Origin of the sequence: Saliphagus sp. GCM10025334 (assembly GCF_042663485.1) — an archaeon.
Classification (GTDB): domain Archaea; phylum Halobacteriota; class Halobacteria; order Halobacteriales; family Natrialbaceae; genus Natronosalvus.
The window spans coordinates 1-56,757 of the sequence record NZ_JBHTAF010000004.1 but is presented as its reverse complement, the minus strand read 5'-3'; the positions used below and the strand labels follow the sequence as shown (position 1 = coordinate 56,757).

53 protein-coding genes and 1 tRNA gene are annotated in these 56,757 nt (G+C 63.2%); 34 read left to right on the top strand and 20 right to left on the bottom strand.

The window, feature by feature from the left end:
- Window positions 1-19 precede the first annotated feature (19 nt).
- Entirely contained in the window at window positions 20-760 is a 741-nt protein-coding gene (locus tag ACFQO4_RS16145) for a hypothetical protein (protein WP_500261901.1), read from the bottom strand.
- Between the two features lie 237 nt (window positions 761-997).
- Here ACFQO4_RS16145 and ACFQO4_RS16140 point away from each other — a divergent pair, with 237 nt between their 5' ends.
- Window positions 998-2,833 (top strand): acetyl-CoA carboxylase biotin carboxylase subunit, encoded by a 1,836-nt coding sequence (locus ACFQO4_RS16140; RefSeq protein ID WP_500261900.1) that lies wholly within the window; start codon window positions 998-1,000, stop codon window positions 2,831-2,833.
- Window positions 2,834-3,050: 217 nt separating this feature from the next.
- On the opposite strand, the gene ACFQO4_RS16135 is transcribed toward ACFQO4_RS16140, so the two are convergent.
- The 7 genes from ACFQO4_RS16135 to ACFQO4_RS16105 form a co-directional block, all read right to left on the bottom strand.
- A complete protein-coding gene (locus tag ACFQO4_RS16135; protein WP_500261899.1) occupies window positions 3,051-3,560 on the bottom strand; it encodes a DUF7529 family protein in 510 nt (169 codons plus the stop codon).
- Window positions 3,561-3,682: 122 nt separating this feature from the next.
- On the bottom strand, window positions 3,683-4,129 hold the full coding sequence (locus tag ACFQO4_RS16130; RefSeq protein WP_500261898.1) for a DUF7555 family protein: 447 nt from the start codon (window positions 4,127-4,129) through the stop codon (window positions 3,683-3,685).
- 5 nt (window positions 4,130-4,134) lie between these two features.
- Complete coding sequence (locus tag ACFQO4_RS16125) at window positions 4,135-5,472, bottom strand: ABC transporter ATP-binding protein (RefSeq protein ID WP_500261897.1); 1,338 nt, start codon at window positions 5,470-5,472, stop codon at window positions 4,135-4,137.
- Window positions 5,469-6,848 (bottom strand): oligopeptide/dipeptide ABC transporter ATP-binding protein, encoded by a 1,380-nt coding sequence (locus tag ACFQO4_RS16120; RefSeq protein WP_500261896.1) that lies wholly within the window; start codon window positions 6,846-6,848, stop codon window positions 5,469-5,471. Before ACFQO4_RS16120 ends, ACFQO4_RS16125 begins: the two co-directional genes overlap by 4 nt.
- Window positions 6,848-8,566 (bottom strand): ABC transporter permease, encoded by a 1,719-nt coding sequence (locus ACFQO4_RS16115; protein ID WP_500261895.1) that lies wholly within the window; start codon window positions 8,564-8,566, stop codon window positions 6,848-6,850. The genes ACFQO4_RS16120 and ACFQO4_RS16115 overlap by 1 nt, the downstream gene beginning before the upstream one ends.
- A complete protein-coding gene (locus ACFQO4_RS16110) occupies window positions 8,563-9,600 on the bottom strand; it encodes an ABC transporter permease (protein ID WP_500261894.1) in 1,038 nt (345 codons plus the stop codon). The genes ACFQO4_RS16115 and ACFQO4_RS16110 overlap by 4 nt, the downstream gene beginning before the upstream one ends.
- A 169-nt stretch (window positions 9,601-9,769) precedes the next feature.
- On the bottom strand, window positions 9,770-11,602 hold the full coding sequence (locus ACFQO4_RS16105) for an ABC transporter substrate-binding protein (RefSeq protein ID WP_500261893.1): 1,833 nt from the start codon (window positions 11,600-11,602) through the stop codon (window positions 9,770-9,772).
- 334 nt (window positions 11,603-11,936) lie between these two features.
- On the opposite strand from ACFQO4_RS16105, the gene hisC reads away from it, so the two are divergent.
- From hisC to ACFQO4_RS16085, 4 genes are all read left to right on the top strand, one after another.
- Window positions 11,937-13,088 carry a histidinol-phosphate transaminase gene (gene hisC, locus ACFQO4_RS16100; RefSeq protein WP_500261892.1) on the top strand — a complete coding sequence of 384 codons (1,152 nt, stop codon included), beginning with the start codon at window positions 11,937-11,939 and terminating at the stop codon, window positions 13,086-13,088.
- Window positions 13,085-13,663 (top strand): adenylate kinase family protein, encoded by a 579-nt coding sequence (locus ACFQO4_RS16095; RefSeq protein WP_500261891.1) that lies wholly within the window; start codon window positions 13,085-13,087, stop codon window positions 13,661-13,663. Before hisC ends, ACFQO4_RS16095 begins: the two co-directional genes overlap by 4 nt.
- Complete coding sequence (locus tag ACFQO4_RS16090) at window positions 13,660-14,274, top strand: CDP-alcohol phosphatidyltransferase family protein (protein WP_500261890.1); 615 nt, start codon at window positions 13,660-13,662, stop codon at window positions 14,272-14,274. The genes ACFQO4_RS16095 and ACFQO4_RS16090 overlap by 4 nt, the downstream gene beginning before the upstream one ends.
- 107 nt (window positions 14,275-14,381) lie before the next feature.
- Window positions 14,382-14,927 carry a multiprotein bridging factor aMBF1 gene (locus tag ACFQO4_RS16085; protein WP_500261889.1) on the top strand — a complete coding sequence of 182 codons (546 nt, stop codon included), beginning with the start codon at window positions 14,382-14,384 and terminating at the stop codon, window positions 14,925-14,927.
- Between the two features lie 39 nt (window positions 14,928-14,966).
- Here ACFQO4_RS16085 and ACFQO4_RS16080 read toward each other — a convergent pair whose 3' ends face one another.
- Window positions 14,967-15,950 (bottom strand): ABC transporter permease, encoded by a 984-nt coding sequence (locus ACFQO4_RS16080; RefSeq protein ID WP_500261888.1) that lies wholly within the window; start codon window positions 15,948-15,950, stop codon window positions 14,967-14,969.
- A 153-nt stretch (window positions 15,951-16,103) separates the two neighbouring features.
- On the opposite strand from ACFQO4_RS16080, the gene ACFQO4_RS16075 reads away from it, so the two are divergent.
- From ACFQO4_RS16075 to ACFQO4_RS16050, 6 genes are all read left to right on the top strand, one after another.
- Window positions 16,104-17,339 (top strand): ABC transporter permease, encoded by a 1,236-nt coding sequence (locus tag ACFQO4_RS16075; protein WP_500261887.1) that lies wholly within the window; start codon window positions 16,104-16,106, stop codon window positions 17,337-17,339.
- Window positions 17,332-18,387 (top strand): ABC transporter ATP-binding protein, encoded by a 1,056-nt coding sequence (locus ACFQO4_RS16070; RefSeq protein WP_500261886.1) that lies wholly within the window; start codon window positions 17,332-17,334, stop codon window positions 18,385-18,387. Before ACFQO4_RS16075 ends, ACFQO4_RS16070 begins: the two co-directional genes overlap by 8 nt.
- Complete coding sequence (locus tag ACFQO4_RS16065; RefSeq protein WP_500261885.1) at window positions 18,380-19,720, top strand: ABC transporter ATP-binding protein; 1,341 nt, start codon at window positions 18,380-18,382, stop codon at window positions 19,718-19,720. The genes ACFQO4_RS16070 and ACFQO4_RS16065 overlap by 8 nt, the downstream gene beginning before the upstream one ends.
- 31 nt (window positions 19,721-19,751) lie before the next feature.
- Complete coding sequence (tpiA, locus tag ACFQO4_RS16060; RefSeq protein WP_500261884.1) at window positions 19,752-20,396, top strand: triose-phosphate isomerase; 645 nt, start codon at window positions 19,752-19,754, stop codon at window positions 20,394-20,396.
- Between the two features lie 108 nt (window positions 20,397-20,504).
- Entirely contained in the window at window positions 20,505-20,903 is a 399-nt protein-coding gene (locus ACFQO4_RS16055; protein ID WP_500261883.1) for a DUF8159 domain-containing protein, read from the top strand.
- A 45-nt stretch (window positions 20,904-20,948) separates the two neighbouring features.
- The gene (locus tag ACFQO4_RS16050; protein WP_500261882.1) at window positions 20,949-21,569 is read left to right on the top strand and encodes a toll/interleukin-1 receptor domain-containing protein; all 621 of its coding nucleotides are present in this window, start codon (window positions 20,949-20,951) and stop codon (window positions 21,567-21,569) included.
- Between the two features lie 2 nt (window positions 21,570-21,571).
- On the opposite strand, the gene ACFQO4_RS16045 is transcribed toward ACFQO4_RS16050, so the two are convergent.
- Window positions 21,572-22,261, bottom strand: coding sequence for a J domain-containing protein (locus ACFQO4_RS16045; protein ID WP_500261881.1), 690 nt, complete (start codon window positions 22,259-22,261; stop codon window positions 21,572-21,574).
- Between the two features lie 160 nt (window positions 22,262-22,421).
- Here ACFQO4_RS16045 and ACFQO4_RS16040 point away from each other — a divergent pair, with 160 nt between their 5' ends.
- The 3 genes from ACFQO4_RS16040 (at window position 22,422) to ACFQO4_RS16030 (ending at window position 24,462) form a co-directional block, all read left to right on the top strand.
- The gene (locus ACFQO4_RS16040) at window positions 22,422-22,859 is read left to right on the top strand and encodes a DUF3054 domain-containing protein (RefSeq protein WP_500261880.1); all 438 of its coding nucleotides are present in this window, start codon (window positions 22,422-22,424) and stop codon (window positions 22,857-22,859) included.
- A gap of 339 nt (window positions 22,860-23,198) precedes the next feature.
- The gene (locus ACFQO4_RS16035) at window positions 23,199-23,414 is read left to right on the top strand and encodes a DUF8015 family protein (protein WP_500261879.1); all 216 of its coding nucleotides are present in this window, start codon (window positions 23,199-23,201) and stop codon (window positions 23,412-23,414) included.
- A gap of 43 nt (window positions 23,415-23,457) precedes the next feature.
- On the top strand, window positions 23,458-24,462 hold the full coding sequence (locus tag ACFQO4_RS16030; RefSeq protein ID WP_500261878.1) for an ornithine cyclodeaminase family protein: 1,005 nt from the start codon (window positions 23,458-23,460) through the stop codon (window positions 24,460-24,462).
- 34 nt (window positions 24,463-24,496) lie between these two features.
- Here the strand turns inward: ACFQO4_RS16030 and ACFQO4_RS16025 are convergent, their stop codons facing one another.
- Window positions 24,497-26,029, bottom strand: coding sequence for a DUF7289 family protein (locus ACFQO4_RS16025; RefSeq protein ID WP_500261877.1), 1,533 nt, complete (start codon window positions 26,027-26,029; stop codon window positions 24,497-24,499).
- 319 nt (window positions 26,030-26,348) lie between these two features.
- On the opposite strand from ACFQO4_RS16025, the gene ACFQO4_RS16020 reads away from it, so the two are divergent.
- Entirely contained in the window at window positions 26,349-26,750 is a 402-nt protein-coding gene (locus ACFQO4_RS16020; RefSeq protein WP_500261876.1) for a hypothetical protein, read from the top strand.
- Window positions 26,751-26,797: 47 nt separating this feature from the next.
- On the opposite strand, the gene ACFQO4_RS16015 is transcribed toward ACFQO4_RS16020, so the two are convergent.
- The 3 genes from ACFQO4_RS16015 to dnaK all read right to left on the bottom strand — a co-directional run bounded on the left by ACFQO4_RS16015 (window position 26,798) and on the right by dnaK (window position 31,094).
- Window positions 26,798-27,565: a hypothetical protein gene (locus ACFQO4_RS16015; protein WP_500261875.1), complete on the bottom strand. Its 768-nt coding sequence runs from the start codon at window positions 27,563-27,565 to the stop codon at window positions 26,798-26,800.
- Between the two features lie 94 nt (window positions 27,566-27,659).
- A complete protein-coding gene (gene dnaJ / locus ACFQO4_RS16010) occupies window positions 27,660-28,823 on the bottom strand; it encodes a molecular chaperone DnaJ (protein WP_500261874.1) in 1,164 nt (387 codons plus the stop codon).
- 351 nt (window positions 28,824-29,174) lie between these two features.
- Window positions 29,175-31,094 (bottom strand): molecular chaperone DnaK, encoded by a 1,920-nt coding sequence (gene dnaK, locus ACFQO4_RS16005; protein ID WP_500261873.1) that lies wholly within the window; start codon window positions 31,092-31,094, stop codon window positions 29,175-29,177.
- 628 nt (window positions 31,095-31,722) lie between these two features.
- On the opposite strand from dnaK, the gene ACFQO4_RS16000 reads away from it, so the two are divergent.
- From ACFQO4_RS16000 to ACFQO4_RS15990, 3 genes are all read left to right on the top strand, one after another.
- Window positions 31,723-33,537 carry a phosphotransferase gene (locus ACFQO4_RS16000; RefSeq protein WP_500261872.1) on the top strand — a complete coding sequence of 605 codons (1,815 nt, stop codon included), beginning with the start codon at window positions 31,723-31,725 and terminating at the stop codon, window positions 33,535-33,537.
- Window positions 33,538-33,853: 316 nt separating this feature from the next.
- Window positions 33,854-35,494 carry a hypothetical protein gene (locus tag ACFQO4_RS15995; RefSeq protein ID WP_500261871.1) on the top strand — a complete coding sequence of 547 codons (1,641 nt, stop codon included), beginning with the start codon at window positions 33,854-33,856 and terminating at the stop codon, window positions 35,492-35,494.
- Between the two features lie 272 nt (window positions 35,495-35,766).
- A complete protein-coding gene (locus tag ACFQO4_RS15990) occupies window positions 35,767-37,239 on the top strand; it encodes a flippase (RefSeq protein ID WP_500261870.1) in 1,473 nt (490 codons plus the stop codon).
- Window positions 37,240-37,519: 280 nt separating this feature from the next.
- On the opposite strand, the gene ACFQO4_RS15985 is transcribed toward ACFQO4_RS15990, so the two are convergent.
- Window positions 37,520-38,239 carry a peptidoglycan DD-metalloendopeptidase family protein gene (locus tag ACFQO4_RS15985; protein WP_500261869.1) on the bottom strand — a complete coding sequence of 240 codons (720 nt, stop codon included), beginning with the start codon at window positions 38,237-38,239 and terminating at the stop codon, window positions 37,520-37,522.
- 505 nt (window positions 38,240-38,744) lie between these two features.
- A tRNA-Lys gene (locus ACFQO4_RS15980) sits at window positions 38,745-38,818 on the bottom strand.
- Window positions 38,819-38,967: 149 nt separating this feature from the next.
- Between ACFQO4_RS15980 and ACFQO4_RS15975 the strand changes: the two genes are divergently transcribed.
- On the top strand, window positions 38,968-40,410 hold the full coding sequence (locus tag ACFQO4_RS15975; protein WP_500261868.1) for a DHH family phosphoesterase: 1,443 nt from the start codon (window positions 38,968-38,970) through the stop codon (window positions 40,408-40,410).
- Between the two features lie 64 nt (window positions 40,411-40,474).
- Here ACFQO4_RS15975 and ACFQO4_RS15970 read toward each other — a convergent pair whose 3' ends face one another.
- The gene (locus tag ACFQO4_RS15970) at window positions 40,475-40,768 is read right to left on the bottom strand and encodes a PRC-barrel domain-containing protein (RefSeq protein ID WP_254157076.1); all 294 of its coding nucleotides are present in this window, start codon (window positions 40,766-40,768) and stop codon (window positions 40,475-40,477) included.
- A gap of 194 nt (window positions 40,769-40,962) precedes the next feature.
- Here ACFQO4_RS15970 and ACFQO4_RS15965 point away from each other — a divergent pair, with 194 nt between their 5' ends.
- The 10 genes from ACFQO4_RS15965 (at window position 40,963) to ACFQO4_RS15920 (ending at window position 49,491) form a co-directional block, all read left to right on the top strand.
- Window positions 40,963-41,682 (top strand): HD domain-containing protein, encoded by a 720-nt coding sequence (locus ACFQO4_RS15965; protein WP_500261867.1) that lies wholly within the window; start codon window positions 40,963-40,965, stop codon window positions 41,680-41,682.
- A 4-nt stretch (window positions 41,683-41,686) separates the two neighbouring features.
- The gene (locus tag ACFQO4_RS15960; protein WP_500261866.1) at window positions 41,687-42,427 is read left to right on the top strand and encodes a cyclase family protein; all 741 of its coding nucleotides are present in this window, start codon (window positions 41,687-41,689) and stop codon (window positions 42,425-42,427) included.
- Between the two features lie 122 nt (window positions 42,428-42,549).
- Window positions 42,550-42,942: a hypothetical protein gene (locus ACFQO4_RS15955; protein WP_500261865.1), complete on the top strand. Its 393-nt coding sequence runs from the start codon at window positions 42,550-42,552 to the stop codon at window positions 42,940-42,942.
- 70 nt (window positions 42,943-43,012) lie between these two features.
- A complete protein-coding gene (gene msrA, locus ACFQO4_RS15950) occupies window positions 43,013-43,552 on the top strand; it encodes a peptide-methionine (S)-S-oxide reductase MsrA (protein WP_500261864.1) in 540 nt (179 codons plus the stop codon).
- Window positions 43,553-43,633: 81 nt separating this feature from the next.
- The gene (locus tag ACFQO4_RS15945; protein WP_500261863.1) at window positions 43,634-44,386 is read left to right on the top strand and encodes a helix-turn-helix transcriptional regulator; all 753 of its coding nucleotides are present in this window, start codon (window positions 43,634-43,636) and stop codon (window positions 44,384-44,386) included.
- A 67-nt stretch (window positions 44,387-44,453) separates the two neighbouring features.
- The gene (locus tag ACFQO4_RS15940; RefSeq protein WP_500261862.1) at window positions 44,454-45,254 is read left to right on the top strand and encodes a cob(I)yrinic acid a,c-diamide adenosyltransferase; all 801 of its coding nucleotides are present in this window, start codon (window positions 44,454-44,456) and stop codon (window positions 45,252-45,254) included.
- A 105-nt stretch (window positions 45,255-45,359) separates the two neighbouring features.
- Window positions 45,360-46,124: an ABC transporter ATP-binding protein gene (locus ACFQO4_RS15935; protein WP_500261861.1), complete on the top strand. Its 765-nt coding sequence runs from the start codon at window positions 45,360-45,362 to the stop codon at window positions 46,122-46,124.
- A 52-nt stretch (window positions 46,125-46,176) separates the two neighbouring features.
- Entirely contained in the window at window positions 46,177-47,607 is a 1,431-nt protein-coding gene (locus ACFQO4_RS15930; protein ID WP_500261860.1) for a hypothetical protein, read from the top strand.
- A 43-nt stretch (window positions 47,608-47,650) separates the two neighbouring features.
- Entirely contained in the window at window positions 47,651-49,045 is a 1,395-nt protein-coding gene (locus tag ACFQO4_RS15925) for a bifunctional metallophosphatase/5'-nucleotidase (RefSeq protein WP_500261859.1), read from the top strand.
- Window positions 49,046-49,080: 35 nt separating this feature from the next.
- Window positions 49,081-49,491, top strand: coding sequence for a universal stress protein (locus ACFQO4_RS15920; RefSeq protein WP_500261858.1), 411 nt, complete (start codon window positions 49,081-49,083; stop codon window positions 49,489-49,491).
- A gap of 140 nt (window positions 49,492-49,631) precedes the next feature.
- Here the strand turns inward: ACFQO4_RS15920 and ACFQO4_RS15915 are convergent, their stop codons facing one another.
- On the bottom strand, window positions 49,632-50,633 hold the full coding sequence (locus ACFQO4_RS15915) for a mechanosensitive ion channel family protein (RefSeq protein WP_500261857.1): 1,002 nt from the start codon (window positions 50,631-50,633) through the stop codon (window positions 49,632-49,634).
- A gap of 125 nt (window positions 50,634-50,758) precedes the next feature.
- Between ACFQO4_RS15915 and trmB the strand changes: the two genes are divergently transcribed.
- Entirely contained in the window at window positions 50,759-51,817 is a 1,059-nt protein-coding gene (gene trmB, locus ACFQO4_RS15910) for an HTH-type sugar sensing transcriptional regulator TrmB (protein ID WP_500261856.1), read from the top strand.
- Between the two features lie 195 nt (window positions 51,818-52,012).
- Entirely contained in the window at window positions 52,013-53,104 is a 1,092-nt protein-coding gene (locus ACFQO4_RS15905) for an aminopeptidase (RefSeq protein ID WP_500261855.1), read from the top strand.
- Window positions 53,105-53,268: 164 nt separating this feature from the next.
- Here the strand turns inward: ACFQO4_RS15905 and ACFQO4_RS15900 are convergent, their stop codons facing one another.
- Complete coding sequence (locus ACFQO4_RS15900) at window positions 53,269-53,895, bottom strand: hypothetical protein (protein WP_500261854.1); 627 nt, start codon at window positions 53,893-53,895, stop codon at window positions 53,269-53,271.
- Between the two features lie 192 nt (window positions 53,896-54,087).
- On the opposite strand from ACFQO4_RS15900, the gene ACFQO4_RS15895 reads away from it, so the two are divergent.
- From ACFQO4_RS15895 to ACFQO4_RS15885, 3 genes are all read left to right on the top strand, one after another.
- The gene (locus tag ACFQO4_RS15895; protein WP_500261853.1) at window positions 54,088-54,477 is read left to right on the top strand and encodes a ribbon-helix-helix domain-containing protein; all 390 of its coding nucleotides are present in this window, start codon (window positions 54,088-54,090) and stop codon (window positions 54,475-54,477) included.
- A 46-nt stretch (window positions 54,478-54,523) separates the two neighbouring features.
- Window positions 54,524-54,763, top strand: a complete 240-nt coding sequence (locus ACFQO4_RS15890; RefSeq protein ID WP_312908784.1) for a DUF5816 domain-containing protein — start codon at window positions 54,524-54,526, stop codon at window positions 54,761-54,763.
- A gap of 111 nt (window positions 54,764-54,874) precedes the next feature.
- Window positions 54,875-55,180 (top strand): DUF7116 family protein, encoded by a 306-nt coding sequence (locus ACFQO4_RS15885; protein ID WP_497903206.1) that lies wholly within the window; start codon window positions 54,875-54,877, stop codon window positions 55,178-55,180.
- Window positions 55,181-55,199: 19 nt separating this feature from the next.
- Here ACFQO4_RS15885 and ACFQO4_RS15880 read toward each other — a convergent pair whose 3' ends face one another.
- Entirely contained in the window at window positions 55,200-56,402 is a 1,203-nt protein-coding gene (locus tag ACFQO4_RS15880) for a pyridoxal-phosphate-dependent aminotransferase family protein (protein ID WP_500261852.1), read from the bottom strand.
- Window positions 56,403-56,757 lie beyond the last annotated feature (355 nt).

The window sequence follows — 56,757 nt, the reverse complement described above, 5'->3', positions numbered from 1 at the left end:
GCGTGCGTTTCGCCTCCTTCTACGCCGCGTAGTCGAGATTGGGTCGAAGCGATTCGATCAACGTCGTCGCGGTCGCCTCGAGTTCGTCGACGCAGGCGTCTTCGTCGCGGTCGTCCTGGAACTGGACGACCACGCCGCGTGCGCCGTCGCCGTCGTGAGCGGGAAGCAGGAAGCGCCAGTGGCGAGTCTCCTCGCTGCTCTGGGTACTCTGGTAGATGTCGATCTGGTCGCCTTCGTAGGTGAACGTCCAGTCGATGAGTTCGTTCGTGTCGAAGCCAGTCACCCAGTTGGTGGTGGCCTCCTCGTCGTCGGTAGGGTGTTTGTGCTGCTGGACGAGCACGTTGACCGGGTACGACGCGCTCCGTTTCGACCCAACGTGACCCAGTTGCGCGCCGATTCCGCTCTCCGACTCGTTGATCCCCTCGTTGTACTGCTCGAACGTGTCGGGGTGGTCGAAGTGAATCGGGAACGATCGATCGCCCTGATCGAAGGGGATCCACGCGCCCTCGAGGCTGGCACAGGAGCCTGTCGCGTTCCCGTCGTCCTGATCGTTCTCGTTGCTCCCGTCGCTCTCGTCCTGACCGTCCGCGTCACTGGAGCCGTCGGTGGGCCCATCGGCGTCGTCGACGAGACCATCGTCGCTCTCGTCTGTGCTTCCCGTACACCCGGCAAGCGCGGTCGTCCCCACGAGTCCCGCCAGGGCGAGGAGTCGTCGTCTACTGTACCGGCCGTCGGACCGTGACCCAGAAGCAGTGTACATGAGTATGAATTCCCTGCCGAACGCGCGAGCCGAACGTGGCCGCCAGCACTCGCGTCGTTCGTTTCGAACGTACAGACGACAACTCGAGCGATATACTCACCCCGTGACGAAAATTCGCACGATGAACACACTGTGCCGACCGCGATGGATCGACGCCGTCGACGCGAACCCGTTTCACCGCTGACTCGTTCCGTTGCGAAAAAGTAAGGTAGGCCCCTTCCGTCGATTCGAACAGGAATGTTCAGGAAGGTTCTGGTCGCGAACCGAGGCGAGATCGCGGTTCGAGTCATGCGGGCCTGTGAGGAATTGAACGTTGGAACCGTCGCCGTCTACTCCGACGCCGACAAACACGGCGGCCACGTCCGCTACGCCGACGAAGCCTACAACGTCGGCCCCGCCCGCGCGGCCGACTCCTACCTCGATCACGAGGCGGTCATCGAGGCCGCACAAAAGGCCGATGCCGACGCTATCCACCCCGGCTACGGCTTCCTCGCCGAGAACGCCGAGTTCGCCGCCAAAGTCGAGGAGACAGAGGGCATCACCTGGATCGGCCCCTCGAGCTCGGCCATGGAGAGCCTCGGCGAGAAGACCAAGGCCCGAACGATTATGCAAGAGGCCGACGTGCCCATCGTACCCGGCACCACCGATCCCGTCACCGATCCCGACGAGGTCCGTGCTTTCGGCGACGAACACGGCTACCCGATCGCGATCAAAGCCGAGGGTGGGGGCGGCGGCCGCGGCATGAAGGTCGTCGAGGACGAGAGCGAGGTCGACGACCAACTTGAGAGCGCCCAGCGCGAGGGCGAAGCCTACTTCGGCAACGACTCGGTCTACCTCGAGCGCTACCTCGAGAAGCCCCGCCACATCGAGGTCCAGATCATCGCCGACGAGCACGGCAACGTGCGCCACCTGGGTGAGCGCGACTGTTCGCTCCAGCGCCGTCACCAGAAGGTCATCGAAGAAGGCCCATCGCCCGCGCTCTCGGACGAACTGCGCGAGCAGATCGGCGAAGCCGCCCGCCGCGGGGTCGCCGCTGCCAACTACACGAACGCCGGCACCGTCGAATTCCTCGTCGAGGAAGAACCCGGGCGCGAGGGCGTCCTCGGCCCCGACGCGAACTTCTACTTCCTCGAGGTCAACACCCGCATCCAGGTCGAACACTGCGTGACCGAGGAGATCACCGGCCTCGACATCGTCAAGCGCCAGATCCGGGTCGCCGCGGACGAGGTACTCGACTTCGAGCAGGACGACGTCGAGATCGACGGCCACGCGATGGAGTTCCGAATCAACGCCGAGAACGCCGCGAAGGACTTCCAGCCGGCTTCCGGGGGGACGTTAACGACGTACAATCCGCCGGGCGGCGTCGGCGTCCGCCTCGACGACGCCCTCCGCCAGGGCGACGAACTCGTCACTGACTACGACTCGATGATCGCCAAGCTCATCGTCTGGGGCGAGGACCGCGAGGAGTGCATCGAACGCTCGCTTCGCGCCCTGCGAGAGTACGAGATTGAGGGCATCACCACCATCGTTCCGTTCCACCGCCTAATGTTGACCGACGAGATGTTCGTCGAGGGTCGACACACCACGAAGTACCTGGACAACGAACTCGAGCAATCCAGAATCGAGCAGGCCCAGGAACAGTGGGGAAGCGAAGAGTCGACCGCGGCCGACGAGGAGATCGTCGAACGCGAGTTCACCGTCGAAGTCAACGGGAAACGCTTCGAGGTCAACCTCGAGGACCGCGGCGGCGCCATCCCGCAGGCGGCCAGCAACGGGGGATCGAGCACTGCCGGCGCCGGCGGACCGCCACAATCTGCCAGCGGCGACGACTCGAGCAGCAACGTCGAGATCCAGGGCGACGGCGAGCGCGTCGACGCCGAGATGCAGGGTACGATCCTCTCCGTCGAGGTCGAAGAAGGCGACGAGGTCGCCGCTGGCGACGTCGTCGTCGTCCTTGAAGCGATGAAGATGGAAAACGACATCGTCGCCTCGACGGGTGGCACCGTCTCACAGGTGGCCGTCGAGGAAGGCCAGAGCGTCGACATGGGCGATACGCTCGTCGTCCTCGAGTAACGGAAACGTCGTCCTCGACATCGCTATCGACATCGACCTACTCGCGCCTCTCGTTCACTCGTAGGACGCGAAATCAGCACATACTGACCGCCGCGTTCTCCGCTCTGGTCGAACCAGTTGGACACCCTCGTACCCTCGTACGCTATCGGAAAACTATCGTGGGATTCCTCGTCGCAGTACCGCTCCCCACCACAGGGTGGTGTGAGAGGTAGAGCTATTACTCGAGGGAGTTCGGGAGCAGCGGTTCGTAGTCGTCGTGACGAATCGTCCCCAGTACTTCGCCGTCAAGCAGTTTGAAATGAGAGTACAGCGCTTGCTCCTCGCGAATCGCGGGCATAACCGGCTGGAAGAAGCGTACTTCGTACGAACCCGCGACGAGGATAGCGATCTTCTCCTCGGGATCGAGAAGTTCCGTCACCAGGAACGTGGCTTCGTTTACTTTGTTCTGGTAGGCCTCGTACGTGGTGAAGGTTCCGCGTTCGAACGCGTCGGTGAACGCGTCGGCGTGATTGTTCGGAACAACGTAGACGAACCCGAACCGATCGTCGTCGCCCGAATCACGCGAAATCACCGAGGTATGCACTGTCGGGATCGCGACGGCGTCCCATCCATCGTCGCGGCGCCCCTCGGCCATCGCTTGCATGTCCTCGTTCGTCTGCTTCCAGGCCTGCTTGGTCGCACTTGACGTCCGACGCATGCCTAAGCTGTCGTCCTCGGCCTTGGTCATAGTCCATTTCAGGGGACGAGCATGTTAATGGTTTCGAGTGGTCGAGTGGGGCTCGGGACCGAACCGAGGACCGTCCACACCTCTGAACGGCCGATCAGCACCGAAGGCGTCTCTCGACGCGCTCAGGCAACGCCAAACCACGTTTCCATCAGGTACGAGACGGCGAGGACACAGAGGCTACTCACGAATAACTTCATTGGTGGAGACAGCCGTACGTCCGGTGGCGGTAGTCGTACCCATCGCAGTGGTGGGACGGCACTGACGAACGTCTGAAACGGCGTCCGATGAGTGCCCTTCTCGATGTCCATCGGAAGGTCCGATTGCTCCGTCGACTCGTCGCCAGCAGCCGCCGGTGACGATGGCCACAATCGAATGGTCGAATAAGCCATGAGGATGAACCCCAGCAAAAACAGGACGAACTTTCCCCGTACGAACCCGCCACCAGTGGCGATACCGACCGTGAGAGCGACGACCGTAGCGACCGTCGCAACTACGAGTGCATACGTGAGCGTATCGACGACCACCAGGCCAGCGAGTCGCACTCGAGTACCGAGAGTCTCGCCAGCCACGTCGGTCACCGGTGACGATGCCGCTCGTCCAGGACCGGACCTGGCTCCTCATATGCGTCGTCGTGACGGTGACAGAAGCTCTTTCGCCCGGACTCGCTGACGGTGTAGAATTCGGGCACGTCCTGGTCACAGACGCTGCCGAACGATTCGTTCATGATCTCGAGTGCGCTTCCCTCGTCGTTGTCGCGGACGTAGTTCGCCACCTCCGACAGGATCCGTTCGACGTCTTCAGGAACCGAAACGTCGCTAAACAATTCGTCGTAGATCTCGTCGACAGTTCCGAGGCGGGGATCCTTGCCGAGCAACTCGCGGACCCGGTCACTCATCTTTCGTTCCGTCCGCTTTCGTTCACGAAGAATTTCTCTAAGCGTACCCAGTTGCGTCCAGAGGTCGTCGTCGAGGTGGTCGAACTCGGGTGGTCGAATTCGTGCTGGACACCGCGTGCTGAACGGACACCCATCCGGCGGATGGCGGGGGTTTGGCGGCGTGCCGTGGAGCGTGATCCGATCTTTCTTCGCGGTTGGATCCGGTTCGGGGATCGCTGACAGGAGCGCGTGCGTATAGGGATTGGACGGATCGGTAAACAGCTCCTCGGTTGGCCCAATCTCCATGATGTTTCCGAGATACATCACCGCAACCCGGTCGCAGATGTGCCTGACGACGGAGAGGTCGTGCGCGATGAACAGGTACGTCAGCCCGAACTCGTCTTGTAAGTCCTCGAGGAGATTGATGACCTCCGCCTGAACCGAGACGTCTAGAGCCGAGACCGGCTCGTCGAGAACGATGAATTCCGGCTCGAGCGTCAGCGTTCGGGCGATCCCGATCCGCTGTCGCTGCCCGCCAGAGAACTGGTGTGGATACCGATAGTAGTGCTCGCGCTGGAGCCCGACCTTCTCGAGGAGTTCACGAACGCGTTGTCGCCGATCTCGCGGGGTCTTCCAGTCGAATACGTCGAGTGGTTCGCGCACGATTTCCCCGACGGTCATTCGATCGTTGAGACTCGAATCCGGATCCTGGAAGACGATCTGTGCGTCTCGACGCCAGGCCTTGAGGTCGGCACCGCTTAGCGTGGTAATGTCGGTCCCCTCGAACCGAATTTCGCCGCCCGTCGCTTTCTCGAGCTGGACGAGCGTTCGTCCGAGCGTCGTCTTCCCACACCCGGATTCGCCGACGAGCCCGAGCGTCTCGCCGCGTTTGATGTCGAACGAGACGCCGTCGACAGCCTTGACCGGGTTGCTGCCGAAGAGACCGCCAGTATCGTAGTACGTTCGGAGGTTGTCGACCTCGACCATTACGTCCTCTTTCTGGTCCGCTCGTTCGGTTTGCATCGCTTTCTGACTCATTGGCTATCACCCGTCCCCGTCTCCGTCACTCTCTCGTCACCCGCAGTATGCCACTCGAGGCGGTGCATCTCGGATTTATCCTCCGGATACAGCAGACACGCGGCAGTGTGATCGTCGGCTCCTTCGTCGACTGGAACCGGGATCGGATGGATCTCATCGCAGGCCTCGAACGCCTCCGGACACCGTGGAGCGAACCGACAGTACGTCGCTGGCTCGTTTGGTGTCGGTACGTTGCCTTCGATCGTTTCGAGCCGCTCACCGGTCTGATTGCCGGGAATCGACCTGAGCAACCCCTGTGTGTAAGGGTGCTTTGGATCGCTAAACAGGGTTTCGACGTCGGCGGTTTCGATGATCTCTCCGGCGTACATCACGTTCACGCGGTCAGTGACGTCTGCAATCACTCCCATGTCGTGGGTAATGAACATGATCGCCAGATCGCGTTCGGCCTGAAGATCCTCGAGCAGTTCGAGGATCTGGGCCTGGATCGTCACGTCGAGTGCGGTCGTCGGTTCGTCACAGATCAACACTTCCGGATCGCACGCCAGAGCCATCGCAATAACTGCTCGCTGTCGCATCCCGCCGGAGAACTGGTGTGGGTACTCCTCGACGCGACGCCGTGCGTCCGGAATACCGACGTCTTCCAGCAGAGAAATTGCCTCCCGGGTGGCCTCGCGCCCGCTCATCCCCTGGTGCAGTTTCAGCGCCTCCTTTATCTGGTTCCCGACGGTGTAAACCGGGTTGAGACTCGTTAGCGGATCCTGGAACACCATGGCGATTTTGCCACCTCGCATGGCACGCTGGGCTTCGTCCTCGAGTCGAGTGATCTCGATGAAGCCGGACGTGATCTGCTCTGGAACGCTCGCGTCCCCCTCAGTGACGAACACAAAGTCGGTTTTCTCGACGGCACCGTCCTCGGCGAGACCGAGTTCTTCACCGTATCCGGCTGCGAGGAAATCAGCGAGAGATGCCTCCGACGCCGACGTGTACCCGAGCGTCTCCGGCGTGACGTCGGGAAGTCGCTCGAACAGCGTCTCCGGGTCGTACTGTGACTCGAGGCTCGCTACGTCGACGGTGTTGTCGTCGAAGCGTTTGGCAAACTCACGGACCGTCTCGAGATGGGTAAAGCGAATGCTGCTGGCCGGATCGATTCGGCCAGGGTTGTCTACCAGACCCATGAGCGAACGGGCGGTGACGCTCTTCCCAGAGCCACTTTCGCCGACGATACCGACCGTTTCGCCGGGAACGATATCGAACGAGACGCCGTCGACGGCTCGAATGACCTCTTTGTCCGTGTGGAACACGGTCCGGAGATTTCGAACCGAGACGATCGGATCTGGACGGGTCGAAACTGGATCAGCTACCGATTGCATGGACATCATCCACCACCTCCAGTGGCGGCCGCACTGGCTTCTCCGCTCTCTACGTCACTCTCCGGGTCCATCGCGTCGCGGATTCCGTCGCCCAGCGCGTTGAAGCCCGTCACGACGAGGACGATCAATAACCCGGGAAGCGTCGAGATGTGCCACGAGGCTGTCGAGACGTACGAACGGCCGTCGTTGACGATGCGGCCCCACTCGGGAGTCGGGGGATTAATTCCTAGCCCGAGGAACGACAGCGCTGCCGTCGCGATGATTGCCGCCCCGAGAAGCAACGACGCGTAAATCATGATGTACGCGGCAACGTACGGGGCCATGTGCTTTCGCATGGTCATCACGGGGCTCTGGCCGTAGCTTTTGGCGGCATCGACCCACTCCTGTTCGGCGACCTGGAGCGAGGGCCCACGTATCGACCGCCACAGACCCGGCCAGTAGACGAGCGCCAGAATCAGCGCGATGAGTAGACCACCGTCATAGATCGTTGCAATCGGGTGATTTGCCTGCTGGAAAATTACTGAAACCAGCAAGAGGAGCAAGAATCCCGGGATCGTCATAATCGTATCACTGGCCAGTACCGTCAACAGATCAGCGATCCCTTTGTAGTAGGCCGTGATGAGCGACAGCGACAGCGCAATCAGCGTGCCGAGACCGATTGCGATGACTCCGATCACTAGCGACGTTCGAGCACCGAAGACGAGGAACGTAAACAGGTCCTTTCCGCTCTGTGTCGTCCCCATCGGGGCGAAGCGATCGTACTCATCGTAGCTCATCGGACCGACGTTCTCTGACCCGCCGGTCGATTTCGTCTGTAAGTTCGCCGTCCCGTGAGTGACTGTCTCGACGCTGTCCCCCTCGAGGTATTCGAACTCGTGATCGTACGGGTTGTAGTGATTGTGGTCGATCGAGACGGGAGCGAGGGCCGGGGCCCAGGCCGCCATGACCACGAAGGCGAAGACGACGGCCAGCCCAAAGATGCCCCAGTAGTGGGTTCGGAATCGATTGATGCTGTCGTCTCGCGGCGTCCAGTTGGCTTCACGATAGTGGGTGCGGAAGGTAGTATACCCCTTCCAGATCCACACGAGAAGGGTGAACGCGTACGCGTAGACGACGAGTACGCGAATCGCCCAGGCCTGTCCGGACGAGAGGCCGAGGAAGGTCCCCTCCCACCCGCCATCGGGAGTTCTGTGCCCGGCGTTCGGAATGGTTTCGGTGCTGGTTATCGAAGGAAGGGTCGAGACCCACTCGGTTACCGCCGTCAACCAGCCGATGAGGACCTCGAGACCGGCTCCGAGAGGCGTAAAGACGACGAGTACGACGCCGATAGCCAGCCCCACGGCGACGAGGCCTCGTTCGATGACGTCGTCGATACCGGTCCCTCGGGAGAGGCCGAATTTGTTCACGAGCGAGACGGGAACGAAGAGCAATTTGACGATGACAGCCGCGACGGCGATCAACAGGAGTGCCATCAAGACAGAACCGACGGTTCCGGCGATCGGCCCGAGCGTCCCTTCGACGTTCCTTCCAACCCAGGCAGGGATCGAGGCGGCACCCCCGAGGCCGAATCGGATTCCGCTACCGGCTTTGAGCAAGCCGCTGGCGATCCGTCCGGTCTCCAGGGCGAGCAACACGAGCAACCCTGCCACCCAGATAATGGCTGGTCGTGGGTTCGTGGCGATGCGTTCGCGGAACGTAGTATCGTCGTATTCGTCGTAACTCATGTTTCATACCCCACACGTGGGTCGAGAACGGTGTACAGCAGGTCCTGTATGATGTTCAGCGAGATGGTAATTAGCGCGAATATAAAGATCAGCGACCCAGCAAGTGGAAGGTCTCCCTGATAGGCAGCCAGGAAGAACAATCGTCCCAGCCCGTTGATACCGAAGATGACTTCGACGATGACCGAGCCACCGATCAGGAGGAGTGCCTCGTTCGTGATCACCGGCAGGAGGGGAATCAACGCGTTTCGGAAGACGTGCTTCCAGATGATGACGCGATTCGAGAGTCCCTTTGCCTTCGCCGTCTCGACGTAATTCGAATTGATCGTCTCGAGCATCGCCGTCCGGCCGATTCGAAGCTCTGTCGCCATCGAGGCGGAGCCGAGGACGACCGCTGGCGGGAGGATTACTTTAATCGCGACCGCGAGCGCCCCTCCATCGAAATAGAATCCGTTTTCGAATCCGATGAAGTCGAGAGGTGGCGTGCCGATGAGACTCCTGACGTCGGGTCCGATGGTGTACCAGTCGAATCCGAGAAAGCCACCGCCCTGGGTACGGCGGAGGATAGCCAGAAACATGATTGAGAGCCAGAAGTTCGGCATCGCCAACCAGACGATACCGGAGAAGGACGCGACGTAGTCGGCCCAGCTATTCTGGTTCAGTCCGGCGTAGAATCCGAGCGGGATACCGACGAATAGCGGGAGCAACACGGCCCAGAATCCCAGCCAGATCGTTCGTGGAGCGTACGTCCCGATGAGGGCGTTCACCGATCGGCCGGGGTGAATGACCCACGATTGACCCAGGTCGAACGTGGCGAGGGACACGATGAAGTCAACGTACTGTTGCCAGAGCGGATCGTTCAAACCGAGCTGCTCTCGAATCCGTTCCGCTTGCGCGCCACTCGCTTCCGGACCGAGCATCGATGCAACCGGGTCGAGCGGTCCCATTCGGATAATGACGAAGATGAGCGTCATTACGAGGAAGAGGACCGGAATCATGAGGACGACCCGCTGGAAGAAATACTTCCATCGGCTCATTGAACCTCACCCGTCGTTTGATTATAGACCATATGTCGAATCTTGGAGTGGATAGGTGGTCTACTGTTATATGTATGCTGATTTCGTCGAGTCATTGGACTGTAGCGTGGTACGTTTGTTGGCACTAGAGAACCCGTGCTTCCAAAAATCGAGTAACCGAGGACAGGGGTTACCTGTCTAGCGTAACGGTGTTGTACTGCTGGCGGTGGCCGCCGAGCGGGCCAGTCTCCGGGATGTCGACGTGATCGTACCAGAACCGCTCGTTGAGGTTGTGGTACAGCGGCAGGAGGATCATGTCGTCGCGAACGGCCTCTTCGATCTCGACGTGCGCTTCGGCACGGACGTCCTCGTCGTCGGGCGACGGGTTGTTCTCGATCGTCTCCCAAGCGTCCGCGGCTTTCTGCATGTCTTCGGAATCCTCTTCCTGCCAGTCGAGGTAGTATCCGTTCGCCTCTCCGGGCATATTATCCGTGTTCGTGTTCTCCGGATTGAACCCGAAGTGACCGTAGGCAGGGTCGACCCAACTCCAGATCCAGCCGAGCGAGTAGAAGCCGAGGTCTCCGTCTTCCCCGCGGCTGATGAGCGTCCCGAACTCCGCCTGCTCAATATCGAGTTCGATACCGAGGCCAGCGACCTTGTCTCGAGTGAGCGTCGCGAACTCCTGGAACGCCTCGCTGTCGTACGTCGTGATCGTCAGCTGGAACGGATCGTCCTCCGTGTAGCCGGCCTCTTCGAGGACCTGTCGGGCCGAATCACGGTCGGTCTCGTTGGCGCTGTAGGGCCACTCGTCGACGTAGCTGTTGTACCCGTCGTTTCCGGTGGGCCACATTCCCGGCGGGGTGAAGCTGTACGCTTCCTCACCGCGCTCTTTGAACACGTTCGAGATCAACTCGGAGTGATCGGTGACGTAGGCGATGGCCTGGCGAACCGGCTTTGGCGTCTGGGCGGCGTTGAACGCCACGTAGAAGGTACTCATCTCGGCGACGCCGAGGTAGTTGACTTCTTCCTCGTTCTCGAGCGGGCCGTAGGTACCGACCTGGCGTCCCTGGTCGTCCTCTTCCGCGTCGATGTTGTCCGGCTCGTAGAACGGCGTCGGGATGCCGAACACGTCCGCGTTCTGCTCGTTGACGTACGTCCAGATGGCGTCGTCGTCCTCGAGAATCTGCCAGTGGACACCGTCGACGGAGGCGGCTTCGCCGTGGTAGTCGTCGAAGGCGGCAACGCGTGCTTCCGTGCCTGGCTCCCACAGGTCGTACTCGAACGGACCGGTTCCCACCATCACGTCGGTGGAAATTTCCTCCTGTGTGTATTCGGCGTCGTCGTAGCCCTCGATGTCGTCGACGAGGCCTTCCGGCATGGCCGCGAAGGAGTCGTACGCGAGGATGTCGAGTGCTGCTGGCTCGGGGTCGACGATGGTCACCTCGAGCGTTCGGTCGTCGACGGCTTCGACGGCGAGGGAGTCAGGGGTGACGACGCCCTCGTCGTCCACTTCGGCCTCGATGCCGAGCATGTCGGTGACGAAGTTCGCGCGCTGGCTCTCCCCTGACTCGGCGAGGCGGCGCCACGCGTATTTGAAGTCGGCAGCCGTGAGTTCGCTTCCGTCGTGGTACTGCGCTTCCTTGATCGTGAAGGTGTACGTGAGGAGGTCGTCGGAAATCTCGACTTCCTCGGCGAGCTGGTTCTCGACTTCGGCCTCACCGTTGGGGTAGTGAGTCAGGTTCTCGTACACCTGACCGATGATGATCCCGGACGCGGTGTCAGTCGACTGGATGGGGTCGAGGGACGACACCGTCGAATTGATCAGCCGAAGATCGTTGTCGGATGCACTGTTGTCCTCGCCGTTTCCGTTTCCGTTTCCGTTTCCGGTCTCGTTGTCAGTATCATTACCATTCCCTTCACCGTTGCCATCTCCGCCGAAGCACCCTGCGACTGCGGCAGTCGCGGCACCTGCACCAGTTGCCTTCAGGAAGGTGCGCCGTGAATAGGCGTTTTCGTTCGACATTTCGGCTGAGAAGAACCCTTCGAACCGTATAAAATTTGCTGTCTCGTCTGAGCCGGTATGTCAAACCAATAGATAGGCATACACACACTCGAAAACCGAATACACACAATAATACGAATATTGAACCGGGGGGTGCTTATCATATACGGAATAGCATACCACGATCTGGCGTCGCGTAGATACCCCACCTCACGATCGAATTTCGAATTCGGTAGCTCGTTCGAACGTGACTGGTGTGGATTCAGATTTTGACAACTATCAGTCACGTTAGCGGGCACCAGGTGTTTCGGCACAGGTAAGCACGCTTAAGCGTCGCGAGGAAAAGGCTTCACGTATGCATCCGCGCGATCTGTCCGACCACGTCGCCTATCAGGCGGGTCGAGGCATCGAGGAGGTCGCCCGCGAACTCGGGCGCGACCCCTCGACGTTCGTCAAACTCGCTTCCAACGAGAACGCACTCGGCCCCTCGCCTGCGGCCGTCGACGCCATCGAGGACGCCGCCGGACGCGTGAGTTCCTATCCGAAGGCTGCTCACGCCGACCTCACCGCCGCCATCGCCGACCGCTGGGCCGTCGCGGACGACCAGATCTGGCTCGCAAACGGCGGCGACGGCGCCATCGACTACCTCTCGAGGACAACCCTCGAACCAGGCAACGACGTGCTCGTTCCCGCGCCGGGGTTCGCCTACTACGGCATGAGCGCCCGATTCCACCACGGCGACGTTACCGAGTACGCGCTCGCGCGCGAAGACGACTTCACTCAGGACGCCGAGACGGTCCTCGAGGCCTACGACGGCGAGCGAATCGTCTACCTCACCAGCCCGCACAACCCCTCGGGATCGACGATCGATCTGGAGGCCGTCGCGGCGATCGCCGACCGAACGAACGAGGAGACGCTCGTTGTCGTGGACGAGGCCTACGGCGAGTTCGCCGACGTCGACAGCGCCGTCGCCCTGATCGCAGGTCGCGACGGGTTCGACGCCCGCGACGACGTCGCCGTCATCCGGACGTTCTCGAAGGCATACGGGCTAGCGGGCCTGCGACTCGGATACGCAGTCGTTCCGCACGCGTGGGCGGACGCCTACGCCCGCGTGAACACGCCGTTCGCCGCGAGCGAACTCGCCTGTCGGGCCGGATTAGCCGCCATCGAAGACGACGAACACGTCGAGCGGACGGTCGAGACCGTTGCCGAGGCTCGAGCGACCATGCGCGAGGAAATCGATGCACACGTCTGGCCGAGCGACGGGAATTTCGTCCTCGTCGACGTCGGGGAGGCGACGCCGGTCGCCGAGGCGATGCAGGAGCGAGGCGTAATCGTCCGCGACTGTACGAGTTTCGGGCTGCCGGGGTGTGTTCGCATCACCTGCGGTACGCCGTCCGAAACCGATCGAGTCGTCGAGACGCTCAACGAGGTGCTCGAGGACCGAGGACACCAACGCGAACTCGGCGCCGACGGCGGAACCCAAACCGAGGTGAACGGCGCGTGAGAGTCGCGATTACCGGCACCCCGGGAACGGGGAAGACGACGGTGACCACGATCCTCGAGGAAAGAATCGGTGATCGCCGCGGAGACCAACTCAGCGACCGCCACGAGGACCAACCCGAGAAACAACTCGAGGACTACGACGTGATCCACCTCAACGACCTGCTCGAACGCGAAGGGCTGTACACGGCCGTCGACGAAGAGCGCGACAGCAAGGTCGCCGACCTCGAGGCCCTCGAGGAACGACTCGCGGAGCGAGACGACGTCCTGATCGAGTCGCACCTCGCCCACCACCTACCGGCCGATCGCGTCGCCGTCTTGCGGTGTGAGCCGACAGTGCTCGAGGACCGGTTGAGAGAACGCGGTGAGAGTGCGGCTAAGGCCCGAGAGAACGCGGAGAGTGAGGCGCTCGACGTCATCCTCTCGGAGGCCGTCGACCGTCGCGGCCTCGAGTCCGTGTACGAAATCGATACTACGGACCGCGAGCCCGACGCGGTAGCCGACGAACTGGAGGCGGTCGTCCGCGGCACGCGAGCGCCGAGTGCCGGCGAGGTCGACTTCGTGGGGTACCTGGCATGACCCTCGATCAGCTTCGTCCGTACGTCTCGAGGTTCCTGGATCCGTTCGTGCGTGGCTTCGATCGGATCGGGATGTCCCCCGACGGCGTGAGCGTGATCGCCGGGTTCGTGGCAATCGCTGCGGGTCTCGCGTTCTACCTCGGCGGGGTCGCTCACCCCGTCTGGTACGCCGTCGGCGCGGCCCTCGTCTTCCTGAACGGCTGGTTCGACATCATCGACGGCGCGCTCGCTCGCGCGCAGGGCGTCTCCTCTCCGGCAGGGGACCTGCTCGATCACGTCCTGGATCGGTACGCCGACATCGTGATCATCGGCGGACTCGCCGCCGGCGTCGGCGACTACTGGTTGGGCTTTCTGGCGGTTACGGGTGTCGTCATGACCTCCTACCTGGGCACTCAGGCCCAGGCGGTGGGTCTCGACCGGGTCTACGGTGGGCTCGTCGGCCGCGCCGACCGACTAGCAATCATCGGAATCGTCGGCTTCCTCGCGTATCCGCTCGAGTCGTTCGACGCCGGCGGCCTCTCGCTGGTCGGCTGGCTTCTCGTGTTCCTCGCCGTCGTCGGCCACGTGACGGCTCTCCAGCGGTTCTTTTACTCCTGGAGCGCGCTCGAGTAGCGTCTGACTCGATCCGGCTCTCGTCCGGGCGGGTATCGAGTTCGATACGACCCGTCCGGATCGCTGGCGCCGTACCCTTTATCACGCGTGGTGCGTTAGACCCGACCATGGTTCAGTGCGAGATGTGTGGCGCCGAGACGTCGTCCCCGAAGACCATCAAAGTCGAAGGCGCGAAGCTGGACGTGTGTTCGAACTGTACCGACTTCGGCACCGAGGTGAAGACCGCCTCTTCGTCGAGCACGTCGACGAAGTACTCGACTGGCTCGGGTTCGGGATCGGGATCCGGGTCAGGATCCAGCAACACGTCCTCGAGCGGCGGTCGTTCCTCGGGGTCCGGTGGCTCGCGTCGCCGAGACATGTTCGACGAGATGGACGAGATCGTCACCGACTACGACGACCGCATCCGGCAGGCGAGAGAGAAGAAGGACCTCAGCCAGTCCGACCTCGCGAACGAACTCAACGAGAAAGCGAGTCTGATCCGCAAACTCGAGCGCGGGGATACCCTGCCAAGCGACCGGGTTCAGAGCAAACTCGAGCGATTCCTCGAGATCAGCCTCACCGGCGGATCCGGGTCGAACGAGGACAGCGACTGGGAGGGTGGTTCCTCGAGCGGGAGTTACACGCTCGGGGACGTCGTCAAGCGAAAGGATTGATCGAGCGGCGACCAGGGTTTTTCCCGATCCAGGTGCTGTTCACCGCGACCCGGTGTCCACTCGAGGATCGAGCAACGAGTACGCCAGATCCTGAACGACGTTGCCGACGACGCCGAAAGCGACGACGACGACCGTCACGCCCATCACGACGGGGAGGTCGCGCGTCCAGACGGCGTTGTAGAAGAGCGAGCCGATTCCGCCGATGCCGAAGACCGCTTCGATGATGATCACCGAAATCGCGAGCAACGCGAGCGTCTCAGCGAACACGAGCGAGAGCAACGGTATCGCCGCGTTTCGCAACACGTGTCTGGCGACGTCGAGCCGTCCACCCCCTTTCGCGCGAACGAGTTTGGTGAGGTCCGCGGTGTAGTACTGGCGAGCGTACGCTCGAGCGTAGCTGACGATGGCAGCGAGCAAGGTCGTCGTAACCAGGACGACCGGAAGCACGCGTCCGTAGAGAAACGGCAACTCGGTCACCGTGATGTAGTTGAACTCGCTCCTCCACCTGAAGGCGGCACTGGCAGTCGCGGATGCGCTCAGGATCAGGAAGCCGGCCCAGAAGTTCGGGATCGCAAACAGCAGGTACACCATCCCCGTGGCTCCGTTGCCGTGAATCGAACGCACGTTCATGGCGGCGTAGGCGCCGACTGCCAGACCGAGGGTCGTCGCCAGCACGATCGCCGGGACGACGTACAGCGCCGTCTCGAGGGTAGCCTCACGGACCAGCGGAAACACGGCCTCTCCGCTCCGGAAGGAGTTTCCCCACTCCAGTGTGATCATGTTTCCCATCCAGTCGACGTACTGCTCGATGAGCGGTCGATCGAGCCCTCGATCGGCGAGGTACGACTGGCGAATAGACTCGAGTTCGTCGGGGTCAGCACCGCCGTAGGCTGCGAGCGCGAGCCGTCTGTCGAGCACCCAGTCTTCGGTCGCGGCGAACAGCGCGAACATCACCGTGAGCACGGCCCAGGCGGCGATCGCCCCCAGTGCGAGACGCTGAGCCAGAATTCGCACCACTCTCACTGGCGGTCACCTGCGAGTGGACCAGACGTGATGATGGAGTCGCGAATCACGAGTACTGCACACGTGCCAGCCAGGGAAATATGAGTGTTGCGGTCGTGACGGAACAGAAACACTTATTCGGAGAGGCAACAGGTTCCCGCACGACTCGCAATGATGGAATCGGGATCGAACGAACCCTCCAGCGACGAGCCACCGGGGCGGGCGGACGTCGCAGCGCTCGAGCAGATCGACTGGGAACGGGTCGACTCCTCGTCGCACCGTCTTTCGCCCGAGCGGATCGCGCTCGTGATCGGCGTGATCGTGATTGGGCTGGTGTACCTCTACTACCGCTGGAAGGGCAGCATCTTTCTTGTCGCTCGATGGCACGTCGGCACCGAGGACTGGTTGCTGTTGCTCGCGCTGGCCGTGATCGTCGCGTACGGCGCCGTTCCGATGGTCCTCGATCCGTCGCGCGGCCGCCGACTCCTCGCTCGGCTTCGGCAACGGTGGGCGACCGTTGCCAGCCTCCTGGTTCTCGGCACCGTCGTCCTCACGGCGTTCTACGCGATGATCACGGGGCTCCAGCCCCGGTTGACGCTCGAGTCGGGGACGCCCGGAACCGACAAACTTCAGCCACCGGTCGGCTTCAGCGGTTCTTACCTGGAAACGGGACAGGACTGCGTAGGCCCGGTTACCGGTGACTCGGTCTACGACCAGCAGTGTCACGGGACCTGGGAGTACGTGCTCGGAACCGACCGCTGGGGGTACGAGATGGTCGACCTCCTCGTGGTCGGCGCTCGACCCGTAGCCTACGCCGTGTTCGTCACGGTCGGCGTCATCGTTCCGCTTGCAACGATCGTCGGTCTCGTCGCGGGGTACTACGGGGGCCGCGTCGACGACCTCCTGATGAGCTACGTCGACGTCCAGCTCAGTATTCCGGCGATCGTCATCTACATGATCGCGTACCTGTTCATCGGGAACTCGTTTTTCGTCCTGCTCGCTGCGTTCGGCCTGCTCTCGTGGGGCGGAATCACTCGAATCGTCCGGAGCGAGACGCTGCAACGACGGGAGGAAGGGTACGTTCTCGCCGCACGGGTGCTCGGCGCCTCGAGGCCGTACGTCCTGCGTCGACACGTCCTGCCGAACGTCACCAACAGCGTGATCCCGGCGGCGTTTCACCTGATGGCCGTGCTCGTCCTGACCGAGGCCGCGCTCGCGTTCCTCGGGTTCCACGCCACGTTCCAATCGTGGGGTATGACGATGGGTGAGGGGCTGTTCAGGGCATCTCCGCTCGACGCGTGGTGGGTCTCGACGCTTCCCGCCATCGCCCTGGGACTGACCGTCGCGTCGTTCAAGGTGGCCGGCGACGGACTGCGAGACGCGCTCGATCCACGGGGGACCCATGACTGACGCGGATCCACTGCTCTCCGTCGACGACCTGCACGCCCACATCGCGACCGCCGATGGCACCGTTCGGGCCGTCGACGGCGTGAGCTTCGACGTCCAGCCCGGCGAAACCGTCTGTCTCGTCGGCGAGAGCGGGAGCGGGAAAACGCTGACCTGCGATTCGATCACCGGCCTGGTCTCGAGTCCGCAGGTCGACGTCTCCGGATCGGTGACGTTCGAGGGCGAGGAGTTGCTCTCGGCCGGTGAGAGACGGCTTCGATCGATTCGCGGCAACCGGATCGCCTACCTCTTTCAGAACGCCCAGAACGCGCTGGATCCAGTGTACACCGTCGGCGATCAGCTCGTCGAGGCGATCACGTTCCACCGGGACGTCGGCGACGAATACGCGCGGGGGCGAGCGATCGACCTCCTACAGACCGTCGGCCTCTCGCGACCGGCGGAGCGACTCGACGCGTATCCCCACGAGTTCTCCGACGGCATGCGCCAGCGCGTCCTGATCGCCATCGCCCTGGCCGCCGAGCCCGACCTGCTCATCGCCGACGAGCCGACGTCCGCACTGGACGTCACGATTCAGTCCCGAATCATCGACCTGATCGACGATCTCCGACGAGAGCGAGACCTGACGCTGTTGCTCGTTACCCACGACCTCAGGGTCGTGGCCTCGCTGGCCGACCGCGTCGTCGTCATGTACGCCGGGACCGCCGTCGAGCGCGGGCCGGTCGAGGCCGTCCTCGAGCGACCGGGACACCCCTACACGCAGTCGTTGTTCCGGAGTTTCGTGGGGCACGGTGGGACGGAGGGGCCGGATGACCATACCACAACCGTCGGGCACAACGAGCCGATCCCGCGGGAGGGGTGTCGCTTCCGTCGAGAGTGCCCACACGCAGTCGAGGCGTGTCGCGCCGACGAACCGCCGTTCGAACCGGTCGCCGGCGTCGAAGACCACCGTGCGGCGTGCATCTACCACGGCAACCGACAAGATGCGAGAACGGTCCTCGACACTGCTCCCGATCTCGGCGCTAGCGGGGAAGGGGTGACCGAGGATGACTGAGGCCGATCCATTGCTTTCGGTCAGGAACCTCGAGAAGCACTATCCGATCACGGAGGGGCTCCTTCGGCGCGAGGTCGGGACCGTTCGAGCCGTCGACGGCGTGAGTTTCGACGTCCAGCCCGGCGAGGCGTTCGGGCTCGTCGGCGAATCCGGCTGCGGGAAATCCACGACCGCGCTGTCGGTACTCCGCCTCGAGGAGCCGACCGGCGGCGAGGTCCGATTCGACGGCGACGACGTTCGCGCGTACGACGACGACGAGCTGCGCCGCTTTCGCCGACGCACACAACTCGTGCTCCAGGATCCGGACTCGGCGCTCAACCCCCGTCGAACGATCGGTGAGTCCGTCGAAGAGCCCCTCCGCATCCACGGCTTGCACGGTTCCCAGCGGCGTCGACACGTCGTCGAGGACACCCTCGAACGCGTCGGACTCTCCGCCGCGTCGGCAGACCAGTACCCACACGAGTTCTCCGGCGGCGAGAAACAGCGCATCGCCATCGCCCGCGCACTGGTGTTGAACCCGGATCTGATCGTCGCCGACGAACCGGTGAGCGCGCTCGACGGCCGAACCAAGGCCGACGTCCTCGAGTTGCTGGGACGTCTACAGCGGGAGTTCGACGTCGCGATCGTCTTCATCAGTCACGACGTCGATCTCGTGCGCCGGTTCTGCGATCGGGCGGCGGTGATGTACCTCGGCGAAATCGTCGAGTCCGGGGCGGTCGACGACGTCTTCGAGACACCTCGCCACCCGTACACGCAACTGCTCATGTCGTCGATTCCCAGCCTCGATCCGAACGCGCGCCACGTCGGCGTCGAACCCCTGACCGACGACCTCCCCGACGCGTCGGACCCGCCATCCGGCTGTCGGTTCCACCCCCGGTGTCCGGCGATCATCCCGCCTGCCGACGCGACCATCCCTCGCGACCAGTGGCGAGGACTCGTGCGGTTTCGCTTTCACCTCGAGAACGAGTGGACGACCGCAGACGACGTGGGTGCCGCCGTCGCCGGTGCCGGACGCGGGCCCGAGGGCGCCGATCACGCGGCTACTGGGTCTATCGCCACCACCGACGGCGCCGTTCGATCCGCGTTCGACCTGCCCACGGAACTCGCGGATCCGGACCTCGAGGCGGCGCTCACGGCGGCCGTCGAATCCATCGACGACGGTGACCTCGAAACGGCTCGAGCCCACCTCGCGGCGCCGACCGAAACCGTCTGTGAGCGCGAGTCGCCGACGCTCGAGATCCGTGCTGACGGGCGACCAGTCGCCTGCCACCGGTACGATCCTTCGGTGCCCGGCGAGCCCGAGACGGACCTCGAGACAGCGAACACTCGGTAACTATTTTGGTCGCGAGGGTCTCCTCTCGAGCATGTTCGTTCTAATCAACCTCAAGACGTATCCGTGTGACCCCGTCGCCGTCGCCGAAGCCGCGCGCGACGTCGACGAGACGACCGACGCTCGCATCGCCGTCGCCCCGCAGGCGACCCATCTCGAGAGAGTCGCCCAGACGGGCGTCGAGACCTGGGCCCAGCACGTTGACCCCATTGACTACGGGAGCAACACTGGGCACACGCTCGCAGAGGCGGTCGCGGACGCTGGCGCGGCGGGCACGTTGATCAATCACTCCGAGCGCCGCCTGAAGCTCGCGGACGTCGACGGTGCGATCCGGGCGGCCGAACGCGCGGGCCTCGAGACGGTCGTCTGTGCGAACAACCCGGCCCAGATCGGGGCGGCCGCGGCGCTCGGCCCCGACGCCGTCGCGGTCGAACCACCGGAACTGATCGGCACCGGGACGCCGGTCAGCCAGGCCGATCCGGACGTCGTGGAGGACGCCGTCGACGCCGCCGCACGAGTCGACGAGGACGTCACCGTGCTCTGTGGCGCGGGGATTAGCACCGGCGACGACGTCGTCGCCGCCAGCGACCTCGGCTCGAGCGGCGTCTTGCTCGCAAGCGGGGTCGCCAAGGCCGACGATCCAGCGGCGGCGCTCGCGGACCTGGTCGAGCCGCTGTGAGTGGGACCGGACCAAAGACGGAACGGGGACGGAGACGAGGATGACGCGAGAGCAGGTCGGTGAGCCGGACGCTTTTTGTCCGTCGCCAGCGAACTCGAATCAGTACCGATGAGCGACGACGAGCCCCGCCCGAGCGCCGATGACACGTCGACCGCACACCTACTTGAGGTCACCCTCGAGAACCGCCTGATGAGCCAGGGCGTCTACGTCACGTCGCTCGAGCGAACCGACGACCGAACGCGACTCGAGTACGAGATGGTGCACGACGTACCGGGCGTGACTTCCCACGAGGTCAGCACTGTCGTGCGAATCGTCTTGTCCGTCGCGGAGGAACGTGAGTGGGAGCCGGGAACGCTCGAGGCAATCTCTCGGTCCACCGACGGGGACCGGCGCGGGACGTGGCGAGTCGAACACGAGTGGTTCGATCAGCTGGGGGACGAACTCTCCGAACTCGAATTTTCGGACCTCGTTCTCGATACTATTACACACGCAGGGGCTAAGAAGTAGTTAGATTCATTACGGATTACTGTCTTCGGGTCCGTAGAGCTACCGATGACCGGAGAGCAGGTATTCGTCTCCCACGCACCCGCCGACCTCGACCTCGTGCAGGAGCTGTTCTCGACGGTCAAGAACTTCCCGTTCGGCGTCCACATCGCCCTCGAGGAGATCGAATCCGGTCGAACGCGCAAGCGACTCGAGGGTCGACTCGCCAACAGCGACGTCGTCGTTGCCGTACTCACCGAGGTCTCGGCAACCAGCCCCTGGGTCAACCAGGAGGTCGGGTACGCGCTCGCGAAGGGCATTCCGGTACTGCCGCTATACGACGACGAGGCGTTCCGCGGCGGGTTCATCGCCGACGTCGAAGGAGTCGCCATCGATCGGGAGAACCTCTCGTTCACGATCTTCAACCTGCTCTGCCGGCTTCGGAGCGAACTCTCCCCGCTCGGAGCACTGTCGGTCCCCAACTGGTACGTCCGGTTCCCGTGTACGGTTCCGGACTGCGGCCACCCGGTCACGCTGGACATCACGCAGGGACAGACGAAACTCTGGAAACTCTCGGAACACGGCCAGTTTCTCGAGGCTGACTGCGAAGTCTGCGACGCGGCCTACACCTTCGATCCGGCGACGATCGGGTTCGTCAGGCGCGTGGACGGGCTCGAACGCACAGTGTGACGTCACTTCAGCCGGTCGTAAGCCTCTTTGACGAGTTTGAACGCCGACTCGCTGCCGCTCTTCTTGTCCGGGTGGGCGTGTTTGATCTGGGTCAGGAATGCCTCGCGAAGCTCCTGGCTCGTCGCGTCGTCGCCGACGCGAAGGATCTCCCGCGCCTCCGACTCGCGCATCTCGACGCTGCTGACGACTCCTTTCTCCTCGGCCAGCGCCTTGCAGTCCGGACACATCTCCTCGGTTCGGCCGTCGATCGTCGTCACGTGATAGAGCTCTTCGTCGACGTACTCGTGACACTGGCTACAGAGCGTTCGACGGGTCGCGAGCTCGGTCGTTTCCGCCGCCTCGTCGACGGACGCTCCGGTACCGTCGTCTAGCCCATCCGATGCCGAGGTTCCCGCATCCCCATGGCCGGGAACCTCCTCGAGGCAGTCGGGACAACACGTTATCACCGCTCCATCGGGCAACACGACGTCCTCGAGGTCGTTTCGCGGAACGCTCGAGTGGCAGCCATCGCACGTCCCGCGCGGTCGGTCGATCGACTCGAGTTTGCAGGCGGCCTCGCGGGCGTGGGGCGCACACGTCGGGCAGCACGCCAGCCGTTCTCCGTCCGGCATCGTCACGGTGGTCAGGTTCTCGAGCGCGACAGCCCGTCCGCACCCGTCACACCGCTCACGGCGTTGGTCGACCACGGCCATCTGTCACATCGTTTGTATTCGAACTATATTATTGTAGTCATCTCCTGAAACGCACGACGGACGGGTCGAGAGCGACGGGCGTTACCGAGCGAACCCAGCGATACCAGTGCTAGAACCAGAAACCGTGACACCAATACGGGTTCCGCCCGGACCGATAAACATGGGTGCGCTACCTACCGTATTCGATACCGATCGCCCTGGACAGCGAGCTATCGCGCTAGTCGGGGCGGTCGACCTCACCCTCATCACGGCGATCATGATGATCGGCCGACGCCAGCACGGTCTGCCGATCGCGAGCGAACCGGGAGCCGCCCTCGAGACCGCCTTGCCGTTTCTCGTCGGCTGGACGGTCGTCGCCCTCCTGGCCGGCGCGTTCGCTCGACGAGCGATCACGTCGATGAAGACCGCCGCCGTCGTCACGACCGTCGCCTGGCTCGGCGCGGCGAACGTCGGCCTCATCCTGCGCTCGTCGCCGCTCTTCGACGGCAATTCGCTGTGGGCGTTCAACGTCGTCATCACCGCCATTGGACTACTCGTACTCGGGACCTGGCGCGTCGGGCTTTCGGTGGGACTCCGCAATGTGGGCAGGCTCGAGTAGTCTCCGGTCCGCTATTCCTCCCTCGAGTAATCTCCGGTCAGAGAGTCACGCCCGTTGGTATCACGTCAATTATCCACGTCTCGAGTGCGGGACGACCCGGCCCGAATCAGTCGTCGAAGCGGCCAACGATTCGATATCCGCCGTTCACGGCCCGAGTGTGCACCGATTTCGATAATATCGATTTTGAGAGGAGGTTTCGAACCCGGCTGTTTTCGCCGATTTGAACCACTCGATAAGTTACGAGGATAATCTCCTCCCTATCCAAATCAGGGACAAATTCAATATCGGCTAATTATGGGAAACGCTTATATGCCTATTCCTCATAGAATGTAATAGATTATGGCTGGCTATTATGACCTTGTTCTCGGACTTATCCCGGTCGCACTGCTCGGCATCACCGCTGCCCTGACCGTCGTCGGCGTCTCGTTGACGGCTGCGGTCCCGATTAGCGCCATCGTCGCAATCGGCGTCATCGGTCACGCGATGTTCGTCAACGGTCCCGTCGATACCGTCGAGGACGCCCCAACCACGCGCCCCAGAGTCAACTCCGAGTAACCCCAGCCACGCGGTTTTTATCTCTCGGTCTCCTCGTGGGAGTATGACCGACGTCCTGTTTCTCACCAGCGAAGAGACGGCAGGCCTCGCTTCGCCTGCCGATTACGTTACTGCCGTTCGCAACGGCTACCGCCAGCGTGGCGCCGGTGCGCCCGCCGAACCCCGAACCAAACTCTTTCGCACCGACCCAGGTGGGCTCCTGACGACCTACTCCGCTGTACTCCCGGAAACCGGTGCGATGGGGGGCTACATGTACAGCGCCGGATTCGGCTCGGGCGACGCCTGGTTCGTCACGCCGCTGTTCGACGCCGACAGCGGCGAACCGATCGCCCTGCTCGACGGCGCCCACATGAACCCCTTCAAGACCGGCGCTGCCGGCGCGGTCGCCGTCGACGAACTCGCTCGCCATGACACCACCACGCTCGCCGTGATCGGCACCGGCCCGCAGGCGCGCGGACAGGTCCACACGACGGCGACCGTTCGCGATTTCGAGACGGTTCGCGTTTTCTCGCCGACCGTATCGAACCGCGAGGCGTTCGCCGCCGAGTTCGACGATTTGCTCGCTGCGAGTGTCACGGCCGTCGACTCGAGCGCCGCCGCCGTCGAGGGGGCCGACGTCGTAATCACCGCGACGACCGCGAGCGACCCCGTCTTCGACGGCTCGCTGCTCGAGCCCGGAACCCACGTCACCGCGATGGGCCAGTACCACCCGAAAAAGCGCGAACTCGACGTGGAGACGATCGAACGGGCCATCTACGTTCCCGACCTTCGCGACCGGGCGACCTACGACGCGGGCTCGTTTCTCGCGGCGCTCGAGGCCGGCGCGGTAGATGAAAATCACGTTCACGCCGAGCTGGGCGAGGTCGTGGCCGGCGAGGCGCCCGGCCGAACGAGCGACGACGAGATCACGGTGTTCGACAGCGGCGGGACCGGAATCGAAACCGTCGCAGCCGCGGCGATGCTGTACGAACGGGCGACTGAGGAGGGACTCGGCTCGACCATTTCGTTCGCACCCGCGAGCGAGGCGTTGACGGGGCGTCGTCCCTGACCGGACGTCGAATAGCGGACCAGCGATCGATCGGTCACTTGCTCTCGACGGCGACCTCGTGGACGACGACCGACAGGTGGTCCAGTTTCGGCGGTAAGTGCTCAGGCAGGATCGCGATCGTCGGTTCGACGCTCGAGAGTGACGGATCGTACGTCAACTTCGCGTTCTGGGCGATCGACATCGGGCCCGAGATGATCGATCCCGTGAAGTCGACGCTCCCCGTGCCGATGCAGACGTCGGCCCAGTCGGCGTCGGGCGAGCAGTCGGCGTTGTTCAGGTACTCGTCGACGAGTTCGTTCGTCCCCTCGGCTGGCTCGTCCCGTGGTGCGTAGATGGTTCCCGTGAACGTCCCCTGGCCGATCGCGAACTTCATCTCCGAGGTTCCGTAGAGTTGGAAACGCCGGGGATCGTCGGATTCGACGGTGACGCCGCCGCTACCGCCCCCAATGGCTACGTCGCCGGTCGTGTAGACCCTCGCGACGTGATCCGTCCCCGCACCGTCGACGACCTCGATCTTCGCGTTGTCCAATCCGATGTTCCCGTCGACGAGGACCGTCACGTCCCCTTCGCTCAGATCGATCTCGAGGCCGTCTTTTTTCTCGAGGAGCAACTCGTCTGCGTAGTAGGTCCCGTTCTCGAGGGTCGTCCCGTCGATCGACTGCGCGTCGCCGGCCGACGTCTCGAACAGGTACGCGATGTCGTCGTCGAGCGGCCGCAGGTCGACTTCTTCGCCGCCCGTACAGTTGGCAGGCGCCTCGCAGGTGATGCTGACGTTTCCGGTCGCCGAGATCGAGCCGTTCACGGAGGGATTCCCGCCGTTATCGAGCACGTCCCCGACGGCGGTGACCGCTCCGTCGTACGATCCATCGGGATTGGGCTGTCCGAGGAGGACGGCGACGGTCTGGTTCGCGTGATCGACCGTCACGTACTGGTCACCGACCTGTCGCTCGTAGTGGGCCGCCCAGCCGGCGTAGTACGGGCTCTCGATCGTGACCGTGACGAACCGACCCGCGACGCTCGGGATATCGCGGGTCGGCCGATCGCTCCGCACTTTCGAGAGGCGAACCCGGTCGTTCGACACCGACTCGACGCCTTCGAGTCGCGTAATCGGGAGCCGGAGCGCATCCTGCCGGTACTCGACCTGCGGTGCGGAGACGACTCTCGCCTCGGGGCCCGTGCCGCGGAAGACGGCACCACCCTCGTAGGCGACGACCGTCTCGCCGTCGCGGTACTCGATCGCTCGCGTCGGTTCGTCGATAATAGGATCCTCGAGTCCAGACGCGGTCACCGTTATGTGGCCCGAATCCACGAGAGAAACCTGGCCGTTGGCGTCTGCCAGGCCGAGCGCGACCGATCGCGTGTCGTCGCTCGAGGCGGCGACCGTGTTCAGTTCCGAGCCGAGGGTGACGAACGACTGTTCGACGCGCTCGTCCTCGAGCTGGTCCGACGACGTCGTGAGGGCACCGGTTCCCACGAGGACGATGCCGATGCTGGCGACGGCGACCATGCCGATGATGATCGTCAACGCGAGCACCGGCGTCAGCCCTCGGTCGGCGCGGTCGATCATCGCGTGCCTCGCGAGAGAACACTACACCGCTCGCGGTTTCGTCGTCCCCACCGACCGCCCGGCGTGCTCCCTCCCTCCCCCCGGAGCTGATGGAGCAATTGCGTCATACACGCATTCATGACCGTCACTGGTAATGACGTTTCCCATACGTTCCAGTTCCTGAACACGAATGTTGTTGCCCCTCTCGAAAATAGTCTATCACTCCACGAAGAGTAATTTTCACCATCGGAACGTCTGGCGTCTCGGTGTCGGTTCCCGACCAGGGTTGGGTGGGTCACGAATCGAAACGATTAGGAACGCATTCGACGACCGACAGGACGTGACTCGAGGTGAGACGGGAAGCGGCGACCGTTCACGTCGACTGGCGGGAGCGATGGTGCTCGTCGTCGCCGGCGGACTCGCCCTGTTCGCCCCGGCCGTCCGCCTCCTGCTGGCCGGTCTCGTCCTGCTGGCCGGACCGGTGTCGATTTACGGCGGCCTCTTCGCGTTCCTCCGGGGGAACCTCGGGATGCGCAGTGCGTCTCGACTCGTTCTGGGGCTGGCCGCCGGGACGCTCGCTCCCACGTTGCTCGTCCTGGCAGTGATAGGGTCGGGGACGGTCGCGTTAGTCGTGGGCGTCCTCGGCGCCTCGTGTAGCGTGCTGGCGCTCGTGTTCGCGGCGACGGCGTTCAGTCGCGAACGAACGCCGGCCGAGCGGTACGTCCCGCCGACCGACGGTTGACGGCTGACGTCGAACAGGGAGGATACGACCGAGAAAACGAACGACATCTACTCGAGTTGGATCGCAGACAGCGGCAGAACGGGAACCGCTGTGTGAGAAGGTTCGCCTTCGGTCGTAACGACGAAGTCGACGTCCGCGTAGACGTCGTCGGTCGGGGGCTTCGAAACCGAATCCGAAACCGAATCGGAGAGCACAGTGACCGCATCCACGAGCAACGGTGCGACAACACCCCCGACGACCGTCCGCGGATCCGAAAGGGGCGCCTGTAGCGCGACGCGGTCGCCCGTCTCCAGCTCCCACTCGTCGATGACGTCGTGGGCCGCCTCGAGTACTGTCCGATGACTATACTCGCGCCGGCCGTCGACGAGCAACGGCGTCTCGGGATCGATCTCGAGCGGTGGAAACGACGGGTTCTCGCTCCAGAGACCACTCTCGAGGTGACGGATCCCTGGATCGTCCGGGGAGGAACCGTAGCCGACACGCTGGGCGCTCTCGGGGAGGTCGTACTCCCCGAGATGGCGAACCGGCGCGACGAGCGTTCGCAGATTCTCGCTCCCTCCCAGGTCGTGTGGGGGATCGAACATAGTCCGGGACTCGAGCAGCGCCGCTCCGAAAAACGAGAGCAGCGCGAGCGGGCCCGATCCGACGACGCCGACGGTGACGCCCCGTCGAACGCCCGTGTGGCGCAGGAAGTTTCCGGCCTTCCAAGACGAGGTGCGAAGCCAGTGGGCGTCGTACGTCCGACCGGTTGCGTCCTCGAGTGCCGGCCGCTCGCTCCGCCGATCGCGTTCGAAACACGCAGCCAGCGTTTCCATACCCGACTTACTCATCGGGATTACAAAAGCGCCGCCACTTTCGAGCCGGCTCGAGGGGTGCAGGAAGTAGAGACTAGAAGTCAGGGATGAGAAACTAGAAACTCCGCTTGATCTTCTCGAAGAACCCCTCGCTGACCTCGATCTCCTCACCACCAGCCTCGGCGAACGCCTCGAGCGCCTCCCGCTGCTCGTCGTTGAGCGACTCCGGCGTGACGACTTGCACGCGCACGTAGAGGTCTCCCTGGCCGTACCGACGTAGACGCGGCATCCCCTTGCCCTCGAGGCGGAACGTCTCCCCGCTCTGGGTTCCCTTCGGTACCTCGAACTCGACGGACCCTTCGAGCGTCGGCACCTGCACGCTGTCGCCGAAGGTGGCCTGCGGGAACGAGATCGGTAGCCGGTAGTGGAGGTCGTCGCCCTCGCGTTCGAACTCGGGGTGGTCGGCGATCGAGATGTCGATCAGCAGGTCGCCGTGTGGCCCACCGTTCGGACTCGGGGCTCCCTCACCCTCCATCCGAAGAGTCTGGCCGTCGTCGATGCCCGCCGGAATCTCGACGGACAGCGAGGCCTCGTTGCGAACGTATCCCTCCCCACGGCAGTCGTCGCAGGTTTCAGAGTACAGCGTCCCCTCGCCCTCACACCGGGGACAGGTCGTCGTCTGCTGGACCCGACCGAGCGGCGTCTGCTGGACCTGGGTCACCTGGCCGCGGCCCTGACACTCCGGACACGTTGACGCCTCGGCTTCGGGAGGATGGCCCTCGCCGTCGCAGGTCTCACACGCCTCCGGGCGCTCTACCGTGAACTGCTTTTGGACGCCCTCGAACGCCTGCTCGAGATCGATCTCGAGACCCGTCCGGAGGTCGCGGCCCTTGCGGGGCCGGTTGCGACCGCGGCCGCGACCACCGCCGCCGAAGACCTGCTCGAAGATGTCGCCGAGACCGCCGCCCATGCCACCCATACCGCCCATGCCGCCGAACGGATCTCCGCCCATTCCACCCGGGCCGCCACCGCCGGCGTCGAACCCGTGTTTCTCGGCCTGTTCGAATCGGTCGTGGCCCATCCGGTCGTAGGCCTGGCGCTTCTCCTCGTCGGTGAGCACCTTCTTCGCCTTCTGAATCTTCTTGAACTTCTCTTCGGCGTCCGGATCGTCGCTGACGTCCGGATGGTACTCCGTGGCCTTCTTCCGGTACGCCTTTTTGATCTCCTCGGCAGAGGCATCCTGGCTCACGCCGAGCACGTCGTAGAAGTCCTCGCTCATTCGTTATCCACTGGTATACCGTTGAGACACTTGAAACGACCGTTCTGCGTTCACTGCTCGAGCGAGGGTAGAGTCGCGAGAGCGAAACGGCGGGGGCGCGAACTCGAATCACCAAGTCCTTGGAGTCAAGCCCCCGCCCTCGGATCGACGCCCGGACGCCGCTCTCGATCAGGCTCGTAACCAGGCACGTAACGGACGCGAGTGGGGCTGACGAGTACCTACCCGTATCGCCCTCGACAGCGAAAATCAGCGCGTTGCCGACGACCGATTTAGACTTGTTCCCCGTTACTCGTCGTCGTTTTCTTCGACAGCGCGAATCGAAGATTCGCTGGCAGACGAAGACTCGTCCGTTCAGTTTTCGTCTTCGTCGACGTCTTCGAAGTCGGCATCGACGAACTCTTCGCCCTCGTCGTCGCCAGCCGCACCGCCGGGGCCGGGATTCGGGCCGCCGCCCATGCCCGCGCCGGCTCCAGCGGCGCCCGCACCGCCTGCGCCACCAGCACCGCCAGCGCCGCCGGCACCCGCCGCAGCCTCCTGGTAGATCTGCTTGCCGATCTCCTGAAGCTCCGTACTCAGGTCCTCGGTCGCCGATTCGATCGCCTCGGCGTCGGCATCCGAATCGTCGATCGTCTCCTCGAGGTCGTCGACGGCGGCCTCGATGCTCTCGCGGAGATCGTCGTCGACGTCGTCGTTCTCCTCGAGGAGCGTTTCGGCGCGCTGGATCGTCGCCTCGGCCGTGTTTCGAGCCTCGATACGGTCGCGACGCTGCTTGTCCTCCTCGGCGTGTTCCTCGGCCTCGCGCTGCATGCGTTCGATCTCGGCATCCGACAGTCCGGCACCACCTTCGATGGTGATCTCCTCGCTGGTCCCGGTACCCTTGTCCTCGGCGCTCACGTTGACGATACCGTTCTCGTCGATAGAGAAGGTGACCTCGATCTGTGGCGTTCCCGCGGGCGCGGGCGGGATGCCGGTCAGGTGGAACTCGCCGAGCATCTCGTTCTTGTTCGCGAGTTCGCGCTCACCCTGGAAGACCCGAACCTGGACGGACGTCTGGTTGTCCGCCGCGGTCGTGAAGATCTTCGACTCCTCGGTCGGAATTGTCGTGTTCTTCTCGATGAGGCGCTCGAAGAGGCCGCCCTTGACCTCGATCCCCAGGCTCAGGGGGGTGACGTCCAGCAGGACGATGTCGTCGACCTCGCCGCCCAGCACGCCGCCCTGGATCGCCGCGCCCAGTGCGACGGCTTCGTCGGGGTTGACGTTCTTCTGGGGTGCCTCACCGATCAGTTCCTCGACCTGTTCGCTGACCTGGGGCATCCGAGTCGACCCGCCGACGAGGATGACCTCGTCGATGTCCTCTTTCTCGTAGCCCGCGTCCTCGAGGGCCTGTTCGGTCGGTTCGACCGTGCGCTCGATCAGATCCGAGGTGAGCGATTCGAACTTCGCGCGTGTGAGGGACTTCTCGAGGTGGATCGGACCGTCGTCGGTGGCCGTGATGAACGGGAGGTTGATCTCGGTCTCCTTGCGCGAGGAGAGTTCGATCTTGGCCTCCTCGGCCGCGTCCTTGAGCCGCTGGAGGGCCTGTCGGTCCTCGCGGAGGTCCATACCGTGTTCGTCCTCGAACTCCTCGGCCAGCCAGTCGATGATCGCGTGGTCCCAGTCGTCGCCACCGAGGTCGTTGTCCCCGTTGGTCGCGACGACCTCGTAGACGCCGCCACCCAGGTCGAGGATGGAGACGTCGAAGGTGCCGCCACCGAGGTCGTAGACGAGCACCGTCTGATCGGAGTCGTCGTCGAGGCCGTAGGCCATCGACGCGGCCGTCGGCTCGTTGATGATACGCTCGACGTCGAAGCCGGCGATCTCGCCGGCGTCCTTGGTCGCCTGGCGCTGGGTGTCGGAGAAGTACGCCGGAACCGTGATGACGGCCTTCTCGACGTCGTCACCGAGGTACTCCTCGGCGTCGCGCTTGATCTTCTGGAGGATCATCGCCGAGATCTGCTGGGGCGTGTACTCCTCGCCCTCGATCTCGACGGTGTAGTCCTCTTCGCCCATGTGGCGCTTGATCGACGCGATGGTCTTCTCCGGGTTCTGGATCGCCTGGTTCTTCGCCGGTTTGCCGACGAGGCGCTCGTCGTCGTCGGTGAACGCGACGACAGAGGGCGTCGTTCGGTCGCCCTCAGCGTTGACGATAATCTCCGGATCGCCGCCTTCCATCACCGCGAAAGCGCTGTTCGTCGTTCCGAGGTCGATTCCGAGAATCTTGTTACTCGCCATCTGGTCCCCACTTGTGCGCACTTTGGTTTAAAGGTTACTACACGGTTCGAGGTGGCGAATATAATCCGACCGTCGTGGTCGAACGAGCCGATAGATCCTCGTATTCAGCCGAGGACAGACCGGTAGTTCCTCCACTTCGACGAGTAGTTCTCATCCAAACCAGAGAACAGACTCGAACGATCGCGAGCACAGCCAGCCAGGTTCCAGTGATTCCCTCGACAGTAGCTGGAGTTTTCAGTGCGGAGATATTCAGATGTGGGGTCCGCTGCCCAATTTCGTATTGTTCGAATCAGTACCAACGCTCGTCGTCGTAGCGATAGTAATAGCATACCACGTCCCAACTTTCGTTCAATCATCGAATAACAATATCCGGTTCACGACACTGTCACGGTATGGACAAAGTCTTCGGTACTGCACTTCAGAAAAACCCGGCGCAATCCGAAACAATATGTCAGTAAAACTGCCTGAAAATCGCGAGACTCCCTGGCCGGTTCCGTTCCAGTGTCCGAACTGTTCCACGACCCTTCCGTCGGATTCGCTCTCGTGTTCGACGTGTTCGTTCGGCGGTACAACTCGGAACGGAATCCCAAGTTTTGCCCCAGTTTCCGATACCGAACCGAAGTCGGAGTTGAGCTCGTCACAGGCGGACAGGGAAGAGCAACTCACGGGAACGACCGAACGAGAGGCGATTCGAAACACCATCACGACGTCCCCCGACATGGACGAATCCACCACCGGGGCGCTCTCTGAACTGTACGATGTCAGCAGAGACGGCTGGCGCGTTCTCGTCTCGGAACATCTCGGGGGGCATTGTCTGGACCTGTCCGCCGGATTTGGGAGACGTTCGATGGTGTTAGCGGAGGTCGTCGATTCGGTGTACGCCGTCGATTCCGATTTTTCCAGACTCAGTGTCCTCGATGCTCGTACCGATTCCGACGACGAGGCTCGAGTGTACCCAATTCACGCACGCGAATCAGCCCTACCATTTGGGAAACAGGCGTTCGACACGATTGTCACGGATATGGGCAATTCGAAGCCCACCGACGTCGAGTCGCAACTCTCGATGCTCGAAACGTTTCTGGCCCCTAGTGGAACGTTGCTCTTCAGTATCGACGGATGGACGCGCCGAACCGGGCTGTCACGATTCGTCGGAGTGACCGACTCTACGGACGCCACGACCAGCAGCTCTGGACTCGATAGTGGTTTCAGCCTCCGCCCGGAGACACCCAATTTCTATCGTGCGCTCGCCCGCGAGGCAGGGTTCAACCACGTTGAAAGTTATGCCCTGTTTCCGACCGCCGAAGATCCGACGTTCGTCTTCAATGTCGAACACACCAGTGCTGCTCGTCGTATGATCGAACTGCTCGGTAGCGACGGATCGCTGGACCAATCTGCGATACAGTCCGCGCTTCCATTCGCGATACGGTGTGGCCTCTTCAAGCGAGTGTTGCCGAGCTATCTGCTGGTATGTACGAACCGTTCCCGGTCGTCCGAATTCGGATTCGAAGAGCCGTTGCTGGTCTCCGGACGAGCCCGATCTGTCGTCCTCGACGTACCGAACGGCGACCTCCGTCGAGTATGGAAGGTTCCGAACAAGAAGGCCCACGTTCCCCTTACCGAACGAGAACACTCCCTGCTCTCGTACCTAAACAGTCGAAATGCACCGGTCACAGAGCCGTTGCCGTCGGGAAGCGCATCCGATACACGGTTCGGCCTCTCGAGGCTCGAAGATCCAGTCGAGGGGCAACAGCTCGCAGACCGGCTCGGGACGGACGTCGACTCGTTCGATTTCGTTCTTCGAAAGGGATTTGAGTGGCTCATACAGTTTCAACGCACTTTCCGCGGCGACGCGGTCGTCTGGTCGGCTGAAGCGGTGCGCGACGAACTCACCTTTGAGCCCGCAGGTATTGAACCTCCGTCCGTGAGCGGTCCAGTCGAAGCTTTCTTCACCCCCATACACGGGGATTACGTCCCGCAGAATATACTCCTCCAAGACGGGGCCGTTTCCGGCGTCGTCGACTGGGAGTACAGCGCCGCCGAAGGAAACCCACTTGTCGACGCAGGATTCTTCCTCCTCAGCGCAGCGAATCTCGTCTGCGGCGGCCTGCAAGAGGGTCACCGGACTATTCTCTGTGGGAACAACGACTACGCGGCGATCGCCCGTAAGTGGATTCGCAGGTACTGTGAGGCGCTCGACCTGTCCGAGCGGACGTTCGGACTGTTCCTGTCTTCGGCTTATATTCACCGCCTAAAACTCGACCATCGCTTTGGTACCGCGAGCGCACGCTCGAACACGATGGCAGTACGGACGGATCTCGTCGACTACCTCCACGAGAACCGTCCCGCGTTGACGGTCACTCGTCATCCCGGTTTCGAACGCGAAGAACGAGACTGCAGAGAAGCTGCAGTCGACCAGCGACGTCCGACGTCACAGGGTACCTAATCGGCCGTCTCGAGCAACGGTCACCGCGTTGTCGAGAGCCGAGGAACACTCGAGGGTTCGATAGTGAGTGCGCTCTCAGTCTGAGTGACGGAACAGTATACGTTCGGGAGTAATGCGAGTCTACCGCACGTAATCCACCATTATTGCCCCTTCTATACAGAGAAAGAAATATAAATAACTCTGATAGAATATTTCAATAGTAAGTATAAAATCGGCATTTATCTCCACATTTGATTAATGGTTTCTTGAATTTCTTCCCATAACACTCATCATTTCCCGATAGAGTTATAAGGTTATACTCTCGTTACCTGAATGCATGGCACGCGAACAGGTAGAACTGGATGAAGAGACATCTGCCGAGAACAACACCAAACGACCCGCAGAAGGAACGACAAAAACGCTACTCAACCGACGGTCATATCTGGCGGCGGCCGGGGCGGTGACAGCTGGAACGGCGTTCGCTGGAACGGCGAGCGCCGCTGAGGACTACGAGACGATTACGATCTCGCCCGGAGAACGCCGCGTGATACGCGTCGGCTCCGGCGAAACGTTCGAGAACGTAATCTTTGACCAGACGGCAGAGGGCGCGGCCGCCGTCCTCGTTGCTCACGGAACCAACTGGACCGTCAGGAACGTTGGCTGGAAAGGGCCTATTTCCGGCGATAATCGTGCATTTACTTGCTCGGACCAGGGCGGGAATACGTCGGTCGTCGAGAACCTCTACATCGGCGATGGGGTCGTCCGTGACTCGGTTTCGTCGGACCAGTACGCGCCGGCGCTCGGTATCTGGGTCGATCCGGACCACTCTGGACACATCGACTTCCGAAACGTCTACATCGAGGGAGCACTCGACAACGCGTTCTACTGCTCCGCGCCCGGGTACACGGGTGCCGGCGGAACTGTCCACATCGACAACTGTTACACGAAAGACAACGACATCTCGCACTATCGGATCAGCTCCACGGGTGACAAGGTGACCAACTGCGTCGCAGTCAACACCGGCTCGTACCGGGGCCGCGGCGTCTGGGCGTGGGGACCGGGACCCGCCGAACTTGAGAACTGTCACCTCGACGCCGGGGATGGCAACTACGCGATCGTTGCCGGCTCAAGTAACAGCGGCAGTTGCGACGTCAACTGTCACAATGTTCAGTACAGCACCGAATTCAACGGCGGCGTGCGTGACGGTTACGGGTCGATCGTCTCATTCGACGGGGATTCGGGAACGAACCCACAGGATTTCGTCCCTGACGGCGTTCCAACGAGCCCCGAGGAGGCCGCAGGAGGCACGTCGTCGGGTGAAAACAAGAATACGGGATCCGCTTCGTCTGAATTGGAACCGGAACCGGACTCCGGTTCAGATTCAACAGAGGAATCCAACTCCGAATCAGAGATTGGACCGGCAGGTACTCGTCTCCGACTCGAGGGCACCGCGTCCTACCGGATCGAAACCGACGGCTCGATCGAACCCTATCCTGAGTTCGTCCAGTACCTCGACGAGGGCGAAAATTACGGCGACGACTGGGCGGACTGGTGGCTCGCTGACTCCTGGACGGAGTGGTACGTCGACGGCGAAATCACCACGTTCGACCTGGAAGACGTCGACGGGAACGGACCGGACGTCACCGTCTACTACGACGGCGAGGAAGTCGACCCCGATGCTCTCGCCGGCGACGACACTGCTGGTCGGGACGGGAGTCAGGGTCCCGAGCACACGATCCGTCTCGTAGGCGAGTGTGACTATCGAATCGCCGTCAGCGGCGACATTCGTCCGGACGATGCGATTGCCCAGTACGTGACCGAAGGCGAGCAGTACGGCGACGGCGAGGTCGACTGGTACCTCACCGGATCGTGGACCGAGTGGCACTACACGGGCCAGATCGAGACCCTCGAAGTCGACTCGACGGACGACCTCTGCGTGTACGTCGACGGCATCAGAGTGAACACGAACCTGTTGTAGTTCATCGATAGTCGAACAGTTCTCATTTTCACGGTTGAATTCCTCGCGGCCGAAACGATCGACCGCTCACTCGAGTGTGTCGATAGCGTAAGGACGTCCTGATGATAGGGTGTGAGTACTGATCGGTATCGGCATCTCAGCCCTCCAATAACAATATCCATCTCGGCGAACTGTCACTGTATGGACGGACAACCCGCGGGAGGGGAACGACCCGCGATAGGTGAACGCACGAGGACCGGGACCACTGGTATCTGGGAACGCGACTCGCGACCATGAGTCGCTCCGACTCAATCGGCGCACGGTTCACGGCCGAGTTCGTCGGCCAACTAATTGCGGCAATTGCCGGTGGTCTCCTGACGGTCGGGCTCGCCCGGTTGCTCGGCCCCGACGAGTACGGATTGCTGTTTCTCGCTATCGCCGTCTTCGGGTCGCTCGGCATCTTCAGCAAACTGGGCATCGCCAAATCAGGGGCCCGCTACATCGCCGAGTACAAAGAGCAACGCCCCGAGCAGGTCCCCCATATCCTCCGGACGACAGCCTGGTACAACCTGCTCGCGATCACCGTCGTCGGGGTAGGACTGCTCGTCGGCCACCGTCATCTCGCTCGAGCGATCGGCGAGCCGTCACTGACGCCGTTTCTCCTTCTGGGTGCGCTCTACCTGGCGCTCGAGGCAATCAGCACCTACGTCCGCCTCACCCTGCAGGGCTTCGAGTTAATCGAAGTTTCGGCGACCCTCCACGCCCTCGACCGGGTGAGTCGCCTCGTGTTCGCCGTTGCTTTCGTTCTTCTCGGGTTCGGTGCACTCGGCGCGCTCGGAGGCTACCTGTTGAGTTTCGCGCTGGCTTCCGGAATAGGCCTCGTCTATCTGTACCGTCGGCAGTACCAGCCCCACGTTACTGGCTCGTCGATCGAGGAAGGCCTTCGACGACGGATCGGTTCGTACACGATTCCGCTCACCGCGACCAGTACTGCCAACACTCTCGACAAGGAGATCGACATCGTTCTCGTCGGGTTTTTTCTCTCGCCACTCGCCGTTTCGTATTACGTTCTCAGCAAACAGATCGTCCACTTTGTCGAGATGCCGATGTCGGCTCTCGGCTTTACCCTGTCGCCGACGTTCGGGGCCGAGAAAGCGAGCGACAACGTCGACCGGGCTGCTCGCTTGTACGAGACCTCGCTCGTCTACTCGCTGCTCCTCTACGTCCCCATCGGCGCGGGCCTCGTTCTGGTCGCCGAACCGGCCGTCATCCTTCTGGTCGGACAGGAGTACCTCGGTGCCGTCCCGGTACTGCAGGTGCTCGCCCTGTTTGCCGTCCTCCAAGCCGTGACGAAACTGACCAGCAACGGCCTCGACTACCTCGGCCGCGCTCGCTCTCGAGCCCTCGTCAAGGGATCGACCGCTGTCCTGAACGTCGGCCTTAACGTCCTCCTGATTCCGACGATGGGCGTCGTTGGTGCCGCCATCGCCACCGTCATCACGTACTCGATGTACACCCTCGCCAACGTCTACATTATCGACCAGGAGTTCTCGCTCCGGATGGGCTTTCTGGCTCGACGACTTGCCGCAATCTGTGCCATCACCGGCGTCATGGCGCTCGTCGTCTTCGCCGTAACCGATTACATCACCTCGATTCCGTCCCTCATCCTCGCCGTCAGCCTGGGCGTAGTCATCTGGGGGGTGCTCTCGGTGGCGACTGGATTACTCGATATCACCGACGTTCGCTCGAGTCTGCAACAGTCCTGATATCGTCGCCGGAACCGATCGGTCTTCCCCTCACTTCCTCACTCCCTCCATCTCCTTTAGTCGCGGCCAGTGCTCGCGCGTCCACAACGTTCCACTGCGATCTGAACGATTTCCGTTCGATTCGTTAGCCACACCTCTTGAATTACCTTCCCTTTGAGGTCACCAGTCTCGGAGTGGGAAGTGACCACTGTCAGGAGTTGGTATCCACGAAAAATGGCCAGACGCGAGTATAAACAACGATCACCGCTTACTAGTACCGACTACCGCGACAGAACGCCAGTCAGATTCCCGAGTAATCTTTCGGAATTCTGGTGCCTGCCGTGACGGTTTCACCGTCGTAGCCAGGAATCGAGAGGTGGGTGCCGTTCCGTTCGATCGTGAAGTGCAGGTGAGGACCGGTCGAATTACCGGTGTCGCCCATGCCACCGATCTTCTGACCACGTGCGACGCTCTCTCCTTGCACCACGTCGAAGCTGTTCAGGTGGCAGTACATCGTCTGATAGCCGTTTCCGTGTCCCAGTTTGAGGTAGTATCCACAGCCATCCGCCTGGTAACTTCGGATGTCCACGACACCGCTATGGGCCGCGTAAATCGGTTCGCCGATATTGCCGTTAGCGCCGAAGTCCACTGCGTAGTGACCGGGACGAGCACCGTACGGAGACGTGATATAGCCGGTAATCGGCCAGTTGAAGTCCGACTCCGAGCCGCCGGAGGTGGACTGGAGGTACCGTTCGACCGACCAGCCCCACACGTTTCGATTGAACCAGTGGACACCCCACCACCGATAGCCGTCCTCGTCGATCGGTCCGTTCATGATCTCGCCGACCTCGCCGTTGTTCAGTGTGGTGACGATTGGTGAGTCGGTACCGGGTTGTTCCCGAGTGTTCAGTGCGCTTGCGGTAACTTCGACGCGCTCGCCGTCGCTAAACGCGCTCGCCGAACCGCTCAGGGCCGCGGTTCCGGTGATTCCGGTCGCGGCAATCCCGAGCGATTTTATCATGGAACGTCTGCTGAATTTTCGCGACATGATCAAGCACAAAATATAGTCATGTATGTTTAATAGTTACTGTTTTTGATACCTATATTACATAAATTCCCATCAATAGAATGTTCAACTAGTGATGCATTCGCGCTGTGTATTCAGTAACACTGTGGAAACCCATCACTGCTCGAGGATTTCAACCAGGTCCGAATATCTTCTGAAGCTTAGAACGCCTCGATTACGCAGGGTAGCGCTTGATTCGGGCTCCGATACGCTAGCGCAGAAAGCGGGCCGAACGTGATCTTGAACGATGCCCAGAAATACTCACTTCGCTGTGGCTTTCTGGTCTACCTCAAATCGTAGGGCTGTATTGTCGCTCGCGAATGTGCTCGTGGCAAAAGCGGGCCGGGCGCGATTTGAACACGCGGTCGGACGTGCTCACTGCATTGCGCGCGACCTCCCTGCGTTCAAATCCCACCGGTTCCCTTACCTGTCACTCACGGGTATGTTCGCGACGGGATAGCGGGCCGGGCGCGATTTGAACACGCGACCGTCTGATTAAGAGTCAGACGCTCTGCCTAACTGAGCTACCGGCCCTGTACATCTGCGTTTTTGCCCGCCGCTCAAATAGGTTTCCTTTAGGACGCAATGTGGCACGCACGGACACGCCGTCGGCCGGACAGTGCAACGACAACCGTAACCGTCTTCGGGAACGTTAAGTACAGTCGGTTCAACCGGACTGTCACATGAGTACGGGGGTTACGATTTCGTCGATCTCGGACTACGCGATCCTCGGGTGCGGGAGCGTCGGCTACGCCGTCGCCGAGGAACTCGCCGAGCAGGGAAAAGACGTCCTGATCATCGACCGCGACGAAAACCGCGTCGAGTCCCTCCGCGACCAGGACCTCGACGCCAGAACCGCCGACATCCGCGAGGTCGAGGCCGCCGAACTCGTCGCCGACCGCTCGGTCGTCCTCATCCTCGCCTCCGACGTCGAGGCCAACAAACAGGCCGTCGAGCGCATCCGCGACACCAACGGCGACCAGTTCATCGTCGCGCGCGCGAGCGATCCCGTCTCCGGCGACGAACTCGCCGACCTCGGGGCCGACATCGTCATCAACCCCTCGACCGTCATCGCCGACTCCGCGCTGCGGGCCCTCGAGTCCGGCGAACTCGAGCACAACGCCGCGACCCTCGCGGGTCTGCTCGAGGAGACGACGGGCCGGCTGGCGATCCTCACCCAGCCCAGTCCCGATCCCGATTCGATCGCCAGCGGGGCGGCGTTGCAGGCGATCGCGGCCCACCTCGGCATCGAATCCGACATCATTTACCTCGGTGATATCGGCCACCAGGAGAATCGGGCGTTCGTCAACTTACTCGGCATCGACCTCCTGCAGTGGGACGACGTCGAGGATCAGTCGGTCTACGACACCGTCGCGCTCGTCGACCACACGAGCACCGAGGACCTCACGCTCGAGGTCGACGTGCTCATCGACCACGCCGAGCCCGAGGAGGGGATCGAGCCGTTCTTTACCGACATTCGACCCAACATGTCCTCGACCTCGACGATCATGACGAAGTACATTCAGGAGTTCGACATGAACGTCTCCGAGGAAGTCGCGACGGCGCTGCTCTACGGCATCCGAGCCGAAACTCTCGATTTCAAACGCGATACGACGCCCGCGGACCTCACCGCCGCCGCCTACCTCTATCCCTTCGCGAACCACGACACGCTCGAGCAGGTCGAGTCACCCTCGATGTCACCCGAGACGCTCGACGTGCTGGCCGAGGCCATCGCGAATCGGGACGTCCAGGGGAGCCACCTCGTTTCGAACGCGGGCTTCGTCCGCGACAGGGAGGCGCTGATGCAGGCTGCGAGCCACCTCCTGAACCTGGAGGGCGTGACGACAACGGCCGTCTTCGGGGTGGCAGAGGAAACGATCTTCCTCGCCGCTCGGTCGAAGGACATCCGAATGAACATCGGGAGCGTGCTGGCCGACGCCTACGGCGAAATCGGCGAGACGGCGGGCCACTCGACGCAGGCCAGTGCGGAGATTCCCCTCGGGATCTTCACGGGAATCGAAATCTCCGACGACACGCGCGAGACCCTGTTGACGCTGACCGAGGAGGCCGTGAAGCGAACGCTGTTCGACGCGATGGGCGTCGAGGGCGAAGGAAACGGGAGCTAGGACGGTTCGCTCTCGATGGGATAGAGAGAAGCGAATTCAATTTCCGCGTCCGCGTACCGCCAGCCTACGCGACCAGTTCGTCTTCTTCCTCGTCCGGTTCCTTGACGCGTTCGACGACGTCGGTCACGAGGATGATGTCGCCGACGGATCGCACCCATCGGTACGGTAAAATAACGCCACGAGCGGTGGTGACCTCGTCGCCGAAGAGTTCGTAGTTGAGTCCCCCCAGTGCCAGTCCAGTGACGGCTTCGCCGCCGACGTTCAGTCGCAGGTCCTCGACTTCGCCGACGAATACGCCGTTGTTCGAGTAGACCTCGCGTCCGACGAGCGAGGTAATCTCCTGTGGAGTGTCGTCCATGTACCCACCCATGCACGGTGGACTCTTAATTCTTAGTCAGACAGTTCGGCGCTCAAGCGGGTGTCCGTCGATCACTCGATTACTCAATCTCTTGATTACTCAATCACTCGTTCACTCGAGTTCGCGCGGCCGATCGAGGATCGGACCGGCAGCCGTTCCCGAACGATTTTGTCGACGGCCACGAACGAGTGTCCATGAACGACGTTCTCGATCGGGTTCGTCCCGTCGCCAGATCCTACTTCGACGAGGCGGTGACGCCGGCCCACGACTGGCACCACGTCAGGCGCGTCGAGACGAACGCGCGCCACCTCGCCGCCGAGCGAACGGACGTCGACCAGGACGTACTGCTGTTGGCTGCGGTCCTCCACGACATCGGCCGACCGAAGGAAGATGCGGGCGCCATCGACGACCACGCCGAGTGGGGCGCCCGCGAGGCCCGGACGATCCTCGAGTCGGTCGACCAGCCTCCTGAATCGGTCGACGCCGTCGCCCACTGCATCCGCGCACACCGCTTCTCGAACGACGTCGACCCCCGGACGACCGAGGCGCGCCTCCTCTCGGACGCAGACAACCTGGACGCGCTGGGAGCCATCGGCCTCGCGCGCACGTTTTCTTACGGAGGCGAACTCGGAACGACGATTTACGATCCCGCCCTGTCGCCTGGCGAGGACGACACGCGCGCCGGCGCGACCAGCGTCAATCACGTTCACAAGAAGTTGCTTCGATTACCCGAGCGAATGTACACGCCAGAGGGTCGGACCGTCGCCGAGGAGCGCGCTCAGGTCGTCGAATCGTTCCTCGAGACGCTCGAGCGCGAAGTGAGCGGCGAGGACGAGGTGAGTAGTGAGCCGATAGACAACGACTCGAATACCGATCCGATCGATCACGACTCGAGCGAGGAGCAGGGTGCGTGAGCCGATGCCCGTCCACGACCTCTCGTACCCGCTCGAGACCGGTATGCCCGTCTATCCCGGCTCGCCGCCGGTCGCGATCGAACCGGCGACGACCGTCGAGGACGACGGCTACGCGACCACGGATCTGTCGTTCGATTCCCACACGGGAACGCACGTCGACGCACCCGCGCACATGCGATCGGATGGCCCGACGCTCGACGACTTCGACGTGGAACGGTTCCGATTTCGGACCCTTCTCGCAGATTGTCGTCCGCTGGAGCCTCGAGAAGCGATCGGGCCGGACGACCTCGAGCGGGCAGTTGCTGGCGGTGTGGACGCGGATGCGGACGTCGATTCGGACGCGGAAACGGACACAGATACGGACGTCGGCGTAGACACGATCGGATACGGAGACCTCGACCTCCTCGTCTGCCGAACCGGCTGGGAAACCCACTGGGGAACCGACCGGGCGTTCGACCACCCCTACCTGACCGCCTCGGCCGCCGACTGGCTAGTCGAGCGCGAACTCGACCTCGGCATCGACACGATGAACGTCGACCCGACGCCCGGGAGCGAACCCGCCAAGGACGAACCGGACGGCTACCCCTTCCATCGGACGATGTTCGCCGACGACCGGATCCTCCTCGAGAATCTCAGGGAACTCGAGGCGCTCCCCGCCGACGAGGCGTTCACCGTCCACGCGTACCCGCTCGCGGTCGCGAACGCCGACGGCGCCCCCGTTCGAGCGGTCGCCGTGCTCGAGTGAGACGGGCGAGAGCGGGAGTGGTGAGGGTGAGGTGGTCGAAAGCGAAGTGGCGGGGACGAGATGGTCGAGACCGAGACGTCGTCTCAGAACGCTTTTCCCCCGATCGGTCCTTGCTCGTGGTGATGGCACTTCCCGCCCAGCTCGTGATCGCCCTCGTCGGTGCCGTGCTCGTCGCCGTCGCCACTATCGTCGTCTACCGGGACGCCAAGCGCCTCGAGTTCGAGCGTCCGTGGCTGTGGGCCGCTGTCGTCGCCGTTCCGATGCTCCTCGCGCTATCGCTCCACCTCGTGGTCGGGACCGTCCCGATCCCTGGCCTGCTCGTGCTCGTGGTTGCGGGCCTCGCATTCTACGCGTTCGAACGCGACGACGCGGTCCACGGCGACGAGACCGCCGATCCACACGTCCTCCCCGGCGGGCCGGGAGCAGGTGAGGGAACTCCAGTCAGCGATCCCGGGTCGGAGGGAGACGAAGACGGGGCCGAAGGCGAGGACGGCAGTGGAGACGGCGACCGGTGACCGGAGCCTGAACGGCCGAGACACGAAATTGGCCCGTCACACCTTTTGCCAGCCAGCACGTACGACACCCATGGAACGAGCGACCGTCGGCGGCGGCTGTTTCTGGTGTGTCGAGGCAGCATACAAGGAACTCGAGGGAATCGAATCGGTCACGTCGGGCTACGCGGGGGGCCACGTCGAGGATCCGAGCTACGAGGCCGTTTGCAGGGGCGAGACCGGCCACGCGGAGGTCGTCCAGCTCGAGTACGACCCCGAGGTGATCGGGTACGACGAGATTCTCGAAGTCTTCTTCACCGTCCACGATCCGACGCAGGTGAACCGACAGGGACCGGACGTCGGCACCCAGTACCGGTCGGCCATCTTCACGCACGACGACGAGCAACGCGAACTCGCGACGGCGTTTATCGAGGAACTCGAGGCAGAGGGCGTCTACGACGACGAAATTGCGACCGAGGTCGAACCGCTCGAGGCGTTCTACGAGGCCGAGGCGTACCACCAGGATTACTTCGAGAAAAATCCCACGGACGCCTACTGTCGGATGCACGCCGCACCCAAGATCGACAAGGTTCGCGAGCGGTTCACCGAGCGCGTAGCCGAATCGACGCAGTAGCGAGTAGACGGAGCCGTTTCGAACCTGGCAACGCCCGAGAGTTATTAATGCCTCGCCACGAACCACGAGACGAACTGGTGCATGGACGAAGTACTCGCGACGCGAAACGCCCTCCTCGAAGCCCTCCTCGAGACGCCACGGACGAAACCCGAACTCGTCGACGAACTGTCCACGTCCCGTTCGACGATCGACCGCGGGATCGCATCGTTGCTCGAGACCGGGTGTATCGAACGACGCGGCTCGGCTTACCTCGCGACCGAGACGGGGCGACTCGCCTGTCGCGCTCGACGGGACTACCTCGCCGATCTGAAGCAGATCGAGCGGGGGAGGCCGGTCCTGAAGGAACTCCCCCTCGAGTCGATCGACCTGTCATTCCTTCGCGAGGCATCGATCGACGTGCCGAGTCCTCAGGCGCCGTGGACGGCCCTCGAAACGAGCATGCAGTACATCCGCGAATCGTCAGCGGTGTACGGCACGGCCCCGGTGGTCTTCGACCTCTACTTCGACGAGTTCCTGGAATCGATCGAGAACGGCGGGTTACGCGCGGAATTGATCCTCGACCGGAACCTGTTTTCCTCACTCGACGACGAGCAGCACGACCGACTTCGGGAGATCATCGAAGCGGACTGTGGTCGGCTGTACACGACCCCGCTCGAGACGTCGTACGCCATCTGGATCGCCGAAAGAGAGACCGTCGTCGCCGGGTTGACGGTGTACTCCGAGAACGGGCTCGCGGGCGTCCTCCGAACCGACGATCCCGAGAGCGTCGACTGGGTTCGCGAACGGTACCGCGAGCGCCGAGGTGAGTCCGAACTCGTCTGGAACCCCGACTGATGCCGATCGAGGCGGGGGAAGCGGTCGGGAGCACAAACGGTTAGGTCGTGACGGTTCGAGATTGCCCATGGACGAACCAGCGGCGAACGGCGGCGAACGTGAGGCCGACAGCGATGGCGAGCGTGAAGACAACAGCGACAGTCAGCGTGGGGGAGACAGCGGCGGCGAACCGGAAACAGTGGCCGGCGGCGACGTCGAGACCGGCCTCCTCGAGAACACTCCCGGCGGCGGGGACGCTCCTGCCGCTCGACCGATCACACCCGACACCCCCTCGGAGTTCGGCCTGGTACAGGTGTGGTGGGGCGACGGCAAGGGAAAGACCACGGCTGCGATGGGGATGGGACTACGGGCTGCCGGAAACGGATTTCGGGTCCACATGCTCCAGTTCATGAAGGGCGGCGCCTCAAGCGTCGAGGCCGTCCGCGGCGAGTACAACGCCATCGAGGCACTTCCCGGGTTCAGCTACGAGAACCTCGGTCACTACGGCTGGCACGGGATGGCCGACGGGAGCGACGACGTCGACCACGAGCGCGAGGCCAGATCCGGACTCGAGCGCGCTCGCGACCTGGTGTCAGCGGCGAACGAAGCCGACCTGACGACGCCGTTCCCGCTCGACTCCGATCCCGACGACGGCGTCCACATGCTCGTTCTCGACGAGATCCTCTACGCCGTCGAGAGCGACCTCATCGAGCCCGAATCCGTGATCGAACTTCTCGAAACCAGGCCGGACTCGCTCGAGGTCGTGCTCACGGGCGGTCACACCGAACCGGCGTACCTCCTCGAGCACGCCGATCTCGTGACGGAGGTCGCCAAGCATCGTCACCCCTTCGACGACGGCCAGCGAGCACGGCGCGGGACGGAGTACTGACGCGGGATGGAGTACTGATTGTCCGAAAACGACCCGTCGTGCTGTCACTCCTCGACGGAACGGACAGTACAGTTATGGGGAACCCCCGACGAATCGTCCACAGCAATGGTCGCGCTCCGCGTCGCCGGACTCGAGAAGTCGTTCGGGTCGGTGACCGCACTCTCGGGGATGGATTTCGCCGTCGAGTCGGGCGAACTCTTCGGGTTTCTCGGTCCCAACGGCGCCGGCAAGACGACGACGATCGGCATCCTCACGGGCCGACTGGCTCCTGACGCGGGCGAAGTGTCCGTTCTGGAGACCGATCCCACGACCGAGCCGGTCGAGACGCGCCGGCGGGTCGGAATCCTTCCCGAACAACAGTCGCCGCCGAGTTTCCTGACGCCACGAGAGTACTTCGAGTTCGTGGGCTCGATTCGCGGACTCGAGCCCGACATCGTCTCGGCCCGCGTCGACACCTGGGCCGACCGCCTCGGCTTCGCGAGTAAACTCGAGACGCTGCACACCGACCTCTCGCGAGGCCAGCAACAGAAGGTGATGATCACGCAGGCGTTCCTCCACGAACCCGACCTCGTCTTCATCGACGAACCGCTCGTCAACCTCGACCCGCTCGTCCAGGAACGGGTGAAGGCGTTCCTGCTCGAGTACGTCGACCGCGGACACACGGTCTTCGTGTCGACGCACAACGTCGACGTCGCGGAGGCCATCTGTACCCGCGTCGGGTTCGTTGCCGACGGGACCTGCCGGATCGTCGAGACGACCTCCGACGGTGGCGGACTTCGCGAGCAGTTCCTCGCGTACGTCGAGACGACCGATTCCGAGGACGTACCGACGCTCGAGGACGAGGGCTCGACCCCGGCACCGCGACAGTAGCCCCGCCGACCCACGAACCCACGTACTACCGTACTCACGCACCACCGAACCAATGACCGCGTCCCACGATTGGCTCGTCTTCCGCGCGCTCGCCCTCGAGGAGTGGCGACTCCACGCCCGACTGTTCGGCGGCCGACGGTTCTACGCCTTTCCGCTCGTCGTCGCGGCCCTCGTCGTGGCCGGCGGGTTCGCCCTGCGCGAGACGGGCTACGCGACCGACTCGATCCTGGCCGGCGTCCACGTCGCGGCCCTCGCCTTCGGCCTCTACAGCGGCACCGCCGCCCTCGCCGGCTCAGAAATGCTCGAGAACGTCTTCGGCGACCTTTCCTTGCTCCTCTCGAGCGCGGACACCCTCCCGCTGTCCCGACGACGGTTGCTCGCACACTTCCTGCTGAAGGACGCCCTCTTCTACGGGGTGACGATGATCCTGCCGCTCTCGCTGGTGGTCGTGGCCCTCGAGGGGCTCTCGGTTTCGACGCCCGGGGACGTCATCTGGCTCTGGCTCACGCTGTGGCTCGTCTTCGCTGCCGGAATGACGGCGACGCTCGCGCTCATCGCCCTTCGAACCCGCGGTCTCTCGACGCGGGGCGGACTGCTCGGCGTCCTCGCGGTCGGCGGCGCGTGGTTGATCGCGGGTCGTCCTCGCCCGTCCGTCTCCGTGACCGACCTCGTCCTGGTCGGGCCGCCGCTCCGACTGACCGCCTCCCTCGTCGCCGTGCTCGTCGTGACCGCCGCGCTCTCCGTTCGAATCTACGATCCCGCGTACGCGCGCTCGACGCGAACGCACCGCCAGCGCTTTCGTGCGCTCGAGTCCCTGCCCGGGAGCGACCCCCTCGTCGCGAAGACGCTGCTCGACCTGGCTCGCTCGAGCGGTGGCGTCTGGAAGCCGCTCGTGTCGGTGGGAATCCTCCTCGGCCTCGTCGTCGTGCTCGTCGGGGTCGTTCGAGACGGCGTCGGGATCGAACCCGCGCTCGGTCCGTTCTTCGGGAGCGTGCTCGGCCTGTCGGCCTTCACGACCTACAACTGGCTGACCCAGTTCGACGCCGTGGAGTCCTACGCGGCCTACCCCGTCTCGGTCGCGGCTGTCTTTCGGGCGAAGCGAGTCGCCTTCTACCTCGTCGGCCTCCCGACGATGACGCTCGCCTACCTCGTCGCACTCGCCTGGGCTCGACCGCCGCTTCTCGACGCCGTCGTCGGGTTCGTGCTCCTCGTCGGCCTCGCGCTGTACTACTACGGGCTGACCGTCTTCGTCGCCGGCTTCGATCCCAACGAGTTCCTCTTCGACGCGGTCCGGTTCGGCGCGTTCACCCTCGGCGTCGCCGTCGCCCTGGTGCCGACGCTCGTCGTCGGCTTCGTCGCCGCACCGCTGACTACCGCCGTCGCGGCCGTACTGACGGCGATCGGCTGTATCGCCGGGGCGCTCGGGTGGTGGCTCGCCGTCCGTTCGGAGCCGCGGTGGACGCGACGGTACCGCCGCGGGTGACGAACCGACGGAGCAAAGACCGTCGAATCGAAAGGATCGGCGAATGCCCGCTCGCGTCCTCCAGTACTCCGACGTCGAAAACGCCTGCGACGAGCCCGCACGGATCGGTCGGCTCACGACCGCCCTCCAGCAGTACCGGGACGAGGACACGGTGATCGTCGGCACCGGCGACAACACGGCACCCGGCGTGCTGCCGCTCGTGATGGAGGGGAGACAGGCCCTGGAATTTTACGACGCCGTCGATCCCGACCTCGAGACCTTCGGCAACCACGACTTCGATTTCGGCGTCGACGCGACTCGCGAGATCGTTCGCCGCTCCCCGCAGACCTGGCTGAGCGCGAACGTGCGGCGCAACGGCGGCCGGTTCGGGTCGGACGTGGGCGTCCGGCCGTGGACCGTGCTCGAGCGAGACGGAACGCGGGTCGGTTTCACGGGGGTCACGACGCCCCGGACGGTGTCGCTGAACCCGATGGCAACGGACATCGACGTTCACGACCCCGTCGAGACGGCGCGGGCGGCGATCGACGACCTTCACGACGAGGGGGTCGACTACGTCGTCGTCTGCTCACACCTCGGACGGGGCGACGACGACCTCGCTCGGCAGGTCGACGCCGACGTCGTCCTCGGGGGGCACGTCCCGAGTGCTCGGAACGAGGTCGTCGGGGGGACGCTACTCACGCGACCCGGCGACGGCGGGACGGCGATCGTGGACCTCTCGTTCGAGCGCGACGGGCCGACTGCAACGATTCGGCGGACGACCAAACTCGAGCCCCACGAGGACGTGCGCCGGTCGTTCGAGACCCTCCAGGCCGAGACGGGACTCGACGAGGTGATCGCTCGCGTCGACGAACCGCTCGACCGATCCGAGACGACACTCTTTGGCGGCGAGGCCAGGCTCGGGAACTTCGTCACCGACGCCTACCGCTGGAAGACCGGGGCCGACGTCGCCATCCAGAACAGCGGCGGGCTCAGGACCGGGACGACGCTCTCGGGTGACGTCACGGTCGCCGACGTGATCAGCCTCGTCCCGTTCGAGGAACCCGTCGCCGTCGCCGAGGTCAGCGGCTCAACCCTCGAGGCCATCTTCGAGGGGGGCGCCGGGCTCGACCTGGGCTTCGCCGAACCGGACTGGTGGCACGCCCAGGTGAGTGGCGCCGTCCTCGAGTGGGATCCGACGGATCACTCCGTCACGGTCGACAGCGTCGGCGGGGAACCGCTCGACCCCGACCAGCGTTACCAAGTGGCAACCTCCGATTACCTCTTTCACACCGACGACGAGTTTCCCGCGCTGGACCCGGCGGACCGCATCGAGCGAACCGAGGTTTGCCAGTACGACGTGCTGGTCGAATACGCCAGACAGAACGGCATCGACCCCACCATCGAGGGGCGCGTGCGACGACTCGAATCACGACTCGAGTCGAGCGAACGCACCGAGTGAAACGTTTACCACTACGGACCGCGTTTCCTCTCGTGATGACACTGGTCGTGGTCCCCGTTCGGTACCCATTAACGAATAATTCTCGTCGCACGCTCGAGGAGGCTATCGAGGTCGCCAGGGAGCGGAACGCGGCTCTCTCGGTGCTGCACGTCAATCTCTATCAGAACGGCAAGACGGTGACGCGGACGGATCTGAAATCGGCTGTCGAGCGACAGTTCGGTCGCCTGGAGAACACTCGATACGTCGTCCGATCTGGGTTTCTCGTCGAGGAGACGATTCTCGACGAAGTCGCCGGCGAGGAGGCGGACGTCGTCGTCGTGGGCACCAAACAGGTGAGCCGCTGGCGACGTATCCTCGGACGGGTGATGGACAATCCCAACATCGAGCGCTACCTCAAGAACCACCTCGAGTGCGAAGTGATTACAGTCGGCCAGGCGGTCGCGTAGGCGGATTCGGGGACGCTTTTACGGCGAGAGTGTCAGTACGTTCACGGCCAGACTGTCGCCGCTCGGCATCACTTCTGTAACCCGGCTCTGGACGGCTACCGGTCGGGACCGTAGTACGGACTCCAGGGGCCGCTCGAGAGCTATTCGTTCCCGCTCGCGTCTCCATCCCCGTCGGCGACCTGTTCGTGTTTTCGGCTCGTCGGCCGGGGCTCGAGCTCGCGGTCGACCTGTGCGACCCGGGCGGTGCCGCTGGTCTCGTCGAAGACGTGGTGGGTGTGCGGGTAGGCGAACTCGACTCCCTCTTCGCTGAACCGGTCTCGGATCGCCCGATGGACCGCCGAGCGGACGACCGTGATCTTGTACGGGTGATTCACCCAGTACCGGACCTGCAGGGTGACGCCGCTGTCGCCGTACTCGAGGACGTCACACGTCGGCGAGGCGGCGTACCGGGCGCTCCCGATGCGAATGTCCGGGCCGCCGGCGATCACGTTGTCGACGCCTCGCGTTGCTCGTTCGGAGACGCGTATAGCCGTCTCGAGGTCGCTCTCGTAGGTAATCTCGAACGAGACGGACAGCCGCGTCCGCTCGTCCTCGGCCGAGAAGTTGACGACGTCCCGGGCGTTGATCTCCGAGTTCGGGATGACGATGAAGGTATTCTCGAGCGTGAATATTTTCGTATAACGGATCGTGATGTCCTCGACGAACCCCCGGTGGCCGCTGTCGGTGACCTCGATCATGTCGCCGATTTCGTAGGGTTGGTCCGAAAGGACGAACAGGCCGTTGATCAGGCTGCCGACCAGGGGCGCGAGCACGATACCCACCATGGCCGAGATGACGGTCACCGGAAGCAGAATTTCGACGCCGGTCAGACCGAGAATGTTGGCGGCGATCAGGACCGTGAACGCGATGACCGTGATTCGAACGGCCCGCAGGACCGTCCGCGTCACCGACGGCCGTTCGATCTTCTGGGCGATCGTTCGGCCGGTGAGGCGAACGACGACTTTCGAGAGGTACCAGCCGACGATCAGCACGAACGCGGCGAACGCCACGTCGACGACTCCGGGCGGAACCCAGTCGGGAGCGAGTGACCGCAATCCCTCCTCGAGGGCCGTTTCGTTGCCACCCGTGGCGTTCTGCAGCATACTCTCACTGTCAGGGGCGTCGTGGTTAAGCGTTCTGAAGGGTTCGACGCTGGGTACTCTGTTCTGGAATCAGGTGCTACTCGAAACATAAGAAATGTTTTAGCGGTCGCGTTCGATGACCGCGTATGGCCACTGACGAACTGCGTTCGACGGTCGAACGCGTGGGCGATCGATTCAATCTCGGCGAGTACGAGATCGACGCCTACCTGACCGTCCTCGCACACGGACAGCTCACGGCGAGCGAGATCGCCGATCGAACCGACATTCCACAGCCGCGCGTCTACGACACGGTACGCAGCCTGAGCGACCGAGGTCTGGTCGAACTCCGCGAATCCCGCCCGATGAAGATCGTCGCGATCGACCCCGGTAACGCCTTCGACGACGTCCAAGATGCCCTCGAGGAGATGATCGACGAACTCGAGGCCCGATACACCGCTCCGGCACGGGAGACCGAGGCCGTCTCTCTCGTGAAGTCACGGTCGACGATCCTGCGCTACCTCGAGGAAATCATCGAGCAGGCCGAGTACGAACTAGCGCTCTCGTTGACCCCCGACCTGCTGATCCGCTTCGAGGACCAGCTCCGGGCGGCGACGAGCGCTGACGTCAGCGTCGACCTGATCGTGACGCCCGCCGTGGAGGCGCCCCTCCCCGCGGAGTTCGACTACGAGGCCGTGGCGACGACAGCACGCGCCCGACGCGGGATCACGACGCCGGTCATCGCCGTCGCCGACGGCAACTACTCGATGTACGCGACCCAGGACGCCCTCCGGGACGACCAAGACCGCTACGGCGTCATCTTCAATCGCTCCGCGCTCGGCTTCCTGGTGTCGGGCTTCTTCGGCACCGTGCTCTGGACGACCGCCGAGCAAATCCTGGGTGAGAACAGCGAAGGTCGCCCCTACCCCCGGAAGTACGCTTCCATCCGCCGCTGCGTCAAGGACCTCATCGAGGACGGCGGCGAGTTCTACGCCACTATCGAGGGGCGTGACGTCGAGCGCGGAGGCTCGCGGGTCGTTCGCGGCCAGGTCGTCGACGTCTCCTTCGAGATGAGCGAGGAGGTCGCCAGCCTGACCCTCGAGACCGACGACGGCTCCGTGAGCGTCGGCGGCCGGGTCGCCGCACTCGAGGACGTCGAGGCTCACGAGATTCACATCGGTCGCCAGGAACCGCCGACGCTCGAGTAGCGCGTGAGGCGGTGCGGTTCTCGGTGCGTTGGGGCTCGGAACTCAGCGCTTTGGGATTTGGGATTCGGCAGGTCGGGACGTGTCGGGCCACCACTCGGGACCCGAGACTCGATCCGAGACCGCACCCGAACCGCGAACGCCGCCCTCGACGACCGAATGATAAAGGTTCTTGATGGGATTCCCCGACTAACGGGTATGGACCCACGCGTCCGCGAACACGCCGAAATCATCGTCGATCACTCCGTCGACGTACAGAAAGGCGACAACGTCAGAATCAGTGCACCGCCGATCGCCCAGGACCTCGTCGTCGCAATCCACGAACTGCTCGGCGAGCGCGGCGCCCACCCATCGCTCAGCGCGTCGAACAGCGCCGCCAGCCGCGCCTACCGACGAGCCGTCGATCCCGAGGACCTCGAGTGTCCCAGCCACGTCCTCGCGGCCGCCGAGGAGACGGACGTCTTCATCTCGATCCGGGCCTCGGAGAACACCTACGAGACCAGCGACGTCGACCCAGAAGTCACCGCGGCGTTCGGGCAGGCCTACAAGCCCATCCAGGACGAGGTCATGGGCAAGCGCTGGGTCGGCACCCAGTACCCCGCGCCGGGGAACGCCCAGGACGCGGAGATGAGCACCGAGGCCTACGAGGAGTTCGTCTGGGGCGCGATCACCAGAGACTGGGACGCCCAGCGGGAGTTCCAGCAGCAGCTTGTCGAGATCCTCGATCCCGCCGACGAGGTTCACATCGTCAGCGGCGATACAACGGACGTGACGATGTCGGTCGCGGGGAACCCGACGCTCAACGACTACGCGGAGAAGAACCTGCCCGGCGGCGAGGTGTTCACCGCGCCCGTCCCCGACAGCGTCGAGGGCGAGGTGCTCTTCGACAAGCCGCTGATGGCCCAGGGACGAGAGATCACGGACGTGTACCTCGAGTTCGAGGACGGCGAAGTCGTCTCCCACGCGGCCGAGAAGAACGAGGAGGTGCTCTCGACGGTACTCGAGACCGACGATGGCGCCCGTCGGCTCGGCGAACTCGGCATCGGGATGAATCGCGACATCACCGAGTTCACCTACAACATGCTGTTCGACGAGAAGATGGGCGATACGGTTCACATGGCGATCGGCCGCGCCTACGAGGAGACGGTTGGGGAGGGCAACGAGCGAAACGACAGTTCCGTCCACATGGACATGATCGTCGACATGAGCGAGGAGTCGTTCATCGAGGTGGATGGTGAAGTCGTGCAGCGGGACGGGGCGTTCGTGTTCGAGGACGGGTTCGAGGGCTGAACAGCCGCTTTTTGGTCCAGCTTTTGCGAGCGAGGCACGAAGTGACGAACGAGACAAAAGGTGGGTGTACGTCGTGCAGCGGGACGGGGCGTTCGTGTTTGAGGACGGCTTCGAGGGCTGAACGGTCGCTTTTGATCCAGCTTTTGTGAGGGAGTCGCCGCGGGCTACAGCCGACGCATGAACTCGGGTAAAATTCCGCGTTCGTCGGAATCCCCACCGGTGGGAGTCGGTTCCGTGCCAGGGAGGTCGACGCCTGAGTCCTCGCTCGAGACGTTCGGTTCGGTCTCCAGTTCATCAGCGTCCTCGCTTTTGTCCTCGTCGCCGTCGTCCGTTGCAGCTACGGCCTCCTCGAACTCCTCCGGCGAGTCCGGTCCGAAGTAGTACGGTTCGGTGGGCTCGAGGGTCGCCATCAACTGGAGGTTGGCGTACCCGGCGATGACGAGCGCCAGCGGAAAGATAACGTCCGGAAGCAAGATGACCAGGAAGACCGACAGCGGCGAGTAGATGAAAAAGGCGGCGACCCGAAACCAGTTGGCGACGTAGGCGTCGACCACGTAGGCGTAGAGGCCGTACGCGCCGATCACGATTCCGGCGTCGAGGTAGAGACCGACCGGCATCCAGACCCCGCCTGCGATGACCGAGTGGGTGTAGAGAGCGATCGCTCCCGTCAGCACCGTCGCCCGATTGACGTAGGTCTCGTCGAGAGCCATCCCGAAGACGAGGATACCCAACTGTAACAGTGGCGCGGCGATCCACCACGGCAGCGATTCGAAGATGAGTCCAGAATACACGTGGGTCTCCCTGTCGTCGTCCGAAGAGAGCCACGGAGACCCCTAAAACGTTCGCGCCGTTTCGAGCGTCGATACGAGTCTCGAGCCTCGAACCCCCAGGCTCAAATCTCGAGTTTCGAGTTCGATGAGTTAATATCAGAAATTCGATTTTTCCCGCAACAATAATGCTGTCGTAGCAGTGAGATGGAAGGTATGGCAAAAGATACCGTCAGATATCCCGACGACGTCGTCGAAGCCATCGACAACCTCGTCGACGACGGTATGTTCGAGAGCAAATCGGAGTTCTACCGGTTCTCCGCGGAGTACGTGCTGACCCTGATCAATCCGGAGCACGAAGTCGAGACGTTCAACTTCGACGAGATCAAGAGCGAGTTGAACATCGACCGACCGGCTCGATCCGAGGAGGTGGGCGCAGACGGCGGGACCTTCTTCCTCGACGCGCTCATCACCGTCCGAAAGTATGGACTTCGCGGGAACTACGAGGACGCCGAGGACTTCATCGACATGCACTACGAACCGACCGACCAGGAGTGTCTAGTTCTCGAGGAGGTGCTCGGTACCTACCGCGAACGGTCGGGCTGAGACCCGGAAGGACAGCCATTTACCCGCCGATTCCGTAACGGGTGGTATGCAAGCGGTGGCTACCGACGATGGGGACACGGTCTACGTCGCGACGACCGACGGCGACCGCGGATCCAAAGGACCGTTCCTGGTCGCCTACGAGAGCCGCGAGCGGGGGCGTCGCTACGGCTGGTTCTGTTCGAATTGCGAATCGATCGACAACGCGATGGACCCGATGGGACGTATCCTGTGTAACCAGTGTGGCAACCTCCGGAAACCGACCGAGTGGGACGCTGCGCACGAGTAATTACCAGTGGTAGTCGACGTAGCGACGTCCTTCGAGACGCCCGTTGACTGTCGCCGTGCAAACGTTTATCACGGTGTCCGATGTAGTTCTATTCGAATGGGTCCTGTTAACATGCGACTCGTCGAGCAGGCCAGGTCGATCTTCGCTGAACTCGGCTACACGGTCGAGGGCAACGGACCGGATTTCCGGGCAGAACGGGCGTGGAAGGTCGTTCACGTCAACGCCGTTTCCGACGTCGAACAGCTTCCCCGATGCTCGGGACAATTTCACTGTTTCGTCACTGAACCCGGTGACGTAGACGACCTCGAGGACCGACTCGAGAGCCTGGATCCGGGCTACGAGTGGGCCATCATCGCTGCCGACGGCGAGGATTATCAGGTCGAACGCGCACCGCCAGGACCGACAGTCACTGTCTAACGACAGTCCCCGCACTCACTTATCGGAGGGCCTCACGACACGCAGCGACGCCGCCGTCCGGATCGACGTCCGCACCGAAGTCCTCAAGCACGTCGCCCAGCGCCGCGACGAGGAGCGTGACGTTCTCCGGACGCGCGGAGTAGCCCATACAGCCGATACGGAAGATTTCGCCGGCGAGGTCGCCCAGGCCGCCCGCGATCTCGAGGTCGTAGCGCTCGAGGAGTTCGTCACAGACCTCGCCGTCGTCGATCCCGTCCGGAACTCGGACGGCGTTGAGGCTTGGGAGCCAGTACTCGTCGTTCGGGTTCATCTCGAGACCCATCCCTTCGGCCCCGGCCTTGAGCGCGCCAGCGAGTCGTCGGTGGCGCTCCCAGCGGTTCTCGATTCCCTCTTCGGCGACCAGCCGGAGGGCCTCCCGGATCGAGTAGACGTTGGTGATCGGGGCCGTGTGGTGGTACGCTCGTTCGTCGCCCCAGTAGCCCTCGAGCAGGGAGAGGTCGAGGTACCACGACCGGGATGGTTCCTCGCGCGAGAGAACCTTCTCCATCGCCTCGTCGGAGAGGGTGAGCGGACTGGCCCCTGGCGGACAGGAGAGACACTTCTGCGGGCCGGAGTAGGCCACGTCGATGTCCCACTCGTCGACCCGGAGTTCAACGCCCCCCAGCGAGGTGACGGTGTCAGCGATCACGAGTGCGTCGTGGTCGTGGGCCGCGGCGGTGAGTTCGGGGACGTTCGGCTGGCGGACGCCCGTGCTCGTCTCGGCGTGGATGAATCCGAACACGTCGGGATCGTGTTCCGCGAGCGCGTCCGAGACTGCCGCCGGATCGAGCGGTTCGCCCCATGGCGCGTCGACCTCGACGACCTCGCCGCCTGCGCGCCGGGCCATCGACGCCATGCGCCCGCCGAAGTAGCCGTTGGTCGGGACGAGCATCGTGTCTCCCGGCTCGACGACGTTGCCGATCGCGGCCTCCATCGAGGCCGAGCCGGTTCCCGAGACGGGGATCGTCCACTGGTTGTCCGTCCGGAAGGCGTACCGGAGTAATTCCTGCACCTCGTTCATGATCTCGATGAACGAGGGGTCGAGGTGTCCGACGAGAGGGGTGCTCATCGCCCGGAGCACGCGCGGGTGCACGTCGCTCGGCCCCGGTCCCATCAAGGTTCGCGTCGGCGGCGTCAGTTCGCCGACCTGCGGTGCGCTCGAGTCGTCGCTAGCTGGTGGCATGGCAAAGAGTGGTGTGGGAACCACCAAAAGCGTTCACTCCCCGGCGAATCTGTGGCTCGGGCTCTCGAGCGCTCCCGGAGTACGTCTCGGCTCGAGTGAAACCCCGTGTCAGTGGTGGCCATGTGGGGACGTCACCAGGTGGAATCGAATCCGTGCCCTTAAGTACGTGACCGAGAGAGAATACAATCCGTAAGCAAAACCGATGCACCTCCCGGCGCAAGCGAGGGAGGGAAGGGTCGATGTCACCAGCCGTCTACTGGTGGCAGATGAGACCGTGTGTACGTGTAGTCCAGGCGTCCACTGGACCCGTTCCCGGGTCACAACCGCTGCATTCTGTGCAGCACCGATCCGAAAG

Coding starts and splice junctions, on each gene's coding strand:
- ACFQO4_RS16145 (WP_500261901.1), bottom strand. CDS start 760: ATGTACACTGCTTCTGGGTCACGGTCCGACGGCCGGTACAGTAGACGA.
- ACFQO4_RS15965 (WP_500261867.1), top strand. CDS start 40,963: ATGAACGACGTTCTCGATCGGGTTCGTCCCGTCGCCAGATCCTACTTC.
- ACFQO4_RS16025 (WP_500261877.1), bottom strand. CDS start 26,029: ATGATCGACCGCGCCGACCGAGGGCTGACGCCGGTGCTCGCGTTGACG.
- ACFQO4_RS16040 (WP_500261880.1), top strand. CDS start 22,422: ATGGGTGCGCTACCTACCGTATTCGATACCGATCGCCCTGGACAGCGA.
- ACFQO4_RS16035 (WP_500261879.1), top strand. CDS start 23,199: ATGGCTGGCTATTATGACCTTGTTCTCGGACTTATCCCGGTCGCACTG.
- ACFQO4_RS16075 (WP_500261887.1), top strand. CDS start 16,104: ATGGAATCGGGATCGAACGAACCCTCCAGCGACGAGCCACCGGGGCGG.
- ACFQO4_RS15990 (WP_500261870.1), top strand. CDS start 35,767: ATGAGTCGCTCCGACTCAATCGGCGCACGGTTCACGGCCGAGTTCGTC.
- ACFQO4_RS16135 (WP_500261899.1), bottom strand. CDS start 3,560: ATGACCAAGGCCGAGGACGACAGCTTAGGCATGCGTCGGACGTCAAGT.
- ACFQO4_RS16045 (WP_500261881.1), bottom strand. CDS start 22,261: ATGGCCGTGGTCGACCAACGCCGTGAGCGGTGTGACGGGTGCGGACGG.
- ACFQO4_RS16125 (WP_500261897.1), bottom strand. CDS start 5,472: ATGAGTCAGAAAGCGATGCAAACCGAACGAGCGGACCAGAAAGAGGAC.
- ACFQO4_RS16105 (WP_500261893.1), bottom strand. CDS start 11,602: ATGTCGAACGAAAACGCCTATTCACGGCGCACCTTCCTGAAGGCAACT.
- ACFQO4_RS15895 (WP_500261853.1), top strand. CDS start 54,088: ATGGCAAAAGATACCGTCAGATATCCCGACGACGTCGTCGAAGCCATC.
- ACFQO4_RS15880 (WP_500261852.1), bottom strand. CDS start 56,402: ATGCCACCAGCTAGCGACGACTCGAGCGCACCGCAGGTCGGCGAACTG.
- ACFQO4_RS15985 (WP_500261869.1), bottom strand. CDS start 38,239: ATGATAAAATCGCTCGGGATTGCCGCGACCGGAATCACCGGAACCGCG.
- ACFQO4_RS16120 (WP_500261896.1), bottom strand. CDS start 6,848: ATGTCCATGCAATCGGTAGCTGATCCAGTTTCGACCCGTCCAGATCCG.
- dnaJ (WP_500261874.1), bottom strand. CDS start 28,823: ATGAGCGAGGACTTCTACGACGTGCTCGGCGTGAGCCAGGATGCCTCT.
- ACFQO4_RS16065 (WP_500261885.1), top strand. CDS start 18,380: ATGACTGAGGCCGATCCATTGCTTTCGGTCAGGAACCTCGAGAAGCAC.
- trmB (WP_500261856.1), top strand. CDS start 50,759: ATGGCCACTGACGAACTGCGTTCGACGGTCGAACGCGTGGGCGATCGA.
- ACFQO4_RS15935 (WP_500261861.1), top strand. CDS start 45,360: ATGGTCGCGCTCCGCGTCGCCGGACTCGAGAAGTCGTTCGGGTCGGTG.
- ACFQO4_RS16055 (WP_500261883.1), top strand. CDS start 20,505: ATGAGCGACGACGAGCCCCGCCCGAGCGCCGATGACACGTCGACCGCA.
- ACFQO4_RS15960 (WP_500261866.1), top strand. CDS start 41,687: ATGCCCGTCCACGACCTCTCGTACCCGCTCGAGACCGGTATGCCCGTC.
- ACFQO4_RS15945 (WP_500261863.1), top strand. CDS start 43,634: ATGGACGAAGTACTCGCGACGCGAAACGCCCTCCTCGAAGCCCTCCTC.
- ACFQO4_RS16030 (WP_500261878.1), top strand. CDS start 23,458: ATGACCGACGTCCTGTTTCTCACCAGCGAAGAGACGGCAGGCCTCGCT.
- ACFQO4_RS16085 (WP_500261889.1), top strand. CDS start 14,382: ATGGTTCAGTGCGAGATGTGTGGCGCCGAGACGTCGTCCCCGAAGACC.
- ACFQO4_RS15955 (WP_500261865.1), top strand. CDS start 42,550: ATGGCACTTCCCGCCCAGCTCGTGATCGCCCTCGTCGGTGCCGTGCTC.
- ACFQO4_RS15885 (WP_497903206.1), top strand. CDS start 54,875: ATGCGACTCGTCGAGCAGGCCAGGTCGATCTTCGCTGAACTCGGCTAC.
- ACFQO4_RS15940 (WP_500261862.1), top strand. CDS start 44,454: ATGGACGAACCAGCGGCGAACGGCGGCGAACGTGAGGCCGACAGCGAT.
- ACFQO4_RS16050 (WP_500261882.1), top strand. CDS start 20,949: ATGACCGGAGAGCAGGTATTCGTCTCCCACGCACCCGCCGACCTCGAC.
- ACFQO4_RS15890 (WP_312908784.1), top strand. CDS start 54,524: ATGCAAGCGGTGGCTACCGACGATGGGGACACGGTCTACGTCGCGACG.
- tpiA (WP_500261884.1), top strand. CDS start 19,752: ATGTTCGTTCTAATCAACCTCAAGACGTATCCGTGTGACCCCGTCGCC.
- ACFQO4_RS16070 (WP_500261886.1), top strand. CDS start 17,332: ATGACTGACGCGGATCCACTGCTCTCCGTCGACGACCTGCACGCCCAC.
- ACFQO4_RS15915 (WP_500261857.1), bottom strand. CDS start 50,633: ATGCTGCAGAACGCCACGGGTGGCAACGAAACGGCCCTCGAGGAGGGA.
- ACFQO4_RS15930 (WP_500261860.1), top strand. CDS start 46,177: ATGACCGCGTCCCACGATTGGCTCGTCTTCCGCGCGCTCGCCCTCGAG.
- ACFQO4_RS16015 (WP_500261875.1), bottom strand. CDS start 27,565: ATGGAAACGCTGGCTGCGTGTTTCGAACGCGATCGGCGGAGCGAGCGG.
- ACFQO4_RS16110 (WP_500261894.1), bottom strand. CDS start 9,600: ATGAGCCGATGGAAGTATTTCTTCCAGCGGGTCGTCCTCATGATTCCG.
- ACFQO4_RS15905 (WP_500261855.1), top strand. CDS start 52,013: ATGGACCCACGCGTCCGCGAACACGCCGAAATCATCGTCGATCACTCC.
- ACFQO4_RS15970 (WP_254157076.1), bottom strand. CDS start 40,768: ATGGACGACACTCCACAGGAGATTACCTCGCTCGTCGGACGCGAGGTC.
- ACFQO4_RS15920 (WP_500261858.1), top strand. CDS start 49,081: ATGACACTGGTCGTGGTCCCCGTTCGGTACCCATTAACGAATAATTCT.
- ACFQO4_RS15975 (WP_500261868.1), top strand. CDS start 38,968: ATGAGTACGGGGGTTACGATTTCGTCGATCTCGGACTACGCGATCCTC.
- dnaK (WP_500261873.1), bottom strand. CDS start 31,094: ATGGCGAGTAACAAGATTCTCGGAATCGACCTCGGAACGACGAACAGC.
- ACFQO4_RS16140 (WP_500261900.1), top strand. CDS start 998: ATGTTCAGGAAGGTTCTGGTCGCGAACCGAGGCGAGATCGCGGTTCGA.
- ACFQO4_RS16090 (WP_500261890.1), top strand. CDS start 13,660: ATGACCCTCGATCAGCTTCGTCCGTACGTCTCGAGGTTCCTGGATCCG.
- ACFQO4_RS15995 (WP_500261871.1), top strand. CDS start 33,854: ATGGCACGCGAACAGGTAGAACTGGATGAAGAGACATCTGCCGAGAAC.
- msrA (WP_500261864.1), top strand. CDS start 43,013: ATGGAACGAGCGACCGTCGGCGGCGGCTGTTTCTGGTGTGTCGAGGCA.
- ACFQO4_RS15925 (WP_500261859.1), top strand. CDS start 47,651: ATGCCCGCTCGCGTCCTCCAGTACTCCGACGTCGAAAACGCCTGCGAC.
- ACFQO4_RS16115 (WP_500261895.1), bottom strand. CDS start 8,566: ATGAGTTACGACGAATACGACGATACTACGTTCCGCGAACGCATCGCC.
- hisC (WP_500261892.1), top strand. CDS start 11,937: ATGCATCCGCGCGATCTGTCCGACCACGTCGCCTATCAGGCGGGTCGA.